The 53,472-nt window shown below is 70.1% G+C and carries 46 protein-coding genes, 1 tRNA gene and 1 pseudogene; 22 read left to right on the top strand and 26 right to left on the bottom strand.

Translation table 11 applies throughout. From position 1 onward, the window contains the following. The 6 genes from OK345_RS16960 to dtd form a co-directional block, all read right to left on the bottom strand. A partial coding sequence (locus OK345_RS16960) for an alpha/beta fold hydrolase (RefSeq protein ID WP_425510984.1) occupies positions 1–132 on the bottom strand: 132 nt, incomplete at its 3' end. A gap of 168 nt (positions 133–300) precedes the next feature. Beyond that, entirely contained in the window at positions 301–1,221 is a 921-nt protein-coding gene (locus OK345_RS16955) for an MBL fold metallo-hydrolase (protein WP_265129184.1), read from the bottom strand. A gap of 495 nt (positions 1,222–1,716) precedes the next feature. After that, positions 1,717–1,792: transfer RNA gene (locus tag OK345_RS16950), tRNA-Ile, on the bottom strand. Positions 1,793–1,863: 71 nt separating this feature from the next. Beyond that, positions 1,864–4,215 carry a GH92 family glycosyl hydrolase gene (locus OK345_RS16945; RefSeq protein ID WP_265129183.1) on the bottom strand — a complete coding sequence of 784 codons (2,352 nt, stop codon included), beginning with the start codon at positions 4,213–4,215 and terminating at the stop codon, positions 1,864–1,866. Between the two features lie 327 nt (positions 4,216–4,542). Then, on the bottom strand, positions 4,543–6,405 hold the full coding sequence (rpoD, locus tag OK345_RS16940; RefSeq protein ID WP_265129182.1) for an RNA polymerase sigma factor RpoD: 1,863 nt from the start codon (positions 6,403–6,405) through the stop codon (positions 4,543–4,545). An 84-nt stretch (positions 6,406–6,489) separates the two neighbouring features. Further along, positions 6,490–6,930 (bottom strand): D-aminoacyl-tRNA deacylase, encoded by a 441-nt coding sequence (dtd, locus tag OK345_RS16935; RefSeq protein WP_265129181.1) that lies wholly within the window; start codon positions 6,928–6,930, stop codon positions 6,490–6,492. Between the two features lie 96 nt (positions 6,931–7,026). Here dtd and OK345_RS16930 point away from each other — a divergent pair, with 96 nt between their 5' ends. From OK345_RS16930 to OK345_RS16915, 4 genes are all read left to right on the top strand, one after another. Next, positions 7,027–7,947, top strand: a complete 921-nt coding sequence (locus OK345_RS16930; RefSeq protein ID WP_265129180.1) for a lauroyl acyltransferase — start codon at positions 7,027–7,029, stop codon at positions 7,945–7,947. 53 nt (positions 7,948–8,000) lie between these two features. Further along, positions 8,001–9,137, top strand: coding sequence for a GTP cyclohydrolase II RibA (ribA, locus tag OK345_RS16925; protein ID WP_265129179.1), 1,137 nt, complete (start codon positions 8,001–8,003; stop codon positions 9,135–9,137). Between the two features lie 68 nt (positions 9,138–9,205). Then, positions 9,206–9,733 (top strand): PH domain-containing protein, encoded by a 528-nt coding sequence (locus OK345_RS16920; protein WP_265155181.1) that lies wholly within the window; start codon positions 9,206–9,208, stop codon positions 9,731–9,733. Then, the gene (locus OK345_RS16915; protein ID WP_265129178.1) at positions 9,730–11,235 is read left to right on the top strand and encodes a PH domain-containing protein; all 1,506 of its coding nucleotides are present in this window, start codon (positions 9,730–9,732) and stop codon (positions 11,233–11,235) included. Before OK345_RS16920 ends, OK345_RS16915 begins: the two co-directional genes overlap by 4 nt. Before the next feature lie 7 nt (positions 11,236–11,242). On the opposite strand, the gene OK345_RS16910 is transcribed toward OK345_RS16915, so the two are convergent. Beyond that, complete coding sequence (locus OK345_RS16910; RefSeq protein ID WP_265129177.1) at positions 11,243–12,298, bottom strand: CDP-glycerol glycerophosphotransferase family protein; 1,056 nt, start codon at positions 12,296–12,298, stop codon at positions 11,243–11,245. Between the two features lie 4 nt (positions 12,299–12,302). Between OK345_RS16910 and OK345_RS16905 the strand changes: the two genes are divergently transcribed. After that, complete coding sequence (locus OK345_RS16905; protein WP_265129176.1) at positions 12,303–13,121, top strand: glycosyltransferase family 2 protein; 819 nt, start codon at positions 12,303–12,305, stop codon at positions 13,119–13,121. Here the strand turns inward: OK345_RS16905 and OK345_RS16900 are convergent. From OK345_RS16900 to def, 5 genes are all read right to left on the bottom strand, one after another. Then, complete coding sequence (locus tag OK345_RS16900; RefSeq protein WP_265129175.1) at positions 13,106–14,398, bottom strand: O-antigen ligase family protein; 1,293 nt, start codon at positions 14,396–14,398, stop codon at positions 13,106–13,108. The two genes, OK345_RS16905 and OK345_RS16900, sit on opposite strands and share 16 nt — an antisense overlap. 127 nt (positions 14,399–14,525) lie before the next feature. After that, positions 14,526–16,250 carry an ArnT family glycosyltransferase gene (locus OK345_RS16895; protein ID WP_265129174.1) on the bottom strand — a complete coding sequence of 575 codons (1,725 nt, stop codon included), beginning with the start codon at positions 16,248–16,250 and terminating at the stop codon, positions 14,526–14,528. 20 nt (positions 16,251–16,270) lie between these two features. Continuing rightward, positions 16,271–17,605, bottom strand: a complete 1,335-nt coding sequence (gene rsmB, locus OK345_RS16890) for a 16S rRNA (cytosine(967)-C(5))-methyltransferase RsmB (protein ID WP_265129173.1) — start codon at positions 17,603–17,605, stop codon at positions 16,271–16,273. A 4-nt stretch (positions 17,606–17,609) separates the two neighbouring features. Then, positions 17,610–18,533, bottom strand: coding sequence for a methionyl-tRNA formyltransferase (fmt, locus tag OK345_RS16885; protein WP_265129172.1), 924 nt, complete (start codon positions 18,531–18,533; stop codon positions 17,610–17,612). A 140-nt stretch (positions 18,534–18,673) separates the two neighbouring features. Then, a complete protein-coding gene (def, locus tag OK345_RS16880) occupies positions 18,674–19,186 on the bottom strand; it encodes a peptide deformylase (RefSeq protein ID WP_265129171.1) in 513 nt (170 codons plus the stop codon). A 130-nt stretch (positions 19,187–19,316) separates the two neighbouring features. Here def and OK345_RS16875 point away from each other — a divergent pair, with 130 nt between their 5' ends. From OK345_RS16875 to OK345_RS16830, 10 genes are all read left to right on the top strand, one after another. Beyond that, the gene (locus OK345_RS16875; protein WP_265129170.1) at positions 19,317–20,441 is read left to right on the top strand and encodes a LysM peptidoglycan-binding domain-containing protein; all 1,125 of its coding nucleotides are present in this window, start codon (positions 19,317–19,319) and stop codon (positions 20,439–20,441) included. Positions 20,442–20,518: 77 nt separating this feature from the next. Continuing rightward, positions 20,519–21,691, top strand: a complete 1,173-nt coding sequence (gene dprA, locus OK345_RS16870; RefSeq protein ID WP_265129169.1) for a DNA-processing protein DprA — start codon at positions 20,519–20,521, stop codon at positions 21,689–21,691. An 18-nt stretch (positions 21,692–21,709) separates the two neighbouring features. Next, complete coding sequence (locus OK345_RS16865; RefSeq protein WP_265129168.1) at positions 21,710–22,183, top strand: DUF494 family protein; 474 nt, start codon at positions 21,710–21,712, stop codon at positions 22,181–22,183. Between the two features lie 37 nt (positions 22,184–22,220). Then, positions 22,221–22,949 (top strand): GYF domain-containing protein, encoded by a 729-nt coding sequence (locus OK345_RS16860; protein WP_265129167.1) that lies wholly within the window; start codon positions 22,221–22,223, stop codon positions 22,947–22,949. A 38-nt stretch (positions 22,950–22,987) separates the two neighbouring features. Further along, positions 22,988–23,884 (top strand): RDD family protein, encoded by an 897-nt coding sequence (locus tag OK345_RS16855; RefSeq protein ID WP_265129166.1) that lies wholly within the window; start codon positions 22,988–22,990, stop codon positions 23,882–23,884. Positions 23,885–24,070: 186 nt separating this feature from the next. Continuing rightward, complete coding sequence (locus tag OK345_RS16850; RefSeq protein WP_265129165.1) at positions 24,071–26,524, top strand: DNA topoisomerase I; 2,454 nt, start codon at positions 24,071–24,073, stop codon at positions 26,522–26,524. Between the two features lie 462 nt (positions 26,525–26,986). Next, positions 26,987–28,174, top strand: a complete 1,188-nt coding sequence (locus tag OK345_RS16845) for a lytic polysaccharide monooxygenase auxiliary activity family 9 protein (protein ID WP_265155183.1) — start codon at positions 26,987–26,989, stop codon at positions 28,172–28,174. 137 nt (positions 28,175–28,311) lie between these two features. Beyond that, positions 28,312–28,872, top strand: coding sequence for an L-threonylcarbamoyladenylate synthase type 1 TsaC (gene tsaC, locus OK345_RS16840; RefSeq protein ID WP_265129164.1), 561 nt, complete (start codon positions 28,312–28,314; stop codon positions 28,870–28,872). A gap of 215 nt (positions 28,873–29,087) precedes the next feature. Further along, positions 29,088–29,756, top strand: a complete 669-nt coding sequence (locus tag OK345_RS16835; protein ID WP_265129163.1) for a DUF4124 domain-containing protein — start codon at positions 29,088–29,090, stop codon at positions 29,754–29,756. Beyond that, positions 29,753–30,376 carry a DUF4124 domain-containing protein gene (locus OK345_RS16830; protein WP_265129162.1) on the top strand — a complete coding sequence of 208 codons (624 nt, stop codon included), beginning with the start codon at positions 29,753–29,755 and terminating at the stop codon, positions 30,374–30,376. Before OK345_RS16835 ends, OK345_RS16830 begins: the two co-directional genes overlap by 4 nt. Before the next feature lie 103 nt (positions 30,377–30,479). Here the strand turns inward: OK345_RS16830 and OK345_RS16825 are convergent, their stop codons facing one another. Then, complete coding sequence (locus OK345_RS16825; protein ID WP_265129161.1) at positions 30,480–31,256, bottom strand: SDR family oxidoreductase; 777 nt, start codon at positions 31,254–31,256, stop codon at positions 30,480–30,482. Between the two features lie 91 nt (positions 31,257–31,347). On the opposite strand from OK345_RS16825, the gene OK345_RS16820 reads away from it, so the two are divergent. Beyond that, on the top strand, positions 31,348–31,578 hold the full coding sequence (locus OK345_RS16820; RefSeq protein ID WP_265129160.1) for a hypothetical protein: 231 nt from the start codon (positions 31,348–31,350) through the stop codon (positions 31,576–31,578). A 72-nt stretch (positions 31,579–31,650) separates the two neighbouring features. Here the strand turns inward: OK345_RS16820 and sppA are convergent, their stop codons facing one another. After that, positions 31,651–33,549, bottom strand: coding sequence for a signal peptide peptidase SppA (gene sppA / locus OK345_RS16815; protein ID WP_265129159.1), 1,899 nt, complete (start codon positions 33,547–33,549; stop codon positions 31,651–31,653). Between the two features lie 78 nt (positions 33,550–33,627). Further along, positions 33,628–34,992 carry an MATE family efflux transporter gene (locus OK345_RS16810; protein ID WP_265129158.1) on the bottom strand — a complete coding sequence of 455 codons (1,365 nt, stop codon included), beginning with the start codon at positions 34,990–34,992 and terminating at the stop codon, positions 33,628–33,630. Positions 34,993–35,093: 101 nt separating this feature from the next. Between OK345_RS16810 and OK345_RS16805 the strand changes: the two genes are divergently transcribed. After that, the gene (locus tag OK345_RS16805) at positions 35,094–36,236 is read left to right on the top strand and encodes a DUF3667 domain-containing protein (protein ID WP_265129157.1); all 1,143 of its coding nucleotides are present in this window, start codon (positions 35,094–35,096) and stop codon (positions 36,234–36,236) included. A gap of 4 nt (positions 36,237–36,240) precedes the next feature. Here the strand turns inward: OK345_RS16805 and OK345_RS16800 are convergent, their stop codons facing one another. Together OK345_RS16800 and OK345_RS16795 are read right to left on the bottom strand one after the other, a co-directional pair. Next, the gene (locus OK345_RS16800; RefSeq protein ID WP_265129156.1) at positions 36,241–36,810 is read right to left on the bottom strand and encodes a DUF3106 domain-containing protein; all 570 of its coding nucleotides are present in this window, start codon (positions 36,808–36,810) and stop codon (positions 36,241–36,243) included. Further along, positions 36,797–37,783 carry a hypothetical protein gene (locus OK345_RS16795; protein ID WP_265129155.1) on the bottom strand — a complete coding sequence of 329 codons (987 nt, stop codon included), beginning with the start codon at positions 37,781–37,783 and terminating at the stop codon, positions 36,797–36,799. The genes OK345_RS16800 and OK345_RS16795 overlap by 14 nt, the downstream gene beginning before the upstream one ends. 436 nt (positions 37,784–38,219) lie before the next feature. Between OK345_RS16795 and OK345_RS16790 the strand changes: the two genes are divergently transcribed. Further along, complete coding sequence (locus tag OK345_RS16790) at positions 38,220–40,415, top strand: primosomal protein N' (RefSeq protein WP_265129154.1); 2,196 nt, start codon at positions 38,220–38,222, stop codon at positions 40,413–40,415. Between the two features lies 1 nt (position 40,416). Here OK345_RS16790 and OK345_RS16785 read toward each other — a convergent pair whose 3' ends face one another. Both OK345_RS16785 and OK345_RS16780 read right to left on the bottom strand, forming a co-directional pair. Continuing rightward, positions 40,417–41,037, bottom strand: coding sequence for a glutathione S-transferase family protein (locus tag OK345_RS16785; protein ID WP_265129153.1), 621 nt, complete (start codon positions 41,035–41,037; stop codon positions 40,417–40,419). A gap of 213 nt (positions 41,038–41,250) precedes the next feature. Next, positions 41,251–42,027, bottom strand: coding sequence for an NYN domain-containing protein (locus tag OK345_RS16780; protein WP_265129152.1), 777 nt, complete (start codon positions 42,025–42,027; stop codon positions 41,251–41,253). Positions 42,028–42,336: 309 nt separating this feature from the next. Here OK345_RS16780 and OK345_RS16775 point away from each other — a divergent pair, with 309 nt between their 5' ends. Next, complete coding sequence (locus tag OK345_RS16775; RefSeq protein WP_265129151.1) at positions 42,337–43,626, top strand: NAD(P)/FAD-dependent oxidoreductase; 1,290 nt, start codon at positions 42,337–42,339, stop codon at positions 43,624–43,626. A 34-nt stretch (positions 43,627–43,660) separates the two neighbouring features. On the opposite strand, the gene OK345_RS16770 is transcribed toward OK345_RS16775, so the two are convergent. The 7 genes from OK345_RS16770 to rhlB all read right to left on the bottom strand — a co-directional run bounded on the left by OK345_RS16770 (position 43,661) and on the right by rhlB (position 50,168). Next, positions 43,661–44,062, bottom strand: coding sequence for a GFA family protein (locus OK345_RS16770; RefSeq protein WP_265129150.1), 402 nt, complete (start codon positions 44,060–44,062; stop codon positions 43,661–43,663). Positions 44,063–44,152: 90 nt separating this feature from the next. Continuing rightward, positions 44,153–45,028 carry an RNA polymerase sigma factor RpoH gene (gene rpoH, locus OK345_RS16765; RefSeq protein WP_265129149.1) on the bottom strand — a complete coding sequence of 292 codons (876 nt, stop codon included), beginning with the start codon at positions 45,026–45,028 and terminating at the stop codon, positions 44,153–44,155. Positions 45,029–45,207: 179 nt separating this feature from the next. Then, positions 45,208–45,939, bottom strand: coding sequence for a uracil-DNA glycosylase (ung, locus tag OK345_RS16760; RefSeq protein WP_265129148.1), 732 nt, complete (start codon positions 45,937–45,939; stop codon positions 45,208–45,210). After that, positions 45,936–46,778 carry a response regulator gene (locus OK345_RS16755; protein ID WP_265129147.1) on the bottom strand — a complete coding sequence of 281 codons (843 nt, stop codon included), beginning with the start codon at positions 46,776–46,778 and terminating at the stop codon, positions 45,936–45,938. The genes ung and OK345_RS16755 overlap by 4 nt, the downstream gene beginning before the upstream one ends. 7 nt (positions 46,779–46,785) lie before the next feature. After that, positions 46,786–47,733, bottom strand: coding sequence for a permease-like cell division protein FtsX (ftsX, locus tag OK345_RS16750; RefSeq protein ID WP_265129146.1), 948 nt, complete (start codon positions 47,731–47,733; stop codon positions 46,786–46,788). Further along, complete coding sequence (gene ftsE, locus OK345_RS16745) at positions 47,730–48,416, bottom strand: cell division ATP-binding protein FtsE (protein ID WP_265129145.1); 687 nt, start codon at positions 48,414–48,416, stop codon at positions 47,730–47,732. Before ftsE ends, ftsX begins: the two co-directional genes overlap by 4 nt. A gap of 72 nt (positions 48,417–48,488) precedes the next feature. Beyond that, on the bottom strand, positions 48,489–50,168 hold the full coding sequence (gene rhlB / locus OK345_RS16740; protein WP_265129144.1) for an ATP-dependent RNA helicase RhlB: 1,680 nt from the start codon (positions 50,166–50,168) through the stop codon (positions 48,489–48,491). Positions 50,169–50,368: 200 nt separating this feature from the next. On the opposite strand from rhlB, the gene trxA reads away from it, so the two are divergent. The 3 genes and pseudogenes from trxA to OK345_RS16725 all read left to right on the top strand — a co-directional run. After that, positions 50,369–50,701, top strand: a complete 333-nt coding sequence (gene trxA / locus OK345_RS16735) for a thioredoxin TrxA (RefSeq protein ID WP_265129143.1) — start codon at positions 50,369–50,371, stop codon at positions 50,699–50,701. 227 nt (positions 50,702–50,928) lie between these two features. Then, positions 50,929–52,674 carry a transcription termination factor Rho gene (gene rho / locus OK345_RS16730; protein ID WP_265129142.1) on the top strand — a complete coding sequence of 582 codons (1,746 nt, stop codon included), beginning with the start codon at positions 50,929–50,931 and terminating at the stop codon, positions 52,672–52,674. A gap of 369 nt (positions 52,675–53,043) precedes the next feature. After that, positions 53,044–53,159, top strand: a pseudogene (locus tag OK345_RS16725) (methylglyoxal synthase); the annotation flags it as partial. Positions 53,160–53,472 lie beyond the last annotated feature (313 nt).

Genomic DNA, 53,472 nt, shown 5'->3' with positions numbered 1-53,472 from the left:
GCTGTCCGAACTCAACGGCCAGCCGTGGCTGAAGGTGACGACCGGACCGTCCTTCGGGCCCCAGTCCTTGTAGTAGAGCTGCACGCCGTCGGCGGTGGTGATGGTGCTGGCGGTACGGGTAACGGTGTTCATGGTGGAGCCTCCTACGGAAGTGGATGAGTCGGAACAGGAGCTACTTTGCGCCGCCACATGGGATCATTGGCCGTGAAAAATTCTTAAAACTTTACTTTTCGTACTGCAAACGACCAAAGACGTCCCCGCACCAGATCGGTGCGGGAACACCTAGCCAGCAGGGCGCGATCAGAAATCCCAGAACACCGGCACCCAGCGGAAGGCATCGCCATCGACGGAGACACGGCCGATGGACGGGAACGGCAGGTGGGTGGCCACCAGCATCTCGCCGGTGCCGGCCAGTTCCTTCAGCAGCTCTATGCGCACGCGCGCCGACTCTTCCGGGTCGTGCTCGAAACCGTTGTGCCAGTTCGGCTGGTCGAAGCCGACCGCGAACACCGCATCGCCGGCGAAAGTCAGCGCATCGCCACCGGAGGCCAGCCGCACCACGCTGTGACCCGGCGTGTGGCCACCGGTACGGCGCACCGTCACGCCCGGCGCCACTTCGTACTCCTCCTCGAAGGTGAGCACGTAGCTGTTGTATTCGGCCCAGAAGTGCCTGGCGGTGGCGCGCAACGCATCCGGGAAGCCTTGCGGCATGTTGGTGCGGGTGAAGTCCGGCGACTTCCAGAACTCCACTTCGGAGGCGGCGATATGGATCTGCAGATCCGGGCGCAGGCGCTCCTTCACCCCGTCCACCAGCAGGCCACCGATGTGATCCATGTGCATGTGGGTAATCACCACGTCGGTGATCTCTGCCAGGTCGATGCCGGACGCGCGCAGGCGACGGATCAGCTGGCCGGCCCGCGGCAGCTGCAAGTCCGGATCCAGGCCCAGGCCGGCATCAATCAGGATGGTGCGCTCGCCGCTGCGCACCACCATCACGTTCAGCGCCCAGTCGAACGCGTCCTGCGGCAGGTACATCTGCTCGAACCACTGCGCGCGTTCGGACGGTTCGACGTTGTGGCCGAGCATCTTGGTCGGCAGCGGCAGCACGCCGTCGCTGACCACCAGCACGTCGATGTCGCCGACCTTCAGCGCGTAACGCGACGGAACCAGTTCGTCGAGCGCGGGCGCGACAGGGGCTGCGGTGTTTTCCAGGCTGAACATGTTGGGATCTCCACGAAAGTTGGCTGACTGGCAGCAAGGCAAGGCTGGCGCTGAGCGGATCGACGGAATGGCGGTCGACCCGGACAGTCCTGATGCCCGTCTTCGCCCGACCCAGGACACATCGATGCGCGGGCAGGAATGCCCGGCGCGACGGTGCTGCGTTTCGGTCGAGGACGAGGTCCTTCGCCACGCGGCGTTGGACTCAGATCACGGCAGGGCACCGTGTGGGATCAGCGTAGGAAATACAGGCAAAAGGCAGTAGATCCGCGGGCGGGCTCACGGTGTTGCCTGTTGCGCAGCAATGGCGGGAAAACCGGATGTGCCGCGTGACGCGGATCACTCAGGACGGCATTGGTGCGTCGATCAACCCGGGTACGACGATCATGAGTGTGGCCATCGCAATAAGGCCCCGTGCACGTTGATCGTCGGCAAGTGCCACTGCGGGTTGCCGGAATGCGCAGATGCGTTGCGCGGCACGAAGGCAACCTTGTTGCATGGTGGGCCCACCAGGATTCGAACCTGGAACCAAAGGATTATGAGTCCTCTGCTCTAACCGTTGAGCTATAGGCCCGGCGCCGGTGCGCAAGTGTAGTGGAGGCCGGCGCAGGCGGCCACCGCCATCGCCTGCGCCGGGCGCCTGTGTCAGTAGGTCGACTGCGAGTAGGGCCTCGCCTCCGGGTGGGTGCCCCATTGGCGGTTGGGTTCGGCCTGCATGGTGAAGCGCAGTTCGCCGCCGGCCAGGATCTCTTCGTGGCGCAGGAAGGCGCGCTCCAGCGGCTTGCCGTTGAGGGTGGCGGCGCCGATGTAGGGATGGGCGTCGTCCAGGCCGTCGGCGACGATGGCGAAGCGCTTGCCGTTGGGCAGGTTCAAGCTGGCGCGCGGCAGGAACGGGCGGCCGATGATGTACTCGTTGCTGCCCGGGGTGACCGGGTAGAAGCCCAGCGCGGTGAACACGTACCAGGCCGACATCTGGCCGAGGTCGTCGTTGCCGGCCAGCCCGTCCGGCCGCGGTGCGTACTGGGTATCCATGATCTGCTTGAGCCGCGCCTGGGTGCGCCACGGCTGGCCGGCGTGGGCATAGAGGTAGGCGACGTGGTGGCTGGGCTCGTTGCCGTGGGCGTACCAGCCGATCAGGCCGGTGATGTCTTCCATGTGGTCGAAGATCGACGGATCGACCTCGGCGTCGAACACCTGGTCGAGCCGGGCCAGCAGCCGGTCGGCGCCGCCGTGGGCGTCGGCCAGCCCGGCCACGTCCTGCGGCACGTACCAGGAGTACTGCCAGGCGTTGCCTTCGGTGTAGTCGGTGCCGTAGCCGCTGGCGGTGGGATCGAACGGTTCGCGGAGGCTGCCGTCGCGCTTGCGTGCGCGCATGAAGCCGGTGCCCGGGTCGAAGGCGTTCTTCCAGTTGCCGGCGCGCCGGGCGAACTCCGCGGCGACATCGTCGCGGCCCATCGCCGTGGCCATGCGCGCGATGGTCCAGTCGTCGTAGGCGTATTCCAGGGTCTTGCTCGCCGCTTCGCCCTCCTCGTCGATCGGCACCCAGCCCAGTTCGCGGTACTGGGCGATGCCGTCGTAGGGGCCGTAGTTGGCGCTGGCGACCATGGCGGCGAGCGCCTCGTCGGCGTCGTAGCCGCGGATGCCCTTCATGTAGGCGTCGGCGATCACCGGCACGCCGTGGTAGCCGATCATGCACCAGGTCTCCAGGCCGTGGAACGACCAGACCGGCAGGATGCCGTAAGGGCTTTGGCGGCGCGCAGCCAGCAGCGAGTTGACCATGTCGTTGGTGCGCTGCGGCGGCTGCAGCAGCGCCATCAGCGGATGCAGCGCGCGATAGGTGTCCCACAGCGAGAAGGTCGAGTAGTTGGTCCAGCCCTGCGCCTGGTGCACGGCGTTGTCGGGGCCGCGGTAGCGGCCGTCGCTGTCCATGAACAGGGTCGGGCCGAGCATGGTGTGGTACAGCGCGGTGTAGAAGCTGGTACGCAGCGGCTCCGGCGCGTCCACGTCCACCGCCGCCAGCGCCTGCGCCCATTCCGCGCGGGCGGCGGTGCGCATGCCGTCGAAGTTCCAGCCGGGCGCTTCGGCATCGAGGTTGGCGATGGCGTTGTCCTCGCTGACCGGGGAGATCGATACCTTCACCAGCAGCGGTTCCCGCAATCCCTCGCCGAAGTCGAAGCTGCCCACCAGCTGCCGCCCCTCGATCTGCGCGCGCGCGCCCGGGTCGTTCTCCGCCGGCGGCGGGAAGCCGCGGTACGGAATGTCGCTCTCGGTGTTGTGGAAGGCATGCCCATTGATCGGCCGCGAGAAGCGCATGGCGAAGTACAGCTGGCGCCCGGGCGCCCAGCCGCGGGTCTCGCGGAAGCCGGTCACGGTGCCGTCCGGACGCAACCGCAGGCGCGACCACAGGATCTTGCCCGGGTAGTCGTACATGCTGGTGCGCAGGTCGATCAGTACATGCGCCGGCCCGTTCTTCGGGAAGGTGTAGCGATGCATGCCGACGCGCGCGCTGGCGGTCAGTTCGGCGCGCACGCCGTAGTCGTCGAGGGTGACGGCGTAATAGCCCGGTTCTGCCTGCTCGTCCTCGTGGCGGAAGCGCGAGGTGTAACCGCTGCCGGGCTTGTCGACGTCGCCGCGCTCGTACCTCACCTCGCCGGCGACCGGCATCAGCAGCACGTCGCCCAGGTCGGAATGGCCGGTGCCGGAGAAATGGGTGTGCGAGAAGCCGACGATGGTGCGGTCGTCATGGCGATAGCCGGCCGCCCAGCCATAGCCTTCCTTGCGCGACTTGATCTGGGTGTCGGGGCTGAGCTGGATCATGCCGTGCGGCACCGTCGCTCCGGGATAGGTGTGGCCCTCGCCACCGGTGCCGATGAACGGATCGACCGCCGCCACTGCGCGCTCGCCGACGCCATCGCCCGCAACGGCCGCGCCCGCCAGCACCGCCAGCGCCAGCAGCCACTTCGCCTTCGCCTCTGCACCCGCCATGGCCCACCCCATTTAGACCGATCCAAGTGCCGAAAATACCACCAGTTGCCGCCGCAGGCGCGGTGCCCTTTCCCATTTTTGATACCAGTGCCGGCATCCGTCGTTTCGCCTCCCTGTCCGAGGACTGGCCGAGGACCAGCGACAACGGCCGCTCTTGTCCCCTGCCTCCGCGAAGACATTCCACGGAGGGCCACGGGCATCCAGCGCATGGCATGGCCGCTTGCGCGCACCTCGGCACCTCTTCCCGGGAAATCCGCGATTCCGGCGCCGCAAACGAAAAGGCCCCGCAGATGCGGGGCCTTTCCTGCCGTCTCCGCGACGCGCGCGGGCCGGACCGGGTCAGTCGATGTCGAGGAAGCTGCGCAGCTGCTCGGAACGGGTGGGATGACGCAGCTTGCGCAGCGCCTTGGCCTCTATCTGGCGGATGCGCTCGCGGGTGACGTCGAACTGCTTGCCGACCTCTTCCAGGGTGTGGTCGGTGTTCATGTCGATGCCGAAGCGCATGCGCAGCACCTTGGCTTCCCTCGGGGTCAGCCCGGCGAGCACGTCGCGCACGGTCTCGGACAGGTTGATGTTGGTGGTGTTCTCGATCGGGGACTCGACGTTGGTGTCCTCGATGAAGTCGCCCAGATGCGAATCCTCGTCGTCGCCGATCGGGGTTTCCATCGAGATCGGCTCCTTGGCGATCTTCATCACCTTGCGGATCTTGTCTTCCGGCATGTCCATTTCCTTGGCCAGTTCCTCCGGCGTGGCCTCGCGGCCGTACTGCTGGAGCATCTGGCGGGAAATGCGGTTGAGCTTGTTGATCGTCTCGATCATGTGCACCGGGATGCGGATGGTGCGCGCCTGGTCGGCGATCGAGCGGGTGATCGCCTGGCGGATCCACCAGGTGGCGTAGGTCGAGAACTTGTAGCCGCGGCGGTATTCGAACTTGTCCACGGCCTTCATCAGGCCGATGTTGCCTTCCTGGATCAGGTCCAGGAACTGCAGGCCGCGGTTGGTGTACTTCTTGGCGATGGAGATCACCAGGCGCAGGTTGGCCTCGACCATCTCCTTCTTGGCCTTGCGCGCCTTGGCTTCGCCATAGGCCATCGCGCGGCTGATTTCCTTCAGCTCGTCCAGCGTCAGCGAGGTGGTCTTCTCGATCTCGATGGTCGACTGCTGCTCGGCGATGATCTGGTCCTTGACCTCGCGCAGCGCCGAAGACCACTTCTGCTTGCGCTTCAGTGCGTCTTCCACCCATTCCAGGTTGGTCTGGTTGCCTTCCCAGGAACGGATGAAATCCTTGCGCGGCATGCGCGCGGTCACCGTGGCCAGGTGCAGCACGCGGCGCTCGTGGCCCTTGATGCTGGCCATGACGTCGCGCAGCTGCTTGACCAGCACGTCGGTCAGCGGCAGCGGCAGCTTCAGCGTCACCAGGGTGGCGGCCAGCTCCTCGCGCAGCTTGGCCACGGCCTTGGCGTCGCCCTTGGCATGGGCCTTCTTGAACTTGGCGTAGTCGCTGGCCAGCAGCTCCATGCGACGCGCGACCTCGGCCGGATCCGGACCGGTCGGGCCGGTATCCTCGTCGCTGGCGACGTCGTCGTCGGCATCGTCGTCGTCGCTGTCGCTGTCGCTGTCGTCGCTGCTGTCGTCGCCATCGGCGGCAACGGCCGGCGCCGGCTCTTCCTCGACCAGGTCGTTGAAGCCGACCACGATCTCGGCCAGGCGCTTCTTGCCTTCCTTGTGCAGTTCGTAATCGGCCAGCAGGGTCTCGATGGTCACCGGGAACGTGCCCAGCGCCGCCTGCACCTGGCCCAGGCCTTCCTCGATGCGCTTGGCGATGGCGATCTCGCCCTCGCGGGTCAGCAGCTCGACGGTACCCATCTCGCGCATGTACATGCGCACCGGGTCGGTGGTACGGCCACCTTCGGTGTCGAGCGCGGTCAGTGCGGCGGCGGCTTCTTCGGCCGCGGTGTCGTCCACCTCGCGGTTGCCGGTGTTGCCGTCGTTGAGCAGCAGGGTCTCGGCGTCGGGGGCGACCTCATGGACATCGATGCCCATGCCGTTGATCATGCCGATGATGTCCTCGATCTGCTCCGGATCGACGATGTCGTCGGGCAGGTGGTCGTTGACTTCGGCGTAGGTCAGGTAGCCCTGTTCCAGGCCCTTGCTGATAAGTTGCTTGATATCGGATTGCTGGGCAGGACGTTCGTTGGCCATGTAGTGCTCGCGCCACCGGCAGGGAAGAGAACCTAGCATTATACCAGCCCACGGCCGGCCTGCCGGGCGGTGGATCCCGGCGCGCTAGGGCCTGAGCAGGAAGGTCACGGGACCGTCGTTGACCAGGCTGACAACCATATGGGCTCCGAACCTCCCCGTTTCCACCCCTGATCCGTGTTTTTCACGGCAGATCGCCACCAATTGGTTGAACCCCCGTTCAGCCTCCGCGGGCGGCGCAGCGGTGCTGAAGCTGGGCCGCATGCCCGAGCCGGTATCGGCGGCCAGGGTGAACTGGCTGACCAGCAGCAGGCCGCCGCCGGTGTCGCGCAGGGAACGGTTCATCTTTCCGGCCTCGTCGGAGAACACACGGTAGCCGAGCAGCCGGTCGGCCATGCGCGAGAGGCGGGCCTGGTCGTCGCCCGGCTCCACCGCCACCAGCGCCAGCAGGCCCGGGCCGATCCGGCCGACGACGGTCCCTTCGACGCTGACCGAGGCCTGGGTGACGCGCTGGATCAGGGCAAGCATGGCGGGGTTCCCGACGGTCCGTGAAGAGGGCCGCAGACCATAGCATCCGCCGGCACCGCGACCGGCGCACCGCCGCCAGCGGCTAGACTTGCGGGGATGAAACCGGACACCACCGCCCGACTCCTCTACCGGACCACCGCCCTGCTCGCCCGCCTGCCCTGGCCCTGGCTGCGCGGCTTCGCCGACGCGCTGGCCTGGCTGTGGATCCGGCTCGATGCCCGCGAGAGCCGGGTCACCCGCCGCAACCTGGAGCTGGCCTTGCCCGAACTGGCGCCCGGCGAACGCACCGAGCTGCACCGGCAGGTCATGCGCACCACCGCGCGGCAGGCGCTGGAAACGCTGCGGCTGTGGACCCGGCCGCCGGCCGACAACCTCGCCCGCAGCCTGCGCGAGCGCCATGGGCAGGCGCTGTACGACGCCGCGCTGGCCGCCGGCAAGGGCGTGATCGTGGTGGCCCCGCATTACGGCAACTGGGAGCTGCTCAACCAGTGGCTGGCCTCGCGCGGACCGATCGCCATCGTCTATGCGCCGCCGGCCTCGGCGGTGGGCGACGCCTTCCTGCAGCAGGTGCGCGGCGGCGACAACATCCGCCAGGTGCGGGCCGAGGGGCCGGCGGTGCGGCAGCTGTTCAAGGTGCTCAAGGACGGCGGCGCGGTCGGGATCCTGCCCGACCAGCAGCCCAAGGCCGGCGATGGCGTGTTCGCCCCGTTCTTCGGCGTCCAGGCGCTGACCATGACCCTGGTCAACCGCCTGGCCGAACGTACCGGCGCCGCCGTGCTCTATGCCTGGTGCGAACGCACCGGCCCGGACCTGCAGTTCGCCCTGCACGTGGAACCGGCGCCGGCGTCGATCGCCGATCCCGACCCGCTGACCGCCGCGACCACCCTCAACGCCGGCATCGAACGCATCGCCCGGCGCGCGCCGGCGCAGTACCAGTGGACCTACAAGCGCTACACCCTGCGCCCGCCCGGCAGCGGCGAAGCCAATCCCTACGCCACCGCGCGGCATCCGCACTGAGCGGCTGCCGGCGCATGTTGAATCCGCTGCCGGCATCCCCATTAGGTGACTCGATGACCTCTTCGCCCGCCCCCTCCCCCAAGCTCCCGGCGGCCCACTTCGGCGACCCGGCAACGATCCGCTGCGAACGCGCCGTCGCCGAGCTGCGCGCCGGCCGGCCGGTGCTGATCGCCGACGGCAGCGGCCGGCGGCTGGCCGCCATCGCCCTGGACAGCAGCACCGCCGCCGGCTTCGACGCCTTCGCCCAGGCCGCCGGACAACGGCACTACCTGTTCCTGACCGCGGCGCGCACCCGCATCCTCGGCGCCGACGCCGAGACCGGAGCGCGGGTGCCGCTGGCCGGGCTGGGCTTCGACGAACTGCCCGCACTGGGCTACCTGCGCGACGCGGCACCGATCCCGCCCGGCTGGACCGCCGGCGACGAGCTCGACGCCGCCGCGGTGGAAGTGGCCCGGCTGGGCCTGCTGCTGCCGGCGATGGTCGCCACCACGCTGGCAGCGGACGCCACCGCCTTCGACGGCTGCGTCGGCGTCTCGTTGCAGGACCTGCAGCAGGGCGCGGCCCGCGCGGCGCGCGACTACGAACTGGTCGCACGCTCGCCGGTGCCGCTGCGCAGCGTCGGCATGACCGAATTCGCCGTGTTCCGTGGCGGCGTGGCGCAGCGCGACCAGGTCGCCATCATCGTCGGCGAGCCGGACCTGCAGGGCGTGGTGCCGGTGCGCGTGCATTCGTCCTGCCTCACCGGCGACCTGTTCGGGTCGCTCAAGTGCGACTGCGGCGACCAGCTGCGCCACGGCCTGGCCAAGCTCAAGGAACTGGGCGGCGGCGTGTTGCTGTACCTGGACCAGGAAGGCCGCGGCACCGGCATCGCCGCCAAGATGCGTGCCTACGGCTACCAGCACGACGGCCTGGACACCATCGATGCCGACGCGCAACTCGGCTTCGGCGCCGACGAGCGTCGCTACGGCAGCGCGGTGGCGATGCTGCACGGGCTGGGCGTGCAGCGCATCCAGCTGCTGACCAACAACCCGACCAAGGCGCAGCGCCTGCGCAATGCCGGCATCGACGTGGTCGATTGCATCCCGGTCACCGGCGAGATCACCGCCGAGAACGAACAGTACCTGCGGACCAAGGCCGAACGCGCCGGGCACCACCTCGACGTCGACGCGCTGATCCTGGCCTCGCAGTAGCGCGGCCGGCGGCATCGGCCGCCATGCAACGGTGTTAGGCTCGCCGGCGCATCCGCTGGAGAACCTCCTTGCACGAACCGCACAACGATCCGCCCGAACTTCCCGCGCTGCCGGCCGCCGATCCCGCGCCGGGCTGGCAACCGCTGCCGCCGCGCGGCGCCCTGCTGGCGGCGACCGCGGGCGGGCTGACCATGGCCATCGCGCTGATGATCGGCTCGGGCATCTTCGCGCTGGTGCTGCGCGGCGGCCAGCTGCCGGCGACGCTGGCCGCCAGCGGCCTGCTGGGCGCGGCGGCCGGCGGCTGGTTCGCGTTCCGCCGCCATCGCCGCACTTTCTGGCAACTGGACGACCACGGGCTGGCGCTGCGACGCGGGCACTGGTGGCAGAGCGAGACCCGGGTGCCGATCTCGCGCGTGCAGCACCTGGACCTGCGGCGCGGCCCGCTGGAACGCGCCGCGCGCCTGGGCACGCTGGTGGTGCATACCGCCGGCAGCCGCTTCAATGCGGTATCGATCGCCGGGCTGGACCAGGACGACGCCGAGCGCCTGCGCGACCGCCTGGCGCGCCAGCTCGACCACGACGACGACGCCCTGTGAGCTCCCTGGCCGACACCGGCGCCGGCCAGGAGCGGCGGCTGCATCCGTGGTCCTGGCTGTTCGTGCTGCTGCAGCAGATCCGCCAGTTCATGGTGCCGCTGCTGGCGCTGCTGATCTTCGGCAGCCGCGGCGACCGCAACGACCTGGCCGACCACCTGGTCACCCTGACGGTGGTGGTGGTGCTGGTGGCGATCTCGGTGCTGCAGTACCTGACCTATCGCTACCGCATCGGCAGCGACGGCCTGAGCATCCGCAGCGGCCTGTTGCAGCGCAACCGGCGCGAGATCCCGTTCGCCCGCATCCACAACGTGGTCGTCCACCAGAACATGCTGCACCGGCTGTTCGGGGTGGCCGAACTGCGGCTGGAGTCGGCCGGCGGGCACAAGCCCGAAGCGCAGATGCGGGTGCTGAAGCTGGACCAGGCACTGGCGCTGGAGCGGCTGGTGCGCCACCGCGGCAGCAGCCAGGCCGTCGACGACAGCGCCGGGGAGCCGAGCACGGAGGTGCTGCTGGCCCTGCCCACCGCCGAGCTGGTGCGGCTGGGGCTGATCTCCAACCGGGCGATGGTGGTGCTGGCCGCCGCCTTCGGCGCCGGCTACCAGATGTTCCCGCGCCAGGTGGTGGAGGACTTCCTGCAACAGCAGGGCCGGCAGGTGTTCGGCTATGCCAGCCACCTGCAGCTGGGCGCCTGGACCACCGCGATCACGGTCACCACCTCGCTGCTGTTCCTGCTGGCGGTGATGCGGCTGCTGTCGGTGGGGCTGGCGCTGCTGCAGTACCACGGCTTCCGCCTGACCGAGGCCGAGCGCCGGCTGACGGTGGAACGCGGCCTGCTGACCCGCCTGCGCACCAGTGCCGCGCGCCGCCGCATCCAGGCCTGGACCTTGCGCGAGGGCCTGCTGCACCGGCTGTTCGGCCGCCGCAGCCTGCGCATCGACATCGCCTCGGGCAATCCGCAGGACGAACACGGCCGCGCGCTCAAGGAACTGGCACCGATCGCCACGCCACAGGCCTGCGATGCGCTGGTGCGGCACCTGCTGCCGCACGTGCAGTGGCCGCCCGAAGAATGGCGGCCGGTGGCGCGGCAAGGCTGGTGGCGGTTGTGCCTGCCGTCGCTGTGGCTGCTGCTGCCGCTGACCATGGCCGCCTGCTGGCATCTCGGATACTGGGGGCTGCTGCCGCTGCTGTGGCTGCCGTGGTCGGCGTTCAAGGCGCAGCGGCAGATCCAGCGCATGGGCTGGTCGATCGACGCGCAGCGGGTCGCGCTGCGCGGCGGCTGGTGGAACCGCTGGTGGCGCTTCGCCGAACTGGACAAGCTGCAGGCACTGCAGCTCAGCCGCTCGCCGCTGGACCGTCGCTTCGGCACCGCCACCCTCACCCTGGACACCGCCGGCGCCGGTGCCGGGCCATCGCTGCAGCTGCGCTTCCTGCCCGAGGCCGAGGCGCGTGCGGTGTTCGCGCAGCTGTCGCAGGCGCTGGCCCGGCGCAAGCTGCGCTGGTGAACCCGGATCAGCGCCGCGCCGGCCCCCAGTAGCCCAGCTCGCGGCGGATCTGCAGCGCGCGCAGGCGCGCGCCCCACGGCTTGGGCCGCAGCACGCCCATCTCGCCGGCGATGAAGTCCTCGGTGGCGGCGATCACCCGCTCCGACGACAGGCCGTCGCGGAAGGGGTGGATCGAATCGGCATAGCGGCGGATCTGCGCCAGCAGCGCCGGCTCCGGGTCCAGCGCGCGCGCCAGCAACGCCGGCAGCTGCGCCGGGTCGTCGAAATCGAGCATGTGCGGCTGCGGCACCCGGTTGCGGAAGGTCACCACCGGCTTGTGCTGGACGATGAACTCGGAAACGATCGACGAGGTGTCCGACACCAGCACGTCGGCCGCACGTTGCGCCGCCATCACCTGCTCCGGCTCGATGAAGCGCGCGTTGGCGCCGGCCAGCGCACGGTAGCGCTCGAACAGCGCCGGCGGGCACTTGGGATGCAGGGTCAGCAGCCAGTAGCGCTCGCCGCCGGCGATGTCGGCGGCGATCTGCGCGTGCAGGTGCGGCGCCGCGCTCAGGCGCTCGGTGAAGGTGGAGCCGAACAGCACCACCGGCCGGCCACCGGCCGGCGCGCGCAACGCGGCGCTCTCGCCGCCGTCGTCGCGGAACAGCGGGTCGAGCTTCGGCCAGCCGGTCTCGGCAACCGCGAAATGGCCTTCGCGCTGCGCCAGCTCGCGGAACGGCGCGGTGGTGGCCGGCCCCTGCGTGCAGTACAGGTCGAACAGCCCGCGCACCCGGAAATGGCCGCGGGCGTCCTCGCGCTTCTGCACGTTGAAACCGTGGAACAGCTGCACCTTGGCCCCGGCCACGAACGGCGGCACCCAGTTGGCGGCGCTGAACACCGCGCGCGGGCGCAATGCCAGCGCCTGCTTCAGGCCGACCCCGGCCACGTCCGGCAGCCGCGCGCCGGCGGCGCCGCCCTCGAACCAGGCCGACACCGACTGCCCCGACGCGTGCAACGCCCGGGCCAGAGGCGCGAGAATAGGCAACGCATAGCGCTCCGTCGCAAACAGCAGGTATTCGGCCATCCACATGTCCTCATCGACCGCTCCCACTGAACGGCCTCGTATTTCCGCCTGCATTATCGCGTTCAACGAAGCCGACCGCATCGGCGACTGCCTGGCCTCGCTGGCCTTCTGCGACGAGATCGTGGTGGTGGACTCGTACTCCGGCGACGCCACCGTGGCCATCGCCGAGGCCGCCGGCGCGCGTGTGCTGCAGCGGCCGTTCGACGGCTTCCGCAGCCAGAAGGCGTTCTGCGTCGAGCAGGCCCGGCACGACTGGGTGCTGTGCCTGGATGCCGACGAGCGGGTCGGCGAGGCGCTGCGCGAATCGATCCTGCGCGCGCAGGCCGACGGCTTCGGCGGCGTCGACGGCTACCGCTTCGCGCGGCTGTCGGACTACTTCGGCCGCTTCCTGCGCCACGGCAACGCCTACCCCGACCGGGTGCTGCGCCTGTTCGACCGCCGCCGCGGCGGCTGGCGCGGCAAGCGCGAGATCCACGAGGCGGCCAGCGTCGACGGCGCGGTCGCCACGCTGCAGGGCGACCTGATCCACTACCCCTACCGTTCGCTGGAACAGCAACTGGCCAAGACCCAGCGCTACGCGCGGATGATGGCCGAACACGAATTCGCCCGCGGCAAGCGCGCCACGCTGGGCAAGCTGGTGCTGGCGCCGGCCTGGCGCTTCTGGCGCGGCTGGCTGCTGCGCGGCGGCTTCCGCGACGGCTGGCATGGCCTGGTCTACGCCTACGTGCGCGCCAACTACGTGCGGCAGAAGACCATCATGCTGTGGCTGCTGCAGAACGGGCAGCCGGTGGCCGACCCGCCGGGCGATCAGCCCCGCGCCTGACCGGCCGCGGCTGGGCGCGAACGCGGTTCCAGCAACGCCAGCCCGGTCAGCACGCCCACCGCGCACACGTAGAAGCTGGCGGTGATCTGGTGGGCGAACATCGACTGGGTCATGCCGCACAGCGCGTAGGCCACCACGATCATGATCCCGGCCGCGGCCGGGCCGCGGAACGTGGTTTCGGCGCTGCGCCGGTGCAGCCGCACGAACAGCAGCAGCGGCAGCCCGTATACCGCCAGCAGCAGCAGTGCCCCGGGCGCACCCTGGGTGGCGGCCCATTCGGCCAGGTCGTTGTGGGCGTGGTCCAGGTGGCAGCGCCTTATGTCGCTGCCGGCCCCATCGCATACCGGCAGCCGCTTCATCGCCTCGTCGAAATGGCCGATGCCCACTCCCATCCACGGATGCTCGAGGAAGGTTTCCCACGCCACCTGCAGCCGTTCGACCCGCGCGCCGGCCGAGGAATCGCTGTCGCCCTGCTCCAGCCGCTCGACGTCCTGCTTGAGCTCGTCCAGGCGCATCCGCTCGCTCAGGCCCGGCACCGTCAGCACCAGCGTCGCCGCCACCGCCACCAGCCCGACCAGGGTCAGCAACCGGGTGCGACCGGTGCGCCAGCGCAGGCACAGGCTCATCACCACCAGCAGCGCCAGCAATGCCAGCCATACCCCGCGGCTGCCGGTCAGCACGATCACCGCACAGCCGGCGATCATGCCGGCCGCGACCCAGCGCCATTGCCCGTGCGGCCGGCAGAACACCAGCAGCACCATCAGCATCAGCACGATGTCGGCCAGCACGATGGCGTTGGTCCAGCCCTCGGCGCGCCAGGCGCCGCCGGCCACCTGCACCACCGCCACCAGCAACGCGCCGAACAACCCGGCCAGCGCGCCGACCCACAGCATCGAGGCGCGCGGCTGCAGCGCGCATATCCACAGCGCCGTCCAGGGCATCACCAGGAACCGGCTGCGGTTGTCGATATCGCGCAACTCCTGCCCGAACCACCAGACCGACAGCGCCGACAACAGCAGCACCGCCAGCATCAGCCACACCAGCGCCCGCACCGGAGGCCCGGCCAACGACCGTCCGCGCCACAGGTGGTCGATGCCCAGCACGCTGCTGAACAGCAGCAGCAGGCCGAACGGCAGCAGGTTCCAGGGGGTGTTGACCACCAGTGCCGGCAGGCAGAACAACGCCGCCGAGGCCAGCCATCGCAGCGCGCGGGTGCGTGCGTCGGGGCCATGGGAAGGAGCCGTACCGGCCACCGCGAGCGCCTCATCGTGCTTCATTGCCAAAATCCTGAACCCTGCGCTCTGAACCGCCCCTGCCGGAGCCCTGCCTGCCCGTACCGGCCTCCGGTCGCGCCACTGCGCCCCGGGACCGCTGCCACATTGCCTCCACTCCCGGCAGGAGGACTCAGCCGTCGGCCGCGTCCTCGTCCTGCTGGCGCCGCTCGCGCTGCCGCTCCTGCTCGCTGGCCGCGCATTCTCCCCTGATCGCGGTGGGCGGCACCAGCCACCAGCGACGACGGTTGGCGATCCCGGCCATTTCGCTGCGGCTGCGGTCGACACAGGCCAGCAGCGCCGCCTCCTGCACCAGCAACCAGCGCCGCTCCGGCGCCTGCGCCTGCCAGGCCACGCCGCGGCGCAGCTGCTCGTCCCACGGCACCTTGAAGCCGAACGTGACCGCGGCACGGTCGGCCATCAGCAGGTTCTGTTCCTTCCAGGCCACTAGCCCCAGTTCGGCCTCCGCGCCGATCCGCTGGCCGGCGCTGCGCATCAGGCCCCGCGCCGAGCCTGAATCGTTGAGCAACGGGTAGCCGACCAGCCCATACAGCACCCAGATCACCGCCAGGATCGACACCAGCGCGGCCTGCAGCCGTCGCCAGCCGAACAGCAGCAGGCTGCCGACGCCCCAGGCGCCCATCGCCACCACCGCCCAGGCCAGCGCATCGGTGGCGGCCCGGTCGATGCCGCGGCTGTCCATCAGCCGCTCCTCGAAGCGCGGCTGCCCGGTCAGCACCGCCACCCCGGCCACCAGCAGGCCGACGACCAGCGCCACCGCGAAGCCGCCCAGCAGCGCCTTGAAACCGCGTTTGCGCAACAGTCCCGGCAGCAGCGGCGCCAGCGCCAGGCAGAACATCGGCAGCGCCGGCAGGATGTAGACGTCGCGCTTGCCGTCCGGGATCGAGAAGAACAGCACCACCAGCCCCCACCACAACAGCGGCAGCAGGTAGCGCGGGTCGCGCCGGCGCAGCCGCCGGGCCCAGGCCGGGATCGCCCAGGGCACGGCCAGGAACGCCGGCAACCACATCGTCAGCATGGTGCCCAGGTGGTACCAGAACGGCTGGTGGTGGTCCCAGGACTGGGTGTAGCGCTTGGCGGTCTGCCGGAACAGGATGTCGTCCAGGTAGGCGCGGTGCTCGGGCGAACCGCTGGCCAGCACCGTCGCCACCATCGGCACCAGCCACGCCGACACCGCCATCACCAGGGCCAGCGGCCCCAGCCAGAAGCGCCCGTCGCGCAGTTCCAGCCGCAGCCGCGGCCAGCCCTGCCACGCGGCCAGCGCCGCCGGCACCAGCATCAGCAGTGCGATCACGCCCACGCCCTTGGTGATGGTGCCCAGCCCGGCGGCGAACCAGCCCAGCACCCACCAGCGCCATGCCGGCCCGCACAGCAGGTGGCGCAGCAGGCCGTAGTTGGCCAGGGTGATGAAGAACACCACCAGCGGGTCGATCTGCGCCTTCTTGGCCTGGAAGGTGAAATGCAGCGCGAACAGCAGCGCCCACGCCGCGTACAGCCCGACCCGGCGCGTCCACAGCCGGCGGCCGAGGTCGTAGACGCAGGCCAGCGTGCCCAGTGCGGCCAGCAGCGACGGCAGCAGGAACGCCAGCCGCCAGTTGCCGGAAACGGTGTAGAGGGTGGCCTGCCACCACATCAGCATCGGCGGCTTGTCCGAATACAGCTCGTCGCCGCGGTGCGGGAACAGCCAGTCGCCGCTGTCCACCATCTGCTTGGCCACCAGCGCGAAGCGCGGCTCGTCCGAGGGCCAGGGATCGCGCAGCCCGAGGCCGGCGCCGATCACCAGCAGAGCCATCAGGGCCAGCAACCAGAATTCGCGCGACGCACGGGTCTTGAGCATGGGGCGCGATGATAAACGGCTCAGGTCAAATCCTGCTTCACCATCCGCGCATAGAAAAAGCCGTCGCCGCCGTGCTCGCCGGGCAGCCGCTGGCGGGTGCCGGCGACATCATGGCCGAAGGCCGCGGACAGCGGTTCGATGCGGGCATCGGCGGTGCGCGCCAGGAACGCCTGCACCTGCTGCTGGTTCTCCTGCTTCAGCAGCGAGCAGGTGGCGTAGACCAGCGCGCCGCCGGGCCGCAGCACCCGCCACGCCGCATCCAGCAGCCGCGCCTGCAGGGCCGCCAGCGCATCGATGTCCTCCGGGCGCCGGTGCAGCAGCACGTCGGGCTGGCGGCGGACGATGCCGGTGGCCGAACACGGCGCGTCCAGCAGCACCGCGTCGAACGGTTCGCCATCCCACCAGCCGGCGGGGTCGGAAGCGTCGGCGGCGCGGACCTCGGCCCGCTCGCCGACGCCGGTGCGGGCGAAGGTATCGGCGATGCGCTGCAGCCGCCGCGCATCCACGTCCAGCGCCAGCAGCCGCAGCTGCGGGTCGCGCTCGAGCAGGTGCGCCGACTTGCCGCCCGGAGCGGCGCAGGCGTCCAGCACCCGCGCGCCGGGTTCGGGCGCCAGCGCATCGGCCACCTGCTGCGCCGACAGGTCCTGGACCGATACCGCGCCGTCGCCGAAGCCGGGCAGCGCGGCCACCGCCACCGCCACCGGCAGGCGGATGGCATCGGCCGTCAGCGGCGAGGCCTCGGCCGCGATCCCGGCCGCATGCAATCCCTCCAGGTAGGCGTGACGCGATTGCCGCTGGCGGTTCACCCGCAGCCACAACGGCGCCGGCTGCAGGCTGGCCTCGAAGACCGCCTCGGCCTGGTCCGGCCAGTCGCGCCAGACCCGCTCGCGCAGCCAGGACGGCCATGCCTTGGCCGCCGGCAGCACCGGGAATCCTTCGCGCTGGGCACGCCGCAGCAGCGCATTGACCATCCCGGCCTGGCGCTCGCGGCCCAGCGCGCGCGCCGCCTCGACGGTGGCCGACAGCGCCGCGTGCGCCGGCAGGTCGAGCACGTCGAGCTGGGCGAAACCGGCCATCAGCAGCCCGCGCAGGTCCTCGTCGCGACGCCCCAGCGGTCTCTGCATCCATTGCCGCAGGGCCGCGTCGTAGGCGACCCGGCGGCGCAACGCCGCGAAGCAGATCGCCTCCAGCAGCGCGCGGTCGCGGCTGTCGTCCAGCGTCGGCAGCGCCGCGGCCAGCTCGGCCTTCAGCGAGCGGCCATTGCCGACCACCGCCGCCAGCACGCGCGCGGCCAGCGCCCGGGTGGCGACGCCCGGCACCTGCGTGGAACGCCCCTTGTCCGTCGCCGACGACACCGGCTCAGGCCTCGACCGCCAGGTCGCGGCGGGCGTTGAGATAGTCGGCGGCGGTGATCGCCTTGCCGCCCTCGCGCTGCACCACGCGCAGGCGCAGCGCGCCCTGGCCGCAGGCGATGTCGATCCCGTCCTTCGACGCGGCCAGCACCGTGCCCGGCGGCCGCCCACGGTTGTCGGCGATCGCCACCGCGCCATGGATGCGCAGGCGCTCGCCGGCCAGCACCGCCTCGGCGACCGGCCACGGGTTGAACGCGCGCACGCGGCGGGCCAGCGCCACCGCATCCTCGCTCCAGTCCAGCCGGGCCTGCGCCTTGTCCAGCTTGTGCGCATAGCTGACGCCGGCCTCGGGCTGCGGCTGCGCGACCGGCTTCAGGCCCGCCCGCAGCAGGCCCAGCCCGTCGGCCAGCACCCGCGCGCCCAGCTCGGCCAGGCGGTCGTGCAGCTGGCCGCCGGTGTCGGTTTCCGCGATCGGGGTCTTCTGCGCCAGCAGCACCGGCCCGGTATCCAGCCCGGCCTCCATCTGCATCAGGCATACGCCGGTCTCGGCATCGCCGGCCTCGATCGCGCGCTGGATCGGCGCGGCGCCGCGCCAGCGCGGCAGCAGCGAGGCGTGCACGTTCCAGCAGCCATGGGTGGGAATCGCCAGCACCGCCCGCGGCAGGATCAGGCCGTAGGCCACCACCACCATCAGGTCCGGCTGCAGCGCCCGCAGCTGCTCCTGGGCGGCGGCGTCCTTGAGCGTTTCCGGCTGGAACACGGGAATCCCGCGCTCGACGGCCTCGCGCTTGACCGGCGGCGGCATCAGCCCGCGGCCGCGGCCGGCCGGGCGGTCGGGCTGGGTGTAGACGGCCACCACTTCGTTGTGGCGCGCGGCGGCGCGCAGGCAGGGCACGGCGAAGTCCGGGGTGCCGGCAAACACGATTCTCATGGCAGGTCCAATGACGGAAAGGAAAACGGCGCCGGGGCCGGCGCCGCAGGGGGAAGATCGTTCGGCGGCGCGGGCCTGCCCGCGATGGCGGCCGGCCGCACGGCGGCATCACCGCGGCCGGGGGGCTCCCGCCGACCGCTTCAGGCGACGTGCTTGCGCTGCTTGGCCAGCTTCTTGCGCACCATCTCGCGCTTGAGCGGCGACAGGTAGTCGATGAACAGCTTGCCGTCCAGGTGGTCCATCTCGTGCTGGATGCACACCGCCAGCAGGCCGTCGGTGGCCAGCTCGCGCGACTGGCCCTCGCGGTCCAGGTAGCGCACCACGATGGAGTTGGCGCGGGTCACGTCGGCGAAGATGCCCGGGACCGACAGGCAGCCCTCCTGGTACACCTGGCCGCCTTCCTTTTCGACGATCTCGGGGTTGATGAACACCTGCGGGGCGTTCTTCTCCTCGCTCACGTCGATGACCATGAAGCGCTTGTGCACGTCCACCTGGCTGGCCGCAAGGCCGATGCCGGGGGCCTCGTACATGGTTTCGAACATGTCGTCGAGCAGTTTCTGGAACGCCGGAGTGGTCACTTCGGCAGCCGCCATCGGCACCGCCTTGGTGCGCAGGCGGGGGTCGGGAAATTCGAGAATGGTGAGTATGGCCATAGCGATACCGATATGGGGAGCGCCGGACAATTCGGCAAGGCGTCTCAATTCTAGCGCCAACGCTTGCGCTACGCCCCGGTTTCTGGACTATAGTGCGCCAACCTGTTGGGGAATCAGGCAGATCGCAATCATGTTTAAACAAATCCGTACGGTCGCGGCCGTCGCGATGCTGACCGTCGCGTCCTATGCTGCCGCCGTCGAAATGACCGCCGCACACCCTGACACCTACGTGGTGCAGAAGGGCGATACGCTGTGGGACATCTCCGCGCGCTTCCTCAAGAAGCCGTGGCTGTGGCCGGAAATCTGGCAGGCAAACCCGCAGGTCAAGAATCCGCACCTGATCTACCCGGGCGACGTGCTCAGCCTGGCCTACCTCGACCGCGTCGTGGCCCAGCCGGGTGCGCGCGAGGAAGCGCCGATCAACGCCATTCCGCTGGCCGACGTCGAACCGTTCCTGAAGAACCTGAGCGTGGTCGACAGCTTCCAGGAACTGCCCTACGTGGTCGGCCTGGAAGACAACCGGCTGCGCGCCAGCGCCGGCCAGCTGGCCTACGTGCATGGACTGGACTACGCCCAGCCCGGCGAGCGCTACGCGGTGGTGCGGCCGACGGTGCGCTTCGCGCTGCCCAAGCCGACCGAGGACCTGAACGCCCACGGCAACGCCACTCCGGGCAGCGGCAACCTGTGGAAGAACTACGTCGCTCCCAGCGAGCGCCGCGAGTTGCTCGGCTACGAGCTGGCCCAGGTCAACGTCGGCACCATCACCCGTGCCGCCGGCGGCGACAGCGACGTGACCACCCTGCTGCTGCAGGACAGCGGCCGCGAGGTACGCGCCGGCGACCGCATCGTGCCGGTCCAGGCCAATCCGTACGACCTGCAGTTCATCCCGCACGCGCCGGCCGCCCAGCTTCTCGACGGCGGGCTGCGGGTACTGGCGGTGGCCGACGCCTTCACCGTGGCCGGTCCGCGCGACGTGATCGCCATCTCCGCCGGCGCCCGCGACGGCATCGACAACGGCACCGTGTTCTCGGTCTGGCGCCAGGGCAGCCACATCACCCACAAGAAGCGCTACCCGAACTCCTCGCGGATGGACGATGCGCTGAAGGACGGCGCCGGCCGCCTCAGCCTGCCCGACGAGTACGCCGCCCATGCGATGGTGTTCCGCACCTTCGACAAGGTCAGCTACGCGCTGGTGATGGAAGGCGTGAAGTCGGCCAAGGTCGGCTACGAGCTAAAGCATCCGGACGCGCAGTAAGCGTCGCGGGAAAATCCTACGCAGCAACACGACGGCGCCCTAGGGCGCCGTCGTCGTATCCGCTCCAGCCTGTGGCGATGGAAACCGCCCTCCCTCTCCCGCCGGAATGGCTGCGGGCATCGCTGATCCTGGTACTGGCCGGCGGTGCCGGCGCCCCGCGACGGCAGCTGCTCGCCCGCTTCGGCGACCCGCAGGCCGCGCTGGAGGCCGGCCTGCGTGCCTGGAAAGCCGCCGGCTGCGCTCCCGGACAATGCGCCCGGCTGGCGAACCCCGACCCCGACGCATTGCAACGTGGCCTGCGCTGGCTGCAGCAGCCGCAGCACCACCTGATCGGCTGGCACCACCCCGACTATCCGCCCCTGCTGCGGCAAAGCCCCGCGCCGCCGCTGGCACTGTTCGTCGACGGCGACCCCTCCGCGCTCTGGCACCCGGCCATCGCCGTGGTCGGCAGCCGCTCGCCCAGCCCGGGCGGCCGCGACCATGCCCGCCGCTTCGCCCATGCCCTGGCCGGGGCGGGCATGGCGGTGGCCAGCGGCCTGGCGGCCGGAATCGACGCGGCCGCCCATGAGGCCGCGCTGGCCAGCCCGCACGGGCTGACCCTGGCCGTCGTCGGAACCGGCCTGGACCAGGTGTATCCCCGCCACCATGCCGGCCTGCACCGGCGCATCGCCGCCCGCGGCGCGGTGGTCAGCGAGCATCCGCCCGGAACCGGGGCGCGCCCGGGCCACTTCCCGGCCCGCAACCGGATCCTGGCCGGGCTGTCGCTGGGGACGCTGGTGATCGAAGCGGCCGAGCGTTCCGGCGCGCTGATCACCGCCCGCCTGGCCGCCGAGGCCGGGCGCGAGGTGTTCGCCCTGCCCGGCTCGGTCGACAATCCGCTGGCACGCGGCTGCCACCGCCTGATCCGCGACGGCGCCGGCCTGGTCGAAAGCCCGGCCGAAGTCCTGTCCGGGGTGGCGCCGATGGCCGCGGAACTGGCCCGGACCTTGCGGATCCGGCTGTCCGCCCCCACTGAAACGGCACAGCCGGCGTCCATGCCGGCCTACGACCCGCCGGACCCGGACTACCAGCGCTTGTGGCAGGCGCTGGGCCACGACCCAACCGGTATGGATTCATTGATCGAGCGAACTGGATTGACGGCCGCAGCGCTGTCCTCCATGCTGCTGGTCATGGAACTGGAGGGCCGGGTATCGGCCGCACATGGTCGCTACGTCCGCACCTCGGGTTCCTTCACCTCCCACAGCGTCTAGCGACGCAGGCCGAGGGCAATGAAAGAGAGCATTCTGGATGTCCTGCTGTACCTGTTCGAACACTACTTCAGCGAGGACGCCGACCTCGTTCGCGACCGCGACTCCCTGCAGAACGGCCTGATCCAGGCCGGTTTCAGCCCCGCCGAGATCAACAAGGCCTTCGACTGGCTCGATGCGCTGGCCGAACAGCGGCCGGGCGTGGCGCAGCCGCGGGTGGACGGGCCGGTGCGGGTCTACCACGGCCCGGAGCTGGACAAGCTGGACGTGGAGTGCCGCGGCTTCCTGCTGTTCCTGGAACAGCACGGCATCCTCGACGCCGACCAGCGCGAGCTGGTGCTGGACCGGGCGATGGCGCTGGACCAGGACGAACTGGACCTGGACGACCTCAAGTGGGTGGTGTTGATGGTCCTGTTCAACCAGCCCGGCGCCGAGGCCGCCTACGCCTGGATGGAAACCCAGATGTTCGTCGACGAACCCGAACCGCTGCACTGACCGGACACGGCCTGCACGGAAGCACAAGGAGCATTGCGTGAGTCAGTGGTTTTACGCGGAAGGCAACCGCGAGCGGCGCGGACCGCTGGCCGCGGAGGAGATTGCCGAACTGTTCCGTTCCGGCCGGATCGCGCTGGACACCCTGGTCTGGCGCGAGGGCATGGACAACTGGCAGCCGCTGCGCGCGGTCGCCGGCGAGCTGGGCCTGGCCGAACCTTCCGCCACCGAAAGCATCGAAACCGTCGCGGCGCCGATGCCGCCGCAGCTGCCGCCGGTCGCGCCTGCGGCACCGGCTGCCGCCGCCAGCGCCGCACCGCCGAAGCAGGGCCTGTCCGGCTGCGCCATCGTCGGCATCGTCGGCGCGGTGGCCGGCCTTTTCCTGATCGCGATCCTCGGCGTCCTCGCCGCCATCGCGCTGCCCGCCTACCAGGACTACACGCTGCGCGCCAAGACCACCGCCGCCCATCTGCAACTGGTACCGCTCAAGTTCCAGATCGCCGAATTCGTCGCCGAACACGGCCGTTGCCCGGTCAACGACGACAGCGGTTTCGGCGCCCCGGAAAGCTATGCCGGGGACGGGATCGACACGGTCCGCATCGGTCGTTTCGACAATGGCCATTGCGGCCTGGAAGCGCTGCTGCGGGTTCCGGGCAAGGCGCAACTGCATGGCAAGGCGATCTGGCTGGACTACGATACCGACAGCGGCGACTGGGAATGCAGCGCCGAAGTGGACGACAAGTACCTGCCAATGGAATGCCGCGGCTGAAGTACGCCCGGCCAGGATTTACACACGGGGAATAGATGATGAGCGAGTGGTATTACGCTGATGCCCAGCGGCAGCGGCACGGCCCGATTGCGACCGAAACCCTGCGCGGGCAGTTCCAGCGCGGCGAAATGACGCTGGCATCGCTGGTCTGGCGCGAAGGCCTGTCCGAATGGAAGCCGCTGTCGGACTTCGTCGACGAGCTGGGGCTGCAGAACCCGGCCACGGCCAGCACCGGCGTCGACCTGCGCGGCGACTACAGCGCCATCGAGAACGGTACCGCCACCTACACCCCGTACGCCGCACCGGCGGCGGCGCTGCGGGACGACAGCAACGTCGTGCTGGGCGGCGAAGTGGTCTATGCCGGCTTCTGGAAGCGGGTGGCGGCCTACTTCATCGACAGCATCATCGTCGGCATCGTCGGCGGCGTGATCGGCATGGTCATCGGCGCGGTGATGGGAATCGGCTTTGCCGGGATGGGCGACAACATGGCCGGCGCCGGCTTCATCCTGATCCAGCTGGTGACCAACCTGCTGTCCATCGCCCTGGCGGCGGCGTACTACGCCGGCTTCCACGCCTCGGTCAACCGCGCCACGCCCGGCAAGATGGCGGTGGGCATCAAGGTGGTCCGCCTCAACGGCGAACGCATCTCCATCGCCCGCGGCATCGGCCGCTACTTCGCCGCCCTGCTCAGCGGCCTGATCCTGTGCATCGGCTATGTGATGGCCGCCTTCACCGAGCGCAAGCAGGGCCTGCACGACATGCTCTGCGACACGCTGGTGGTGGACAAGTGGGCCTTCACCGAGCATCCGGAGTGGCAGCAGCGCGGGCTGGGTACGGTCACCATCGTGGTGCTGGCCATCTTCGGCGTGCTGCTGGCGATCGGCGTCTTCGCCATCCTGGCGGTGATCGGCATCGCCGCCAGCCAGTTCAACTGAGGTCGCGCCCGGGGGCCACCGCTTGACAGCGGGGCCGCGGCGTGATTCCTCTAATAAGGACGAAAGCTGAACGCCCGGGCCCTGCCCGGGCGTCGGCTTATCCAGATCGGCCCATTTCACTTCACTAACGCGTGCGTTTGCGCCACCCTAGCGCCCCCGGGGCGCCCGCCCTCAGAACCGAAGAACATGCCCAAGCACCTGCTCATCGTCGAATCGCCGGCCAAGGCCAAGACGATCAACAAATACCTCGGCAAGGACTTCACCGTCCTGGCCTCGTATGGGCACGTGCGCGATCTGGTCCCGAAGGAGGGCGCGGTCGATCCGGACAACGGCTTCGCCATGCGCTACGACCTGATCGAGAAGAACGAGAAGCATGTCGAGGCCATCGCCAAGGCCGCCAAGACCGCCGACGACATCTTCCTGGCCACCGACCCGGACCGCGAGGGTGAGGCGATCAGCTGGCACATCGCCGAGATCCTGAAGGAACGCGGGCTGCTGAAGGACAAGCCGATGCAGCGGGTGGTCTTCACCGAGATCACCCCGCGCGCGATCAAGGAGGCGATGGCCCAGCCGCGCGCGATCGCCACCGACCTGGTCGACGCCCAGCAGGCGCGCCGCGCGCTGGACTACCTGGTCGGCTTCAACCTGTCGCCGGTACTCTGGCGCAAGGTCCAGCGCGGCCTTTCCGCTGGCCGCGTGCAGAGCCCGGCGCTGCGCATGATCGTCGAGCGCGAGGAGGAGATCGAGGCCTTCGTCGCCCGCGAGTACTGGTCCATCGCCGCCGACTGCGCGCATCCCTCGCAGCACTTCAGCGCCAAGCTGGTGAAGCTGGACGGGCAGAAATTCGAACAGTTCACGATCACCGACGGCGACACCGCCGAAGCGGCGCGGCTGCGCATCCAGCAGGCCGCGGCCGGGGCGCTGCACGTCACCGACGTGGCCAGCAAGGAGCGCAAGCGCCGCCCGGCGCCGCCCTTCACCACCTCCACCCTGCAGCAGGAGGCCTCGCGCAAGCTCGGCTTCACCACCCGCAAGACCATGCAGGTGGCGCAGAAGCTGTACGAGGGCGTGGCCATCGGCGAGGAAGGCACGGTCGGCCTGATCAGCTACATGCGTACCGACTCGGTCAACCTGTCGGCCGACGCGCTGGGCGAGATCCGCGACGTGATCGCGCGCGACTACGGCACCGGCTCGCTGCCGGACAAGCCCAACGTCTACCAGACCAAGTCCAAGAACGCGCAGGAAGCGCACGAGGCGGTCCGCCCGACCTCGGCGCTGCGCACGCCGGCGCAGGTTTCGCGCTTCCTGTCCGACGACGAGCGCAAGCTGTACGAGCTGATCTGGAAGCGGGCGGTGGCCTGCCAGATGATCCCGGCCACGCTCAATACCGTCAGCGTCGAGCTGGCCGCCGGCAACGAGCACAGTTTCCGCGCCAGCGGCACCACCGTGGTGGTGCCCGGCTTCCTGGCCGTCTACGAGGAAGGCAAGGACACCAAGGCCGCCGAGGACGAGGACGAGGGCCGCAAGCTGCCGGCGATGAAGCCCGGCGACCGCGTGCCGCTGGACCGCATCGACGCCGAGCAGCACTTCACCCAGCCGCCGCCGCGCTTCACCGAAGCGGCGCTGGTCAAGGCGCTGGAGGAGTACGGCATCGGCCGCCCCTCCACCTATGCCTCGATCATCCAGACCCTGCTGTTCCGCAAGTACGTGGAGATGGAGGGCCGCAGCTTCCGCCCGTCCGATGTCGGCCGTGCGGTGTCCAAGTTCCTGTCCGGGCACTTCACCCGCTACGTCGACTACGACTTCACCGCCAGGCTCGAGGACGAGCTGGACGCGGTCTCGCGCGGCGAGGAGGAATGGGTGCCGCTGATGGAGAAGTTCTGGGGCCCGTTCAAGGAGCTGGTGGAAGAGAAGAAGGAATCGGTCGATCGCGCCGAGGCCAGCGGCGCCCGCGAACTCGGCACCGACCCCAAGACCGGCAAGCCGGTCAGCGTGCGGCTGGGCCGCTTCGGGCCATATGCGGCCATCGGCAGCACCGCCGAAGACGCCGAGGAAAAGCCCAAGTTCGCTTCGCTGCGCCCGGGCCAGTCGATGCACACCATCACCCTGGAGCAGGCGCTGGAGCTGTTCCTGATGCCGCGTGCGCTGGGTGAGGACAAGGGCGAGGCGGTCAGCGTCGGCATCGGCCGTTTCGGCCCGTTCGCCAAGCGCGGCAGCACCTATGCCTCGCTGAAGAAGGAGGACGATCCCTACACCATCGATCTGGCCCGCGCCGTGTTCCTGATCGAGGAGAAGGAGGAGATCGCGCGCAACCGCATCATCAAGGAATTCGACGGCAGCGACATCCAGGTGCTCAACGGGCGCTTCGGCCCGTACATCAGCGACGGCAAGCTCAACGGCAAGATCCCCAAGGATCGCGAGCCGGCCTCGCTGACCCTGGAAGAGGTGCAGCAGCTGCTGGCGGAAACCGGCAAGCCGGTGCGCAAGGGCTTCGGTGCCAAGAAGGCGGCCAAGAAGACCACGGTGAAGAAGGAAGCAGCGCCGAAGAAGGCCCCGGCAAAGAAGGCGGTGAAGAAGGCGGCCAAGAAGGCCGTGAAGAAAGCCGCGAAGAAGACCGTGGTCAAGAAAAGCGCCGGCTGACGCCGGCGATGGCCGGGCACGACGCCCTGGCCGCGACGGAACGCAGGCAGGAGGAAGGGCGCGGGATTCCGCGCCCTTTGCGTTTCCGCTCCCCGGCAAGGCCCTCCCGACCCCCGTCATTCCCACGAAGGCGGGAGCTCCAACGACAGCGCCCGGCGCCTGGTCATCCGTGGTTTCCCGCCTTCGCGGGAATGACGGATTGTTTGCCGCAGACAAGGCAGGCGCCATGCCAGCCACCGGCCTCATCGCCGGGCGGCGACGGCGACGGCGACGGCGACAAGTTCCCTTTCCGGTGGCGGCACGTCGCCGGCGGGCACTCCCTGGCCGGTGCTCCGTCGCTCCTGCCCGCCGGAGCCCTCCGCGCAGTCGGTACCCGCTTTTCGCGACCCAATCACAGATTCCCGATGACAACGATGTCTATCCTGCCCTGACAGGGGGTAACGCCATGCAAGGGGAAGTCCCATGACATTGTTATCCAGCCCGCGGTTGCCGTTGTTCGCGGCCGCGATCTTCGCCTGTACCGCACTGCCCGGCTTCGAGGCCGAGGCGCACGGCTCGATGGCCAAGCCGCAGAGCCGGATCTACGCCTGCGCCCAGGGCAACCGCGAGAATCCCACCGACCCGGCCTGCCGCGCGGCCTGGGAAGTCGCCGGGTCGCAGCTGTTCTACGACTGGATGGGCATCAACCAGGCCAACGCCAACAGCAACCACCAGGCAGTGGTGCCGGACGGCAAGCTGTGCAGCGGCAACAATCCCACCTTCCGCGGCCTGGACCTGGCCCGCGGCGACTGGCAGGCCACCCCGATCCAGCCCGACGCCAACGGCCGCTACGAATTCCACTTCAAGGCCACCGCTCCGCACGCGACCAAGGACTGGCTGTTCTACGTGACCCGCGAAGGCTGGAACCCGAACACGCCGCTGAAGTGGTCCGACCTGGAACAGTTCTGCGCGCTGGGCAACGTCCCGCTGTCGGCCGACGGCAACTACCACCTGGACTGCCCGTTGCCGCAGCGCAGCGGCCGCCACGTGATCTACAACGTCTGGCAGCGCTCGGACTCGACCGAGGCGTTCTACACCTGCACGGACGTCCAGTTCGCCGGCGGCGGCACCCCTCCGCCGCCGCCGCAGTGGAACGACGTCGGCGCGCTGACCGCGCAGAACGACCTGCCGGCCGGCACCGAGGTCGCCCTGCGCGTGTTCAACGCCAACGGCAGCGACGCCGAGCGCGTGGCCGTCACCGTGCCCGCCGGCCAGACCGGCGCCTCCGCCTGGCCGCTGAAGGTGGCCCAGGAAGTCAACGCGCGCGCCCAGTACGCCCGGATCGGCGTGCTGCAGAACGGCACCATCGTCCCGGTGGCCTCGGCCAGCGCCAACCGGATCTACCTGAGCGGCAGCGGCCGCACCCACCAGCTCGACATCCGCCTGCCGGACGACGGACAACCCAACCCGAATCCACCACCGGGCGACTACGACTACGTGTACCCGCAGGGCATCGGCCAGTACGTGCCCGGCCAGACCGTGGTCAAGGGCAGCGACGGCAGGCTGTACGGCTGCCGCCCGTTCCCGGAGGGTGGCTGGTGCAACATCGACCATCCGGCCTACGCCCCCGGCACCGGCTTCGCCTGGCAGGATGCGTGGATTCCGTACTGATCCGACCCGCGCCCGTCCGTTCCCCGGATTCCCGGGGAACGGACGCCGCACCTTCCGGCAAGCGGCGATGCGCAGGCCAGGTTGTCCGTCGTCCGCGACTGCTGGCACACTGCCCGCCGCTGTCCCGCGTCGCACCCATGAACGATCTTTCCCTCGCCCGAGCCGTCGCCGTCCTGCAGCTGGGCGGCATCGTCGCCTACCCGACCGAAGCGGTCTGGGGCCTGGGCTGCGATCCGCGCCACCAAGGGGCGGTGATGCGGCTGCTGAACCTGAAGCGGCGGCCGGTCGAGAAGGGGTTGATCCTGGTCGCCGCCCGGCTGGAGCAGCTGCGTCCCTGGCTGGATCTGCCCGCGCTGCCGGCCGAGCGCCTGGGCGACGTGCTGGCCACCTGGCCGGGGCCGCACACCTGGATCATGCCCGCCAGCGAGCACGCGCCGCGCTGGATCACCGGCGCGCATGCCGGCATCGCGGTACGGGTCAGCGACCATCCGCAGGTGGTCGCGCTATGTGACGCCTTCGGCGGCGCGCTGGTATCGACCAGCGCCAACCGCGGCGGCGAGCCGCCGGCACGCCGCCAGGAGCAGCTGGACCCGGCGATCCTGGCGGCGATCGATGGCACCCTGGCCGGCGAGACCGGTGGCCTGGCCCAGCCCACCCCGATCCGCGACGCCCTCAGCGGGCGCCAGCTGCGCGATTGAGCCGCCGTCCCGGGAAATCGGCCCGGGTCGCGAACGGCGGGCGAGTCCCCGGGCAACCACGGGGCGGCATGGATGCGGCTTCGGACGCGGGTTCCGCACCGATCCGCGGCCGACGATCCCTTTCGATCGCCGGGCGCGGCCCACGCCGCTCCTGCGTACGCCGGCACACGCCCGCCGCGCTACCGCCGGGCGCCGATTGCGGTCATGATGCGCGCATGCGCCGCCCCCTGCCGCTGCTGGCCCTCCTGCTCGCGCTGCCGTTGCCCGGGACGGCAGCGCAGGACGACGTGCGCATCTACCGCTGTGTAGGCAGCAATGGCGCGGTGGCCCTGCGCGACTCCCCGTGCGAAGGCAGCGAGCGGCAGGAAGTGCGGCAGATGCAGCGCCCGCAGGACCCGCCGCCACGGCCACCGGCCGAGCCGGCTCCGGCATCGCCGTCGCCCGGCGTCGTACCGCCGCGCGAGGTGCGCGTGGTCACCGTACAGCCGCCGCAGCCGATGTACGAATGCGTCACCGCCGAGGGCGAGCGCTATACCAGCGACACCGCCGAAGGCAATCCGCGCTGGGTACCGGTGTGGGGCTACGGCTATTTCCCCGGCCGCCCCGGCGGCCATGGCCCGGGGCGCCCGCCATCGGGTCACCGCCCGCCGCCGGCCGGCGGCTCCGGGCACTACCGCCCGGGGGTGCTGGTGCCGACCGGCTCCACCCTGGTGCGCGACAGCTGCCACGCCCTGCCGCCGCAGGAAGTCTGCGCCCGCCTGAAGGATCGCCGCTGGGAGCTGATCCGCCGCTACAACAGCGCCCTGCAGAGCGAGCGCGAGGCGCTGGTGCGCGAGCAGCGCGGCATCGACGCACGCCTGGACCAGGACTGCGGCGGCGCATGATCCGCCTGCTGCCAGCACTGTGCCTGCTGGGCATCGCCGGCCCGCTCGCCGCCGGCGAAGTCGTGTTCTACCGCTGCACCGATGCCGACGGTGCGCTGACCGTGCAGAACATGCCCTGCCCCAAGGGCATGCAGCAGACCCGGAAGGTGATGCAGGCAGTGGAAGCGCCGCCGCCGCGTCCGGCCGCCGCCGTGGCACCGGTGCAGCCGTTGGCAACCGCGCCGGAGCCGGCCGCCGAACCCGCCGCGGAAGCGGCCGGAACGGCGCCCCCCGCGGCGGCGCCGGTCGAACGGCCGGCGCCGCCGCCGCTGTTCCAGTGCGCCACCCGCGACAACGAGCAGTACCTGCAGGAGGCCGCCGAACCGGAGGCACGCTGCCTGCCGCTGCGCACGGTCGGCCTGGACGGCAATCCGCAGGCCGGCGCCGGCGAGGCCTGCGAGGTCGTGCGCGACCGCTGCGAACCGGTGGCCGACGAAGGACTGTGCGCAGCCTGGAAGAAGCGGCTGGAGGAGGCCGAATTCCGCTGGCACTTCGCCCATCCGGACAACGCCGAACGCAATCGCGCGGAATTCGAGCGGGTGCGGGACCTGGTCGGGGAAAGCAGCTGCGTCGACCCCTGAGGCGCACCGGCCCAGCTTCGCTGCATCTCCGTTGCTACCGGCAGGACCGGTGCCCGCGCGGGTCCCCGGGAGGCCGCAAGCTCACCGTGCCGCGGCAGCGCCGTCAGAACCCGTAGCGCAGGAACCCGCCATCCACCGCGATGCACTCGCCGGTGATGTAGCTCGATGCCGGCAGGCACAGGAAGCCGACCGCCGCGGCCACTTCCTCCGGTTCGCCGATGCGGCGCATCGGCGTGCGCGCGATCACCTCCTCGTAGTAGTCCGGGTCCGACAGCGGGCCGGAGGTGCGGCGGGTGCGGATGTACCAGGGCGCCACCGCGTTGACCCGGATGCCGTCCTCGGCCCACTCGCAGGCCAGGTTGCGGGTCATCTGCTGCATCGCCGCCTTGGTCATGCCGTAGACCACGCCGCTGCGCACGTGGGTGATGCCCGAGACGCTGCCGACGTTGACGATGGCCGAGGCGGCGTGCCGGGTCAGCAGCGGGTGCGCGTAGCGCGACAGCTCGAAGGCCGAGAACAGGTTGGTCTCGAAGATGCCGCGCCACTCGTCCTCGGAATAGTCGTTGGCCGGCTTGGTGATGTTGCCGCCGGCATTGTTGACCAGCAGGTGCAGGCCGTCGCCGTGGTCCTCGACCCAGTCGAGGATGGCGTGGCGGTCCTCGTCGTCGGACACGTCGGCGGCCAGGCCGTGGATCCCGCGCTCCGGGAACGCGTCGGCCAGTTCGTCGCGGGCGGTTTCCAGCGCATCGGCGTCGCGCGCCACCAGCAGCAGGTCGGCGCCGAAGCCGAGCAGCTCGCGCGCGATCGCCAGGCCGATCCCGGCGCTGGCGCCGGTGATCAACGCGGTCTGTCCGTCCAGTCGCCAACGCTGCGGGTTCACCTGCTTCTCCTTTCCGTTCGTGCCGGGTACCGCGCGTGTTCCGCGGTTTCGCCGGGAGTAGGATAACGCCACACCCCCGGAGGCCGCGCCGATGAAGATCCGATACGTCCCGCTGCTGTCGTCGTTGCTGTTGCCGGTGCTGGCCGGCTGCCGGCCGGAACCGCCCTCGCCCGAGCGGCCGCCGGAACCGCAGGCTACGGCGTTGCGCGATGCGATCCAGCAGCCGCTGGACAAGGCCCACGCCGCCGAAGCGGCCGTCGAGCAGGCGGCGCAGGCGCAGCGCGCGGCAATCGACGCCGCCACCGATGCCGCAAAACAATGACGCCGCCCCGAAGGGCGGCGTCATCCAGTCCGGCAGGTTCGACAGCGGCCCCGGCCACCCGGGGCGCTGCACTCAGAAACCGCAGAAGCAGTAGGCCAGCGCGCGCACCGGGGCGCCGTTGCGGTCCTTGACCGCCTCCTCGACGAAGCGCAGCTGCGTATCCATCTCCGGCAGGCTGCGGGCCAGCATCATCCGCGCCATGCCCGAATCGCCCAGCATCCAGGCGCCCATGCGGCTGCCGGCGAAGCCGCTCATGAACTGCGCGAACGGGCTGGCGGGCTTCTCGATGTAGCGCACGCGGAACTTGCCGGCTTCGCCCAGCTTGGCGCGGCTGGCGGCATCGGCCACGGCCGCCTTGAGCCCGCCGAACTCGTCGACCAGCCCGCGCTCCTTGGCCTGCGCCCCGCTCCACACGCGGCCGCGGGCGACCTCGTCGATCGCTTCGACCGGCTTGTTGCGGGCATCGGCCACCTTGCCGGTGAAATCGGCATAGCCCTTGTCGATCACCGACTGGATCACCCGGCCCACGCCCGGGTCCATCGGCCGCGAGATGTCGAACGCGCCGGCGAAGCGGGTGGTGCCCACGCCGTCGGTGTGCACGCCGATCTTGCCCAGGCTGCGGGTGATGTTGGGGATCATGCCGAAGATGCCGATCGAACCGGTGATGGTCGATTCGTCGGCGTAGATGCGGTCGGCGTTCATGCTGATCCAGTAGCCGCCGGACGCGGCCAGGTCGCCCATCGACACCACCACCGGCTTGCCGGCTTCCTTGAGCGCGACGATCTCGCGGCGGATCTGCTCGGAGGCGAACACCTCGCCGCCGGGCGAATCCACCCGCAGCACCACCGCCTTCACGTCCTTGTCGTCGCGCGCCTGGCGCAGCAGCGCCGAGGTCGACACGCCGCCGATGCGGCCGGCCGGCAGGTCGCCGCCGGCGATCTCGCCCTCGGCCACCACCACCGCCACCTGCGGGCGCTTGTCGATCGGCGAACGGCGCGCGTCGAGCTGGGTCAGGTAGCCGCCCAGGTCGATGCTGCGGAAACCGCCATCGGCATCGGCGTCGGCCACGCCGCGCTCGGCCAGCAGCTGCTCCACTTCCTCGCGGGTCTTCAGCCCGTCCACCAGCTTCTGCTGCAGCGCGAAGCGGGCCAGGTCGCCGCCGGCGGCGGCGATGCCCTCGGGCATGGTGTCGATGCCGGCGGCCAGCTGCGCGGCGTCGAGCTTGCGCGCGGCGGCGATGTCGCCCAGGTAGCGCTGCCAGACATCGTTCATCCAGTACAGGTCGGCTTCCTTGGCCTCGGCCGAGGCGGCGTCGAGCACGTACGGCTCGGCCGCGGACTTGTATTCGCCCACCTTGAACAGGTGCACGTCCACGCCCAGCTTGTCCTGCAGGCCGGTGCGGAAGTACTGGCGGTAGCGGCCCAGGCCTTCCAGCACCATGCCGCCCATCGGGTCGAGGTAGACCTCGTCGGCCTGGGCGGCCAGCAGGTATTGCGACTGGCTCATGTTCTCGCTGAACGCCACCACCTGCTTGCCGGCGCCGCGCAGCGCCTGCAGCGCCGCGGCCACTTCGCGCATGGAGGCGAAACCGGACGGCTGCAGCTTGTCCAGCTGCAGCAGCACGCGCTCGATCTTCTTGTCGTTCTGGGCCGCTTCCAGCGCGCGGATCAGGTCGCGCAGCTGGATTTCCTCCACGCTCTTGTCGCCGAGCGCCTTGGCCAGCGCGCGGCTGACCGGGTCGGCGCTGTACTGCTCCACCAGCCGCCCTTCCGGCGCGATCACCAGGGTGGTGCGGTCCTGCAGCGGCTTGACCCCGGTGCCCTTGCCCAGTGCGATGACGAACACCAGCAGCAGGAAGAACAGCAGGCCGAAGAACAGCAGGTTGAGGATCAGCCGCCGGGTGAAGTTCATCACGTCCCACAGGCCGACGAAGAAGGCGGCGATGGGGTTGCGGCGCGCGGGTTGGTTCATGGGAATCTCCGTGGGGACGGCATGCCGTGTGCTGGGGTGAGGATAGCGGTTGCCGGCGTGGCCGGCATGCGCCTGAAGTCAGGGGTGCCGATGGGCCTGCATGCGCCGGCTGCTGAACCGCAGCCGCCAGCCCATCAGCACCGCCGCCGCGGTCAGGCCGACGATCAGCCCGACCCACATGCCCTGCGGGCCCCAGCCCAGGCCCAGGCCGAGCCCGGCACCAAGCGGCATGCCCAGCCCCCAGTACGCGAACATGGCGATGAACATCGGCACCCGGGTGTCCTTGAGCCCGCGCAGGGCGCCGGCCGACAGCACCTGGATACCGTCGGGGAACTGGAAGGCGGCCGCGTACAGCAGCAGCGTGGCCGCGAGCGCGGCCACCGCCAGGTCGTCCGTGTACAGCCGCACCACCGCGTTATGGCCGAGCAGCAGCACGGTGATCGACAGCATCTGCGTCACCAGCACGATGGCATAGCCGGCCCAGGCGGCGCGGCGCACGCCCAGCGGATCGTTGCTGCCCACCGCATGGCCCACGCGCACGGTGGTGGCCTCGGCCACCCCCATCGGGATCATGAAGCACAGCTGGGCGACGTTGATGGCGATCTGGTGGGCGCTGGCCTCGACCGCACCGATGCGGCCGATCAGCAGCGCGGTGACGATGAACAACCCGCCCTCCATCAGCACGGTGATGCCGATCGGCAGGCCGGTGCGCAGCAGGTCCCGGATCGCGCTCCAGCGCGGCGGCTCGAAGTGCCCGAACAGCTGCAGGTGGGCGAACCGCCGGGTCTTCCACAGATAGCCGGCGAAGCACAGCGCCTGCACCCACATCGTCACCGCCGAGGCGATGCCCAGGCCTTCGGCGCCCATTTCCGGGAAGCCGAACCTGCCGTTGCACAGCGCGTAGCCCAGCGGCCCCAGCACCAGCAGGCCGCCGAAGCCGAGCAGCATGGTCGGCAGGGTCCAGTGCATGCCTTCGCTGAGGTAGCGCATGCAGAAGTACAGCGTCAGCGCCGGCACGCCCCAGCGGATCGCGTGCAGGAAGCCGGTGGCGCCGGGCACGATGTCCGGCGCGATGCCGAACGCCGGCAGCAGCGACGGCACCACGCTGAGGAAGGCGAACATCAGCACGCTCAGGCCCACGCCCAGCCACAGCGCCTGGCGGAACAGCGGGCCGATCTCGCGCTCGCGGCCGGCGCCGTGCAGCTGCGAGACCGAAGCGGTGAGCGAGATCAGCGTGCCGATCGGCACCAGCATCGGTAGCCACAGCAGCGCGGTACCGATGCTGACCGCAGCGAAGGTATCGGTGCCGTGATGGCCGGCGATGGTGTTGTCGACGAAGGAAATCAGGCCGGTCGAGACATGGCCCAGCACCAGCGGCAGGGCGAGCAGGCCGGTGGCGCGCACTTCCTGGCCGAAGCGCGGCGTAGCGGAAACGGTAGACATTGGGACGAGACGGAGCGCGGACTGCGGTCGGCGCGGAAGCGCTGGCACCGGGTCGCGGCAGCCGGCTATCTTACGCGACCGCCCGGGAGATTCGCTTGCCGATGAGTAAACATCCCTCGCCGCCCGCCGACTGCCAGAACTGCCGCATGGCGCTGGCCGGCGATTTCTGCCACCACTGCGGCCAGTCCGCGCACAACCCGTTGCGCAGCTTCGGCCACGCGGTGGAAGAGGTGTTCGAGTCGTTCTGGCACCTGGACGGGCGCATCTTCCGCACCTTGCGCGAGCTGATGGCGCCCGGCCGCGTGGCCGCGGCCTATCTCGCCGGCAAGCGCGTGCCGTACGTGCAGCCAATGCGGCTGTTCGTGGTGCTGAGTCTGCTGACCTTCTTCGTCGCGCGCGTGGCCGTGCATATCGAGACCGGCACCGCGCATGCCGAGGCAGCGACCGCCGCGCTGCCGGCCCAGGACTTCCGCCAGGCGCATGCGCCCGAAGAAGTGGAAGCCATCCGCCGCGCGCTGGTCGACGACCTGGCCGCCGCCCGCGCGGCGTTCCCGGAAAACATGGGCGCGGCCCGGCGCGCCATGGACACCGCCATCGGCAAGGTCGACGCCGAAGCCGACCGGCGCCTGGAGCAGTTGCGTGCGGCGCCGAGCGCGGCCGCACCCCGGGAAGCCGGCGACACGATCATGACCGTGAACGGCCGTGCCTGGGATGCGCAGGCCAATCCGGTCGAGGCCGGCTGGCTGCCGGAATTCGCCAACCGCTGGCTCAACCGCCAGATCGGCAAGGCGCAGCAGAACCTGCCGCGGCTGCGCGACAACCCCCAATTGCTGGTCAATGCCTTCCTGGCCTCGGTGCCGTCGGTGCTGTTCGTGCTGGTGCCGCTGTTCGCGCTGCTGCTGCGGGTGTTCTACCTGGAGACCGGCCGCGTCTACCTAGAGCACCTGGCGGTGGCCATCTACAGCCATGCGTTCCTTTGCCTGGACCTGCTGGCAATCCTGCTGCTGTCGCTGCTCGGCGACGCGCTGGCCGGCGTGGCACCGTGGAGCGGCTGGCTGCTGGGCGGCGCGCAACTGCTGCTGTTCCTGTGGATGCCGCTGTACCTGCTGCTGATGCAGCGGCGCGTCTACGGCCAGTCCTGGCCGCTCACGCTGCTGAAGTACGGCGTGCTGGGATCGATCTACTTCGCACTGGTGACGTTCGCCGCGACCGGATTGGTGATCGCCAGCCTGGCACGCATCTGATCCCTCAGTGCCCGACCTTCGCGCGCAGCCAGGCATCGCGCGTGGCCGCGGTGGTCGCCAGCAACTGCGCGCGGACCGCATCGCGTTCCTGCGGCGGGGTGCGCTGCGAGATCAGCACCAGCAGCGCCAGCTGCTCGTCGTCCAGTTGCCGCAGCAGCGCCAGTGCCGGTTCGCGCTGCGCATCGGGCAGGTAGCCGAACAGCGGCTGCAATTTCGGGTACAGCGCGCCCAGCCGCGGCCCCAGCCGCCAGCCGTCGCGATGCACCCGGTCCTGCGCCTCGAACCGGGCGCGCAACGCCTGCCGCTGCTCCGTCGGCAATGCCGCCAGCGCGGTGGCCGCCTGGCGGACGTGCCGGCGCTCGGATTCGTCCAGCGCGCGCCAGGCCGCGTACTCGGCCCGCAATGCGCGCTGCTGCGCGGGCGCCAGCGACGACCAGTGCAGCGCCGGATCCTGCCGGGCCTCCGCCGACGCTGCCGAAGCGTCTTCGGCGATGGCGGGCAGGCGGTTGGGCGATGCCGCCTGCGCCGCCGGCAACAGCAACAACAACGCGCAGAACAGGCTAGTCCTCGGCATCCACCGTCTCCAGTCCGGCCGCGGCCGGCGCCGGCCGGGTCGGCTGCGGTTGCGACTCGTCCACCGGAATCGGCCCGCCGGCGGCGAACCAGGCGTAGAAATCCGCATCGCGGGCCAGCGCCAGTTCCGGATCGGCCAGCATCGCCGCATCGCTCGCGGCGTGGCCATCGACCGCCGGCGCCCTGGCCGGCGGCGCGGCGCCGGGCAGTTCCTCGACCTGCACCGGGCCGGCGTCCACCACCACCCCGTCGCGTGCGGGCAGCGGCTCATCCAGCCGTGGCGTACCGGTACCGGAGCGCCACCACCACACCCCGGCCGCCAGCAGTGCCAGCAGCAGCGCCGCGGCGACCCAGTAGCCGCGCCGACGGGGCGCGACGGGGCCGGCCGCGGGAACCGCGCGCGTCGCCGCAGGAGTCGTCGTCGCGCCACCGGCGAGCGCCGCTTCGCGCAGCCTTGCCAGCTGCGCCAGGCGATCGGGCGCCAGCTCGCGTACCTGCAGCTGCACCTGTTCGGCCAGTACCCGCCAGGCGGCCGCATCCGGGTGACCGGCCGCATCCAGCGGGCAGGCATCGGCCAGGGCCTGCCGATAGTCCGCCACGCTCCCACCGAGCACCGTCGCGGCCAGCACCTCGTCCAGGCCGGCGCCGATGCGCAGCAGCAGCGCCAGCCTTTCGCCCGCCGGCAGCTGCGACAGATGGGCCATCGCCATGGGCCGCTGGCCGGGCTGCACCGGCTCGCGCAATTGCGGGGTATTGCCCAGCAGCCCCCAGAAGCGCCCCGGCCAGTCGGCCATGGCCAACCCGGCAGCGTGGCTGGCGAAAGCGCGCATGGCCGCCGCCACGGCGCGCTCGGCGGCGCCGGCATCGCCGGCCTGCAGTTCGGCCACGACCAGCGCGCGGCGTTCGACGCCCCGCAGGAACGCGGAAAGGGTGCTGGCCGCAGCCGGCGACAGGGGGGCGGGGGCAGCCGTCATGGGAACTCCGTCATCGCCGGAATGATAGCGATGCGGCCCGCTCCACGGACCTTCGCCGCTGGCCAGGGCGAAGGAAGCTGAACCCGCGGAAGCCCCCTCTACCCGCAAGTTGTGCACAGCGTCAATACGTAGTGACGATATTGCCGTCCGGAATCTGGAACGTCCCGGGTTTCAACATTGTTTCACAGCTAACTACATGATTTAAAAAGAAATATGCGTGTGGCGATTTTTTGACCAAGTCAAGTGAGAGGCTTGTGAGAACGCCTTCGGGGCGTGGAGCAAGGCGGTGATGCACAGAGTTATCCACAAATTTTGTGGATAAGCCCAAATCTTCAATTGTGACGGGTGTTTACATTCCATTTATGCCAGCCGGCACAGCAATGGAGCGCAAGTAGCCGCCTCCGCCGGCGAGCATCCGCCCGGCTAAACTGCGTCGATGCCCGCCGCCTGCCCCACCCTTCGCGTCGCCCTGCCGGTACCGCTGCCGCAACTGTTCGACTACCTCGCACCCGAAGGCCCGGCCCCCGGCGAGGGCGACGTCGGGCGGCGGCTGCGGGTGCCGTTCGGGCCCCGCGAGCTGGTCGGAGTGGTCGCCGCCATCGGCCACAGCGACGACCCCGCCACGCTGCGGCCGGCGTTGGCCTGGGCCGACCCGGTCCCGCTGCTGCACGGCGAACTGGCCGACTCGCTGCGCTGGCTGGCGCGCTATACCCACGCGCCGCTGGGCGAGGTGATCGCCACGGCGCTGCCGGCGCCGCTGCGGCGCGGCGAGCCCCTGCCCGACACCCATGGCTGGGCCTGGCGGCTCACCGCCGAGGGCCTGGCCCAGCGCGACAGGCTGCGCGCCGGCACCCGTCCGCAGCGGCTGGCCACCCTGCTGGCCGACGGCACGGTGGACGAGGACCGGCTCGAATCGCTGATGGACGACTGGCGCGGCGCCGCCCGCGCCCTGCAGAAGAACGGCCGCGCCGAGCGCATCGCGGTGGCCGCCACCGCGGCACCGGTGCAACCGCGGCCGGGTCCGCAGGCCAACCCGCAGCAGCAGGCCGCCATCGACGCCATACGGGCCAGCAGCGGGTTCGCCCCGTTCCTGCTCGACGGCGTCACCGGCAGCGGCAAGACCGAGGTCTACCTGCAGGCGATCGCCGCCTGCCTGGCCCGCGGCCGGCAGGCGCTGGTGCTGGTGCCGGAGATCGGCCTGACCCCGCAGACCCTGGCGCGCTTCCGCAGCCGCCTGGGGATCGCCGTGCATGTCCTGCATTCCGGACTCAACGACAACGAGCGTGCGCGGGTATGGGCCGCGGCCTGGCGCGGCGAGGCGCGGGTGATCGTCGGCACCCGTTCGGCGGTGTTCACGCCGTTGCCGCAACCGGGGCTGATCGTGGTCGACGAGGAACACGACGGCAGCTACAAGCAGCAGGACGGCATCCGCTACCACGCCCGCGACTTCGCCCTGGTGCGGGCCAAGGCGCTGGACATCCCGGTGATCCTGGGCAGCGCCACGCCGTCGCTGGAATCGCTGCACAACGCCCGCGCCGGGCGTTACCGCCACCTGCGCCTGCCGCAGCGCGCCGGCGATGCGCGGCCGCCGGCGGTGCGCGTCATCGACGTGCGCAAGCGCCCGCTGCGCGACGGGCTTTCGCCGGAAGTGATGGCCGGCATCGCCCAGCACCTGCAGGCCGGCGGCCAGGTGCTGGTGTTCAAGAACCGCCGCGGCTACGCCCCGGTGCTGCTGTGCCACGACTGCGGCTGGACCGCTCCCTGCAAGCGCTGCAGCACGCCGCTGCACAGCACGCCGATGACGGTGCATGCCGGCGGCCGCCGCCTGCAGTGCCACCACTGCGGCGCGCGGCAACCGGTGCCGCTGGCCTGCCCGGCCTGCGGCAGCCTGGCGTTGCAGCCGCAGGGCATCGGCACCGAGCGGCTGGAAGAACGCCTGCTGGAAAGCTTCCCCGAGGTGCCGGTGCTGCGCATCGACCGTGGCACCACCGCGCGCCGCGATGCGCTGGAACAGACCCTGCGCACGCTCGGCGACGCCCCCGGCATCCTGGTCGGCACCCAGATCCTGGCCAAGGGCCACGACCTGCCCAGGCTGACCCTGGTGGTGGTGGTGGGCATCGACGAGGGCCTGTTCTCGGCCGACTTCCGCGCCAGCGAGAAGCTCGCCCAGCAACTGATCCAGGTGGCCGGGCGTGCCGGACGCGCCGAGCGCCCCGGCGAGGTCTGGCTGCAGACCCACCATCCCGGCAACGCGCTGCTGGAAACGCTGGTCAACGGCGGCTACCACGCCTTCGCCGACGCCGAACTGGCGCAGCGCGAGGCGGCCGGCTTCCCGCCGTTCGCGCACCTGGCGCTGCTGCGCGCCGAGGCCAAGCAGGTGGAAACGGCCAACGACTTCCTCGCCGCGGTGCGCGCGCTGCTGCCGGCCGGCACCGACGTGGAAGCCTACGGCCCGATGCCGGCACCGATGCCGCGCCGTGCCGGCTTCCAGCGCACGCAGCTGCTGTTGTCGGTGCCGCAGCGGCGGCCGCTGCATGCGCTGCTCGATGCCGTCGTTCCCGCGATCCATGCGCTGCCGCTGGCGCGGCGCGTGCGCTGGTCGCTGGATGTCGACCCGATGGACCTGTACTGACTCAGGTCAGCGGCGTCATCACTCCGCGGCGATACGCCGGGCGCTGCTGCAGGCGCCGGTACCAGTCGTGCAGGTGCGGCAGTTCCGGCCGCACGACCGGCATCTCGAACCAGGCATAGACGAAGCTGCCCAGCGGAATGTCGCCCATCGCGAAACGCTCGCCCGACAGCCACGGCTGCACGGCCAGGGCGGCATCGGCCAGCGCCAGCAGCTCGCCGGACTTCCGCAGCGATGCCTCGATCCTCTCCGCATCGCGCTCCTGCGGCGGCGTGCGCACGATTCCCCAGAACAGGTCGCGGAACGCACCGGCGAACGCCGAGGTGGTCCAGTCCATCCACTTCTCGCCCTGCGCGCGTTCGGCCGGATCTTCCGGGAACAGCGTGCCCAGCGCATAGCGCGCCGACAGGTAGCGCACGATGGCGTTGGACTCCCACAGCGGCAGGCCATTGTCCTCGATCGCCGGTACCAGTCCGTTGGGGTTCATCGCCCGGTACTGCGGCGCATCGGTGCCGCCGAACGCACCGCCGACTTCGGTCGATTCGTAGGCCAGGCCGATCTCCTCGGCGCACCACAGCACCTTGCGCACGTTGCTCGAATTGTGGCGGCCCCAGATCTTCAGCATTGCGGTATTCCCGTTGGAATGGCCGATGGCGGCCGTGGCGCGGCGACGGTGCCGCGGGGTTCGCATCGTGCTTGCCGGTACCTCGGGAGCAGGAAGACGCGGATGTGTGGGCCGGTGGGATGGCGCTCGCCTTGGCCGCGGCGCAGCCGGCCATCGACGGCCAACGCAGCGCCCGCAACCGGCTGCCGGGTGACGGCCCGGCCGCCGCGCATGCTAGCCGGCCGCCGCCTTCCCGCGCCGCGGCTTGGCCGCCGGCTTCTTCGGCAGGACACGGACATAGGACGACTTGCCTTCCTTCTTCAGTTCGAACAGACCGGTGGCCACGATCAGGTCGCTGAGCTTGCCGTAGCCGTAGTTGCGCGAATCGAACGAGGCCTGGTTGCCGATCTGGCTGCCGACCGGTCCCAGGTGCGCCCAGCCATCGTCGCCCTCGGCCGCGGCCACCGCGCTGCGCAGCATCTGCACCAGCCGCGAGTCCTGGCGCAGTTCGGCGCTGCTCATGCGCGGCCGCGCATCGCCATTGGATTCGGCACCGGCATCGCTCCCGGCCATCTCGCCCAGCGCTTCCAGGTAGGTGAACTTGGAGCAGGCGTTGACGAACGGCAGCGGGGTCTTCTTCTCGCCGAAACCGTATACCTTCACCCCATCGGTCAGCAGCCGCATCACCAGCGGGGTGAAGTCGGCATCGCTGGAAACGATGGCGAAGCCGTCGAGGTTGCGCGCGTACAGCAGGTCCATCGCATCGATCACCATCGCCATGTCCGAGGCGTTCTTGCCCGAGCTGTAGGCGAACTGCTGGATCGGCCGGATCGCGTATTCGTGCAGCACCGATTCCCAACCCTTCAGGTGCGGGCTCTTCCAGTTGCCGTAGGCGCGACGCACGTTGGCCACGCCGTAGCGCGCCACCTCGGCCAGCACCACGTCGATCTTCGCCGACGGTGCGTTGTCGGCATCGACCAGCAACGCGATGCGCTTTTCCGGTTCGCTCATGTTCGGCTCCATCGCCTGGGTCAGGCCGCAGTATCGCGCCGTGGGCCACCGCATGACCACCGCCACCGGCCGCCACTGCTCGTTGCTGTCCCGACTGGTCGGCAACGCGCGGCATCCAATGCGCGGAAAGCACGCTCGACGAAGGGCGCCGGACATCGCTCTGCACACGATGCAATGCACTTCCGCGCGGGCGCCACCGCTGCCTGGCTCCCCTCGTGGTGCAGCCGCGACGGCGAGGGCCTGTCGTGACGGCGCGGTCCACGCCAGCGGCTACCATCCCCACATCGGCCAGATGCTTCCGGAGTCCGCATGAGTCGCAATCCCGTTCCGAAACTGGTGGTCGTCGGCGGCGGCTTCGCCGGCCTGTGGGCGACCCGCGCCCTGGCCGGGGCAGCGTTGCGGATCACCCTGGTCGACCGCCGCAACCATCACCTGTTCCAGCCATTGCTGTACCAGGTGGCCACCGCCGGGCTGTCGGCGCCGGACATCGCCGCGCCGCTGCGCCACATCCTCGGCCGCCAGCGCAACGTCGAAGTGCGGCTGGGCGAGGTCGTGCGCATCGACAAGCAGCGACGCCAGGTCGTGCTCGCCGACGGCGGCACGCTGGACTACGACCTGCTGCTGGTGGCCAGCGGCGCCACCCACGCCTACTTCGGCAACGACCGCTGGGCGCGCCATGCGCCGGGACTGAAGACGCTCGACGACGCGCTGGCGCTGCGGCGCAAGCTGCTGCTGGCGTTCGAGCGCGCCGAGGCCGAACCCGACCCGGCGCGCAAGGCGGCGTGGCTGAGCTTCGCCATCGTCGGCGGCGGCCCGACCGGGGTGGAACTGGCCGGCACCCTGGCCGAGATCGCGCGGCACACGCTGCGCAACGAGTTCCGCCACATCGACCCGGCCTCGGCCAGGGTGCGGCTGGTGGAAGCCGGCCCGCGCGTGCTGTCCTCGTTCCCCGAGGTGCTGTCGCTGAAGGCGCGGCGGCAGCTGGAACGGCTGGGCGTGGAGGTGCTGACCGGCACGCCGGTGAGCGACATCGGCGAGGATGGCTTCCATCTGGGCGATCGCTTCATCGCCGCGCGTACCGTGGTCTGGGCGGCGGGCGTGGCCGCCTCGCCGCTGGCACGTACGCTGGAGGTGCCGCTGGACCGCGCCGGGCGCGTACCGGTGCAGCCGGACCTGACCGTGGAAGGCCATCCGCAGATCTTCGTCGCCGGCGACCTGGCCACGCTGCGCCAGGCCGACGGCACCCCGGTGCCCGGCGTGGCGCCGGCCGCCAAACAGATGGGGCGGTACGTGGCCGAGGTGATCCGGGCGCGGCTGGCCGGCAAGCCGGCACCGGCCGCCTTCCGTTATCGCGACTTCGGCAACCTGGCCACCATCGGCCGCATGGCCGCCATCGTCCATCTCGGCCGGATGAAGCTGTCCGGGCTGCTGGCCTGGTGGTTCTGGCTGGCCGCGCACGTGTTCTTCCTGATCGGCTTCCGCAACCGGCTGGTGGTGCTGCTCAACTGGGCGTGGGCCTACTGGAGCTACCAGCGCGGCGCGCGGATCATCCTCGGCGATGCCGAGGACGGCAACGAGCACGACCGGCCGCGCGACTGAGCGCGAACCCCGCCACCGCGGCCGGCCGGCGCCCTCAGTCGCCGCCGGCGGCGAACTGCTCGAACACCTGCTGCCCGGTCAGCATCTCCGTCTCGTTGGCCAGCGCGTAGAACCCCGGCTTCTCGTCGATGAAGATCTGGCTGTCGAGCCGGAAGTCCTGCTGCTGGAACAGGCCGGCCGGCAGCGCGTATTCGCCGGTCGGCAGCAGGCGATAGAACAGGTGGGTGCCGCAGGCCGCGCAGAAGCCGCGCTCGGCCCAGTCCGAGGACCGGTACGCGGTCGGCTGCGCGCCCTCGAAACGCACGTCGCTACCGCAATGCACGGCGAACATCGGACCGCCCGACCAGCGTCGGCACATGCTGCAATGGCACAGGCCGATCCCGGCATGGTCGGCGGCCACCACCTCGATCGCGCCGCAAAGACAGGAGCCTTTCATCACGTCCTCCATGGAACGGGCGCTGCGCCCGGAAACAGGAAAGGCCCGGGACGACCGGCCTTTCCTCTGCATTCGGCGATGCCGCCGCGCTCACGCGGTGAACAGCGCCTTCATCTTCTTCAGCGCGTTGGCCTCGACCTGGCGGATGCGCTCGGCCGATACGCCGTACTCGTCGGCCAGTTCCTGCAGCGTGACCTTGCTGTCGGCATCCAGCCAGCGGCGGCTGATGATGTCGCGCGAACGCTGGTCCAGTTCCGCCAGCCCCTCGCGCAGCAGCCGCAACTGGTTGTCCTCGCTGTCGGCACGCTCGTAGGCCTGCGACGGGTCCTCGTCGCGCGCCACCAGGTAGGCGGCCGGCGACGGCGGCGCATGGTCGTCGTCCTCGTCCGAGGGCGCATCGAAACCGATGTCGCGGCCGGACAGGCGCGATTCCATCTCCATCACTTCGCGCTCGGAGACGTTGAGATCCTTGGCCACCGCGCTGACCTCGGCCGCGTTCAACCAGCCCAGGCGGGTCTTGGACTTGCGCAGGTTGAAGAACAGCTTGCGTTGCGCCTTGGTGGTGGCGACCTTGACGATGCGCCAGTTCTTGAGGATGAACTCGTGCATCTCGGCGCGGATCCAGTGCACCGCGAAGCTGACCAGGCGCACGCCCATGTCCGGGTCGAAGCGCTTGACCGCCTTCATCAGGCCGATGTTGCCTTCCTGGATCAGGTCGCCCAGCGGCAGGCCGTAGCCGTTGTAGCCGCGGGCCACGTGCACCACGAAGCGCAGGTGCGAATGCACCAGTTCGCGCGCGGCATCGAGGTCCTCGTCGTCGCGGAAACGGCGGGCCAGCTTCTGTTCCTCATCGACCGACAGCACCGGGATCTGGTGCACGGCACCGATGTAGGCATCCAGCGAACCGAGCGCGCTGGGAATCGGGAGATTGTTCGCCACAAGGGCAGTGGAGGTGTTCTGGCTCATAGGACCTCATCTTAGCAGTCGGACAATTGGACTGCTGGGTACAGAAAAAGTTCCAGTGTTCCAATTTTGTCGCGTTTGGCTGGTTTTCGCCGCGCCGTCCAGCCGTTGCCGGAACGTTGCAGCCATCTGTCCCATCCTAGCCCGTTCTCCGTCGCCGGATGATGACAGCCGGCGCCCGTTCAGCCGGCGGCCAGCGCCGCTTCCACGGTGGCGCGCGGCGGCAGCGACCAGTCGATCGGCGCATTGCCGCGCCGGGCCAGGTATTCGTTGGCGGCCGAGAAATGCCGGCAGCCGAGGAAGCCGCGGTGCGCCGACAGCGGCGAAGGATGCGGCGCCTTCAGCACGCGGTGGCGACGGGTATCGATGACCTTGCCCTTGGCCTGGGCGTAGCTGCCCCACAGCAGGAACACCAGGCCCTCGCGCTCGCGGTTGAGGGTATCGACCACATGGTCGGTGAAACCCTCCCAGCCCTTGCCCTGGTGGGAGCCGGCGCACCCCTCCTCCACCGTCAGCACCGCGTTGAGCAGCAGCACGCCGCGCTGCGCCCACGGCAGCAGGCAGCCGTGGTCCGGCGGCGCGATGCCCAGGTCGGTCTGCAGCTCCTTGTAGATGTTGAGCAGCGAGGGCGGCACCGGCACCCCCGGCATCACCGAGAAGCACAGGCCGTGCGCCTGGCCACGGCCGTGGTACGGGTCCTGGCCGAGGATCACCACCTTGACCTGCTCGAACGGGGTGGCGTCGAAGGCGGCGAAGATCTGCGGCCCCGGCGGGAATACATGCGCGCCGGCGGCCTTGCGCTGGCGCAGGAATGCCGACAGCTCGCGCATTTCCGGACGCAGCAGCCAGTCGCCGACCTGCGCCTTCCAGCCCGGCTCCAGCTGGATCCGGGCCTGGGCGTCGTTGCCGCTCACAGCATCACCGGCTGTGCGTTCAGGCGCGCCAGCCGCAGCTGGAACAGCACCTTGGTCACCAGCAGCCGCTCTTCGATCGGCTTCTGCACCAGGTCGTTGGCGCCGGCCTGCAGCAGCTCGGACTGGTTGTGCGGGTTGCTGTCGCCGGTCATCACCAGTACCGGCAGGCGGCGCTTGCCGTAGCCGAAATCGATGCGGATACGCTGTACCACGTCGCGGCCGTTGAGTTCGCCCTTCAGGGTGACGTCGGTCAGCACCAGGTCGATGCGGTGGCTGGTACGGCCCAGCGACTCGGCGGTCAGCAGGGCGAAGGCGTCCTCGGCGGTCAGTACGTGCACCACGCGCAGGTCCTGCCGTTCGAGCATGCGCTTGGTCGCCTCGGCCACCACCCGGCTGTCCTCGACGTAGAGGATGGTGGCGCCGGGGATCGGCTCGGGCTGGACGTAGCCGCGGATGAAGGTCGCCAGCGCCTCGTGGCCCAGCGACTTGTCGAAGTAGTCGGTGACGAATTCGGTGAAGCGGCGTTCCTCCAGGTGCTGTTGGGCGTCGCCGGACACCACGATCACCGGCACGTAGGCCTGCCCGGCGGCTTCGCGCACGCTGCGCGCCAGCGCCAGGCCGTCGCCGTCCGGCAGTGCCAGCGAGGTGGTGACCAGGTTCACCGGGCCGGCCGCCAATGCCTGGCGTGCCTCCTCGATGCTGGCGCAGCCCACCACCTCCACGCCCGGCAGGTCGCGCCGCAACACGTCGGCGATCAGCTTGCGCACCAGCTTGGAGCCGTCGGCCACCATCACCCGTGGGGCGTCGCTGATCAGATGCTTGAGATCGTGCTTGGACATGCGGGCCTCAGGTTTCGGTCGGGCGAGTCTGCCGCAGGAAGTGCCCGGCCACCAGCCATGCCCCCAGCCAGCCGAGCAGCGCGGTGCCTGCCAGGACCAGCGCGGAGTGCAGCAGGTCCAGTCCGTGCAGCACGAACGGGCTGCCGTAGCTCTGCGACAGCGCCGCCAGCGGCGGCCGCAGTGCCAGCCCGGAAGCGCCGATCAGCGCCAACGCCAGCGCGCCGGCGCCGAGCCCGTACCAGGTTCCCAGGTACAGGAACGGGCGGCGGATGAAGCCGTCGCTGGCGCCCAGCAGCTGCAGCACGCCGATTTCCTCGCGCCGCGACTGGATGTCCAGGCGCACGGTATTGCCCACCACCAGGATCGCGCCCAGGCCGAGCAGCACCGACAGCACCTGCACCAGCCGCGAGCCGAAGCCCAGCCAGCCGTCCAGGCGCTTGCGCCACAGCGCGTCGTGCTGCACCAGGTCGGCCTGCGGCAACCCCTGCAGCGACTGCGCCAGGCGCGCGTCGTCGTCGCCGGCCGGGGTGACGATCAACAGCGTCGGCAGCGGATTGTCGTCCAACGCGGCGATGGCATCACCCAGCCCGGCGTTGTCGCGCAGCTCGGCCAGTCCCTGCTCGGGCGTGCGCAGCGCGACCGCGGCGACATCGGCGCGGCCACGCAGGGTCTCGGCCACGCGCTCGGCCGCCGCCGCGTCCACGGCGGGCTTCAGGAACAGATTGATGTCGCGCGACTGCTGCACGCTGCCGGTGAAATGCTTGAGGTTGTCCAGCGCGATCGACAGACCCAGCGGCAACGCCAGCGCCAGCGCCATCACCGCGACGGTCAGCAGCGTCGCCCACGGCTTGCGCACGGCGCGACCCAGGCTGAAGACGATGCTGTGCAGATGGTGGTCGAACCAGACGCCCAGGCGCGAGGGAGCGGCGGCTCCGGTATTGGCGGGCCTGCTCATTCGGCCAGGTCCTGCGGCGAGATGTCGTCGACCAGGCGGCCGTGGTCGAGGATCAGCACGCGCTTGCGCATGCGCTTGAGCAGCGGCAGGTCGTGGCTGACCACCAGCACGCTGGTGCCGCGGCCGGGCAGTTCGGCGAACAGCGCCATGATCTCCGCAGCCAGGGTCGGGTCCAGGTTGCCGGTCGGCTCGTCGGCCACCAGCAGCTTCGGTTCGCCGACGATCGCGCGGGCGATGCCCACGCGCTGCTGCTCGCCGGCCGACAACTGCGACGGCAGCGCCTTCTCGCGGTGGCCCAGGCCCATGCGTTCGAGCACCGAACGCACGCGCTTGCCGATGTCGCCACGGCGGGTGCCGCGCAGGATCAGCGGCAGCGCCACGTTCTCGGCGATGCTGCGGTCCAGCAGCAGGCGATGGTCCTGGTGGACCGCGCCGACTTCGCGCCGATGCAGCGCGACGCGGTTGCCGCGGACCTTGAGCAGGTTGCGCTCGGCGAACACCACCGCGCCGCGGCTGGGCCGCTCGCTGAGATGGATCAGTTTCAGCAGCGTGCTCTTGCCGGCGCCGGAATGGCCGGTGACGAACAGCATCTCGCCGGCCGCCACCTCGAAGCTGACGTCCACCAATGCCTGGTGGCCGCCGGCATATTGCTTGCTGACATTGTCGAAACGCAGAACGCTCATGCGCCGATTATGCCGGAGCATGGCGTAAATGCATCGCGCCGGATCGCGGACACGATGCTCATCTGCCGATCGTCAGTTGCTGGAAAGCATGCGCCGGATCTTGCGGCCCAGGCGGGTCAGGAACGAATCGCTGTCCACCGCCGCGCGCACCGGCTTGGCCGGCACCTGCACCGGCGCTGCCGGTACCGGCGCGGTGGCGGCGACATCGGCGCCTTCCAGCGGGCGGCCATGACGGCGGCGGCGGCGCTTGCGCGGTGCACGCGTTTCCGACCCCGCACCTTCGATCGTGTCCGGAGCCGCCGCTTCCTGCGGCTCCGGCTTCGCGGCGGCGGCAACCACCTGCCCTTCCTCGCCCTGGGGGCGCGGCTTGCGGCGGCGGCGCGGCTTGCCGTCGGCACCCCGCTCGCCCTCGCTGCGACGCTCGCCACGACCGGCTCCCGGCTTGGCGCCACGGCCACCACCCCGGCGCGCCTCCTCGGCGGCGCGCTGCTCGCGCGCCTCGCGGAAGATCTCGCCCACGCTTTCGCCGGCCTCGTCGTCGCCCTCGGGCAACGGCGCACGCGGGGCGCGCGGCAACGGGGTCAGCAGTTCGCTGGTGACGGCTTCGACCGGGATCTTCTGCTCGATGTAGGCCTCGATGTCCGGCAGGCCCATCGCGTAGCGTTCGCAGGCGAAGCTGATCGCATCGCCCTCCTCGCCCAGCCGCGCGGTACGGCCGATGCGGTGCACGTAGTCCTCGGCATCGAACGGCAGGTCGTAGTTGTAGACGTACTTGATGCCGTCGATGTGCAGGCCGCGCGCAGCCACGTCGGTGGCCACCAGGATTTCCAGCTGGCCGGCCTGGAAGCGCTTGAGCAGGCTCTCGCGTTTCTTCTGCGGCACGTCGCCGGACAGTACGCCGACGCGATAGCCGGCCTTCTCCAGCGAACGCGCCACGCGCTCGACGAACGCCTTGGTGTTGACGAACACCATGGTGCGCGCGCCCTCGCTGCGCGACAGCAGGCCCAGCAGCAGCGGCAGCTTCTCCTCGTCGGCCGGGAAGTAGATGCGCTGGCGCACGCGCGCGGCGGTGATGCTCTCGGTCTCCACCACCAGCTTCTGCGGCTCGTTCATGTGCTCGTAGGCCAGCTCCAGCACGCGGTGGCTGAGGGTGGCGCTGAACAGCAGCGTCTGCCGGGTGGTGCGCTCGGGCATGCGCCGCAGCAGGAAGCGGATGTCCTTGATGAAGCCCAGGTCGAACATGCGGTCGGCTTCGTCCAGCACGCAGATCTCGCAGGCGTGCAACGAGACCACCTTGTGCTGCTTGACGTAGTCGATCAGGCGGCCGGGCGTGGCGATGATCACGTCCACGCCCTGCTGCAGCAGTTCGCGCTGCTTGTCGTAGTCGACGCCGCCGTAGACCAGCGCGAAGCGCAGGCCCAGATCGGAGCCGAACTTGACTGCATCCTTGTGGATCTGGATCGCCAGCTCGCGGGTCGGCGCCAGGATCAGCGCCCGCGGATCCTCCGGCTTGCGGTCGGCCAGCGCCGGGCGGCTGAGCAGGCGGTTCACCACCGCCACCAGGAACGCCAGCGTCTTGCCGGTGCCGGTCTGCGCCTGCCCGGCGACGTCGCCTCCCGGCAGGGCCACGGGCAGGGTCAACGCCTGGATCGGCGTGCAGCGGGTGAAGCCGGCTCCTTCAAGCCCGGCCAACAGCGCCGGTTGCAGGTCGAAGGAGGAAAAAGTTACATCGGTCAGCGGTTTGTCGCTCATCATTCCGTCTTGGTAGGGCCAGCCCGCCAGAGGTTGCGGGGCGGCTTGCATCGTCTCCGGCACCGTCGCACACTGCGGCCCCTGCGCCGGGTCGCGCGACTCCTGGGCTTGGCCCATACCGTCCGCGCAATGCCCCAGTTTACCGCAATGCGACGGCCAACCCGGCATGGGCAGTCGCATTACCCCAGGAGACTCTCCAAGTGAGCGATAAGGTTTTACACGTCGGCGATGCCGATTTCGACAGCGCCGTCCTGCAATCCGGTGAACCGGTCCTGGTGGATTTCTGGGCGGAATGGTGCGGCCCGTGCAAGATGATCTCCCCGGTGCTCGACGAGTTGGCCGATACCTACGCGGGCAAGCTGAAGGTCGCCAAGGTCAACGTGGACGACAACCGCGCCACGGCGATCAAGTACCACGTGCGTTCGATCCCGATGCTGCTGCTGTTCAAGGATGGCCAGATCCAGGCCACCCAGATCGGCGCCGTCGGCAAGGGTCAGCTGACCCAGATGATCGACAAGACCCTGGCCGGCTGAATCCGGCCCCTGGCCGGCGGTGCCACCGCCGGCTGCCCCGGGCCAAGCCGTCTCCCGGCCCAACGACTTCCGCCCGTGGCTTGCGCCTCGCCGCGAGGCGGTGTTAGTGTCGGTACATCCGGCCGCATTCGCGCGCCGCACCCTCTAGACGAACTCTCTTCTAGACCTTTCCCAACCAGTTCGCCGCCCTGCAGGGCGCTCGCACGTCTTAGCGAGGAATCAAGCACTTGTCCGAGAATACTCCTTCCGAAACCGGGAGCGCCGACGCGCCCGTCGAGAAGCGCGTGCGCAAGCCGCGCGCCAGCAAGGCGACCGAAACCGTGGATGCCGGCGGCAGCGCCGCGCCCGCCCCCGCACAACCCGCGCTGCCATTGCCGGCTGCGCCGGCCCCCGCTCCGACCACGAGCGAAGCCCCTGCTGCACCGGCAGCCTCCGCACCGAGCCACGACAATGGCAATGCGCCGGCCCAGTCCGGCGGCGGCCAGGATGCCGGCGAATCCCGCGATGGCGGCAACCCGCAGCGCCAGGGCCAAGGCCAGGCGCAACAGGGCGGCCAGGGACAGGGACAGGGCAACCGCCGCGACCGTTTCCGCAACCGCCGCGACCGCAACCGCGAGCGTTTCCGCGATGACGGTGGCCTGCCCGCCGACAATGGCAACGAACAGCCGTTCGCACCACGACAGCTGCCGACGGTACCGGAAGGCTTCCCGGTCTATTCGTTGAGCGACCTCAAGCGCATGCCGGCGCAGAAGCTGCTGGAAATCGCCGAGCAGCTGCAGATCTCCGAGGGTGTGGCCCGTGCCCGCAAGCAGGACGTCATCTTCGCCCTGCTCAAGGTACTGACCCGCCACGGCGACGGCGTCGCCGCCGATGGCGTGCTGGAAATCCTGCCCGACGGCTTCGGTTTCCTGCGCGCGGCCGAAGCCAGCTACCTGGCCGGCCCGGACGACACCTACATCTCGCCCAGCCAGATCCGCCGCTTCAACCTGCGCACCGGCGACCACCTGTCCGGCCGCATCCGCTTCCCCAAGGACGGCGAGCGCTACTTCGCGCTGTCGATCGTGGACACCATCAACGGCGAGCCGCTGGAAGCGTCGAAGAACAAGGTCCTGTTCGAGAACCTGACCCCGCTGTTCCCGCGCAAGCGCTTCACCCTGGAACGTGGCAACGGCTCGTCGGAAGACATCACCGGCCGCATCCTCGACCTGATGGCGCCGCAGGGCAAAGGCCAGCGTGCGCTGATCGTCTCCCCGCCCAAGGCGGGCAAGACGATGATGATGCAGCAGATCGCCACCGCCATCACCACCAACCATCCCGAAGTGCACATGATCGTGCTGCTGGTGGATGAGCGTCCGGAAGAAGTGACCGAAATGCAGCGCACCGTGCGCGGCGAAGTGGTCTCCTCCACCTTCGACGAGCCGGCCGCACGCCACGTGCAGGTGGCCGAAATGGTGATCGAGCGCGCCAAGCGCCTGGTCGAGCACAAGAAGGACGTGGTGATCCTGCTGGATTCCATCACCCGCCTGGCCCGCGCCTACAACAACGTCGTGCCCAGCTCCGGCAAGGTGCTGACCGGCGGTGTCGACGCCAACGCCCTGCACCGCCCGAAGCGTTTCTTCGGCGCCGCGCGCAACGTCGAGGAAGGCGGCTCGCTGACCATCATCGCCACCGCGCTGGTCGAAACCGGCTCGAAGATGGACGAGGTGATCTACGAGGAATTCAAGGGCACCGGCAACAGCGAAGTGCACCTGAACCGCCGCATCACCGAAAAGCGCGTCTACCCGGCCATCGACATCAACCGCTCCGGCACCCGCCGCGAGGACCTGCTGATCGAACCGGAACTGCTGCAGAAGATCTGGATCCTGCGCAAGCTGCTGCACCCGATGGACGAGATCGCGGCGATGGAATTCCTGCTGGACAAGATGAAGAACACCAAGTCCAACGACGAGTTCTTCAGCTCGATGAAGCGCTGAGCGCATCGAGAAGCAAGACATGCGAAAAGCCCCGCCCATGCGGGGCTTTTTCTTTGGTGACTCCTGACTTTTCCGGCAAGCGTGCGTCCGGCACCCTCCATGCCCACGACTCCGGCGACCCGCTTCATCGCCAAAGCCACGTCCGGGTTCCTGGTCGAAATCTGCTTCATCGACCGACGGCCGGGCTCGAGGCTTTCGTGCCCGTAGGCATAACGGCAGTAAACCTCGCCCAAGCGCAGGCCCCGCTACTCCAGAAGCCCTTGATGTCATTGATGCAGCCTGCCTTTCACCTGGCGGATCGTCCCGCGATCCCCGTCTGGCTTCCCTTTGACGTGAACCTGTTTCTCTGGCGTTGCGGGCCTTGCCGGGTCGATCGCGCCCAAGCGCCAATGCACGTGATCCACGGCAAGCCGTTCATCTCGGCGGTGGCCTCGGCGCGGGACTGGATCGAGATGGAGCGGATCCATGCCAGGCTGGCACCGGACCCGGCACCACCCGCAGCAACGCTGATCTTCACCGCGCAGCGGTCGATCGCTCCAGGCAGCGGGATCAAGCGTAGAGCGGGGCTTGCCGCGCTGGGGCGTTGTCGAGGCAGCCTGAGCAGCGGGGCAAGCCCCGCTCTACGGGTGGTGGCGGTTGTTTCCAGGCGGCAGCGTGGTCCGCCATGTATCGGGCCCCAAAAAAAGCAAACCCCCGCAGCGTGAGCTGCGGGGGTTTGGGGGTAAAGCCCCTGGCGATGACCTACTCTCGCATGGCTTGAGCCACACTACCATCGGCGCAGCTGCGTTTCACTTCCGA

It is taken from the genome of Xanthomonas chitinilytica (genome assembly GCF_026107455.2).
Classification (GTDB): Bacteria; Pseudomonadota; Gammaproteobacteria; order Xanthomonadales; family Xanthomonadaceae; genus Stenotrophomonas; species Stenotrophomonas chitinilytica.
The sequence above is the reverse complement of the archived record's forward strand: the minus strand, read 5'-3'. Positions and strand labels throughout refer to the sequence as shown.

What these genes read in the sequence shown, in the direction of transcription:
- OK345_RS16855 (WP_265129166.1), top strand. Translation starts at nt 22,988, where the DNA reads ATGAGCGAGTGGTATTACGCTGATGCCCAGCGGCAGCGGCACGGCCCG.
- OK345_RS16895 (WP_265129174.1), bottom strand. Translation starts at nt 16,250, where the DNA reads ATGCTCAAGACCCGTGCGTCGCGCGAATTCTGGTTGCTGGCCCTGATG.
- OK345_RS16755 (WP_265129147.1), bottom strand. Translation starts at nt 46,778, where the DNA reads ATGTCCAAGCACGATCTCAAGCATCTGATCAGCGACGCCCCACGGGTG.
- OK345_RS16820 (WP_265129160.1), top strand. Translation starts at nt 31,348, where the DNA reads ATGAAGATCCGATACGTCCCGCTGCTGTCGTCGTTGCTGTTGCCGGTG.
- OK345_RS16790 (WP_265129154.1), top strand. Translation starts at nt 38,220, where the DNA reads ATGCCCGCCGCCTGCCCCACCCTTCGCGTCGCCCTGCCGGTACCGCTG.
- rhlB (WP_265129144.1), bottom strand. Translation starts at nt 50,168, where the DNA reads ATGAGCGACAAACCGCTGACCGATGTAACTTTTTCCTCCTTCGACCTG.
- fmt (WP_265129172.1), bottom strand. Translation starts at nt 18,533, where the DNA reads ATGAGAATCGTGTTTGCCGGCACCCCGGACTTCGCCGTGCCCTGCCTG.
- OK345_RS16805 (WP_265129157.1), top strand. Translation starts at nt 35,094, where the DNA reads ATGAGTAAACATCCCTCGCCGCCCGCCGACTGCCAGAACTGCCGCATG.
- ftsE (WP_265129145.1), bottom strand. Translation starts at nt 48,416, where the DNA reads ATGAGCGTTCTGCGTTTCGACAATGTCAGCAAGCAATATGCCGGCGGC.
- OK345_RS16905 (WP_265129176.1), top strand. Translation starts at nt 12,303, where the DNA reads ATGTCCTCATCGACCGCTCCCACTGAACGGCCTCGTATTTCCGCCTGC.
- dprA (WP_265129169.1), top strand. Translation starts at nt 20,519, where the DNA reads ATGGAAACCGCCCTCCCTCTCCCGCCGGAATGGCTGCGGGCATCGCTG.
- OK345_RS16810 (WP_265129158.1), bottom strand. Translation starts at nt 34,992, where the DNA reads ATGTCTACCGTTTCCGCTACGCCGCGCTTCGGCCAGGAAGTGCGCGCC.
- OK345_RS16945 (WP_265129183.1), bottom strand. Translation starts at nt 4,215, where the DNA reads ATGGGGTGGGCCATGGCGGGTGCAGAGGCGAAGGCGAAGTGGCTGCTG.
- ftsX (WP_265129146.1), bottom strand. Translation starts at nt 47,733, where the DNA reads ATGAGCAGGCCCGCCAATACCGGAGCCGCCGCTCCCTCGCGCCTGGGC.
- OK345_RS16900 (WP_265129175.1), bottom strand. Translation starts at nt 14,398, where the DNA reads ATGAAGCACGATGAGGCGCTCGCGGTGGCCGGTACGGCTCCTTCCCAT.
- OK345_RS16830 (WP_265129162.1), top strand. Translation starts at nt 29,753, where the DNA reads ATGATCCGCCTGCTGCCAGCACTGTGCCTGCTGGGCATCGCCGGCCCG.
- OK345_RS16955 (WP_265129184.1), bottom strand. Translation starts at nt 1,221, where the DNA reads ATGTTCAGCCTGGAAAACACCGCAGCCCCTGTCGCGCCCGCGCTCGAC.
- def (WP_265129171.1), bottom strand. Translation starts at nt 19,186, where the DNA reads ATGGCCATACTCACCATTCTCGAATTTCCCGACCCCCGCCTGCGCACC.
- OK345_RS16785 (WP_265129153.1), bottom strand. Translation starts at nt 41,037, where the DNA reads ATGCTGAAGATCTGGGGCCGCCACAATTCGAGCAACGTGCGCAAGGTG.
- dtd (WP_265129181.1), bottom strand. Translation starts at nt 6,930, where the DNA reads ATGCTTGCCCTGATCCAGCGCGTCACCCAGGCCTCGGTCAGCGTCGAA.
- OK345_RS16775 (WP_265129151.1), top strand. Translation starts at nt 42,337, where the DNA reads ATGAGTCGCAATCCCGTTCCGAAACTGGTGGTCGTCGGCGGCGGCTTC.
- sppA (WP_265129159.1), bottom strand. Translation starts at nt 33,549, where the DNA reads ATGAACCAACCCGCGCGCCGCAACCCCATCGCCGCCTTCTTCGTCGGC.
- OK345_RS16770 (WP_265129150.1), bottom strand. Translation starts at nt 44,062, where the DNA reads ATGAAAGGCTCCTGTCTTTGCGGCGCGATCGAGGTGGTGGCCGCCGAC.
- OK345_RS16930 (WP_265129180.1), top strand. Translation starts at nt 7,027, where the DNA reads ATGAAACCGGACACCACCGCCCGACTCCTCTACCGGACCACCGCCCTG.
- ribA (WP_265129179.1), top strand. Translation starts at nt 8,001, where the DNA reads ATGACCTCTTCGCCCGCCCCCTCCCCCAAGCTCCCGGCGGCCCACTTC.
- OK345_RS16875 (WP_265129170.1), top strand. Translation starts at nt 19,317, where the DNA reads ATGTTTAAACAAATCCGTACGGTCGCGGCCGTCGCGATGCTGACCGTC.
- OK345_RS16835 (WP_265129163.1), top strand. Translation starts at nt 29,088, where the DNA reads ATGCGCCGCCCCCTGCCGCTGCTGGCCCTCCTGCTCGCGCTGCCGTTG.
- OK345_RS16850 (WP_265129165.1), top strand. Translation starts at nt 24,071, where the DNA reads ATGCCCAAGCACCTGCTCATCGTCGAATCGCCGGCCAAGGCCAAGACG.
- rpoH (WP_265129149.1), bottom strand. Translation starts at nt 45,028, where the DNA reads ATGAGCCAGAACACCTCCACTGCCCTTGTGGCGAACAATCTCCCGATT.
- OK345_RS16910 (WP_265129177.1), bottom strand. Translation starts at nt 12,298, where the DNA reads ATGGCCGAATACCTGCTGTTTGCGACGGAGCGCTATGCGTTGCCTATT.
- OK345_RS16795 (WP_265129155.1), bottom strand. Translation starts at nt 37,783, where the DNA reads ATGACGGCTGCCCCCGCCCCCCTGTCGCCGGCTGCGGCCAGCACCCTT.
- rpoD (WP_265129182.1), bottom strand. Translation starts at nt 6,405, where the DNA reads ATGGCCAACGAACGTCCTGCCCAGCAATCCGATATCAAGCAACTTATC.
- OK345_RS16800 (WP_265129156.1), bottom strand. Translation starts at nt 36,810, where the DNA reads ATGCCGAGGACTAGCCTGTTCTGCGCGTTGTTGTTGCTGTTGCCGGCG.
- OK345_RS16865 (WP_265129168.1), top strand. Translation starts at nt 21,710, where the DNA reads ATGAAAGAGAGCATTCTGGATGTCCTGCTGTACCTGTTCGAACACTAC.
- tsaC (WP_265129164.1), top strand. Translation starts at nt 28,312, where the DNA reads ATGAACGATCTTTCCCTCGCCCGAGCCGTCGCCGTCCTGCAGCTGGGC.
- OK345_RS16845 (WP_265155183.1), top strand. Translation starts at nt 26,987, where the DNA reads ATGACATTGTTATCCAGCCCGCGGTTGCCGTTGTTCGCGGCCGCGATC.
- OK345_RS16780 (WP_265129152.1), bottom strand. Translation starts at nt 42,027, where the DNA reads ATGAGCGAACCGGAAAAGCGCATCGCGTTGCTGGTCGATGCCGACAAC.